Source organism: Rhizobium sp. 01T437, assembly GCF_056398505.1.
This window is the reverse complement of the sequence record NZ_JBFTPM010000014.1, coordinates 1-57,283: the sequence shown is the minus strand read 5'-3', so window position 1 is coordinate 57,283 and position 57,283 is coordinate 1. Positions and strand designations below refer to the sequence as shown.

The window sequence follows — 57,283 nt, the reverse complement described above, 5'->3', positions numbered from 1 at the left end:
GTCGTCAGCGATGTAAGCGGCGAAGGCGAGGTAAAGCTTGCGCCCGCACGCCGGCTTGTGCAGCGGCCAGGCATTTTCCCAGGCGACGATCAGTTCTTCCAGCTCACGGAAGGCAGTGCGGTGGTCGTCGTGCTGTTCGTCGAGCGTGGTGGTGGGAAGGCCCTTGGCGGCGAGCGCTTCGTGGATGTGGTCATCTTCATGACCGACGTGGGAGGCGGCGAGCATCAGGTAGTGGCGCAGGTCCTCGATCAGGAAGCCGGTCTCCTCGGCATTGTGGAAATCGGCCGTGCCGAGGCGTCCAAGCAGGTCACAACCGGCCTTGCGCAGGCCCTTGTGGACGGCGCCGTAGATATCGTAGCGGCTATTGAGATCAGGAATGCTGGTAAGCGAAAATTCGTGGCTCATGACTGGTTTTCCTCTCTTTAGCCGGCGCCGCTTCTCTGTGCGCCGGCCGATGGGGAGGGGATAGTCGAGGTACCTGCGAGGAGCATCCTAAAACCATCCTAAGCGATCGCCGCGATTGCTAAGAATATCCTATCTACTTATTGTGACTTCGAAGTAGGGAGAAAAGCATTGCTGGGCTCGAAACTCGCGGAATTCATCGAAAGTCCCGTCATGATGCTGTTTGCGACGCGCGACGGGAGCGGCCGGCCAATGATCGGCCGGGGTTCGGGCGTACGATTAGACCGGTCGAGCGGATATCTGCAATTTCTTGCCTCGCGCTGCCAATGGCCGAGGGCCGTGGGCGAGGCGTTGGTCGGGCGCCCGATCGCCACGACCTTTGTTCGGGCCGCCGATTACAAGGCCTGTCAAATCAAGGGCCAGATCCTGGATGCCGGACCCGCGGACGCCGCCTGCCAGACGCTGGGCGAGGCCTATGTCGCCGAGCAGCTGGCGCGCATGCTAGCGCTCGGGGTCACCCGCATGCAGCTTTCCAGCACGCTGTCCGACCAGGATCTTGTCTGCCTGACGATTGCGCCGCAGGAAGTCTTCGAGCAGACGCCAGGGCCGGGCGCCGGACGCAAGCTGACGCCGGAAATCGAGGCATGATCCCGCTCGAGCGGCTGCGCGACAGTTTCGAAGGCGTCATCCCCTCCGTTATCGCCACCACCGATGCCAACGGCATGCCCAACGTCTCCTACCTCTCGCACGTGCACTATGTCGATGAGACACATGTGGCGCTTTCCAACCAGTTCTTCTCCAAGACCGCCGCCAACGTGGCACGCAACGGGCTCGCGACCGTCATGATAGTCGACGGCTATAGCGGCCAGCAACATGTGCTCGACCTTGTTTTCGAGCGCTCGGAGACGGAGGGCGAGGCCTTCGAACGCGTGGCTGTCCATCTCGCGATCCTCGAAAGCCGGATGAGCGGGATCATGAAGCTGCGCGCCCTCGACATTTACCGGGTGGAGGACTGCCACGCGGTTCCGGCCGCCAATCCGCTCGTCGCGCCCGAGCCGCTGGTGCTGCCCGACCTGATGGGCAAGGTGGCGAGGCTTGCGGCGTGGATGTCGGGCTGCGTCGACCCCGAAACGCTGCTCGACATGACGCTTGAGGGGCTGGCCGAGCACTTCGGCTATGGCCATTCCATAGTCCTGGTGCCGGACGGTGAACGCGGGGACCTGACGACGATTGCCAGCCGTGGCTACGAGCAGTTCGGCTTCGGCGCCGAGGTTGCGGCCGGGAGCGGCATCATCGGGGTCGCCGCCGAGCGCAGGAGCGCCGTCCGGATCACCGATCTCAGCCGCGGCCAGCGTTACGTCCAGGCGGTGCGGGTCATGGCCGGTATCGAGGACGCCGCCTCCATCCCGCTGCCGGCTCTCGAAAAGCCGCTGAGCCAGATCGCTCTGCCGCTGGTCGCACACTCGAGGCTCGTCGGCGTGCTCTTCCTGGAGTCGACGGAACGCTTCACCTTCCGGCACCGCGACGAGGAGGCGCTGACGGTAGTGGCGGCGCACCTCGCCACCGCCCTCTCCTTCTTGTCCGATGAGCGCGAGCGGGCCGAGACGGGCCGGCGCGACAGGGCCGGGCCGCAGGTGGAGCACGCGCCGGCCGGTCGGCGGATTGCGGTGCGCTTCTACCAGCGCGATGGCTCGCTGTTCGTCGACGACGACTACCTGATCCGCGGCGTGCCGGGGCGGCTGCTGCTGCACTTTCTCGAAGACTACACCCGTAGCGGCAAGCAGGAGTTCCTGAACCGCGAGATCCGCCGCGACCGGCGCCTGCAGCTGCCGGATTTCAAGGACAACCTGGAGACCCGGCTGATCCTGCTGCGCCGGCGGCTAGAGGAAAAGGCCGGGCCGATCATGCTGGAACGTGCCGACCGAGGCCGCCTGCGGCTGACGCTCGCCGGCCGGCCCGAGATTGAGGTGATCGAGGACTAAGCCTTCCGCATGTTCCTCAAGGCATATGCCGCACCAAGGAACTCGGCGAGGCTCGGCACCTTGTTGTTTCGACAGAAACAGAGCCCGGCCTTTGGTCCCGGTCCTCTTCGTGGTGGCCGACAGTAAAGCCGACAAACGAGCGCCAAGGAAGCCACACTGGCGCTGTTTCGGGCGCGGGCGAACCAGCCGGGGTCGGTGCTGACCGTCACCGTCTTTAAGCGCCACCCCCATCTCGCGGGCGAAGCTGAAGTCGTCCCTCCGCTTGGCGACGAACCGTAGGGCAGAAGCTGCCGCGGCTGAAGACAAGCACCATCGGACAGCGGCCTTGAAGCTCGGAAAGCGTCCGGCGTTTTCCTGGGTGATCGCTCAGCTCGCAATCAGGGAAAACTGCCCCGGTCACAATATCTGATCGCATCCCGGCTCTGTCACATATCGATGACGAGCTCGCCTTTCGGCTGCGAGCAGCACAGAAGCACATGACCGTCCGCCGGGGCATCGATCGGATCGGGACGGTAGCACACTGCACCGGAAATCAATCCGGTCTCGCAGGTGTGGCAGACGCCTGTCCTGCACGACCAGCGCACGGGCACGTCGCATGCCTCCGCGAACTCCAGCAGATTGTTGAATTTCGGGTTCCAGGCGACGCTAAGACCACTGCGGGCAAACGAGATCAAGGCGCCCGCACCGGGAGGCCCGTCCGGCTGATGCGGTTGCCGGCTCGGCGGGGCCGCGATCCCCGGAGTGATCGACGAGGCCGATCCGAACATTTCGGTATGAATTCGGCCGCGCTCCACTCCGAGCTCCTCAATCCCTGCTGCAAGATCGTCCATGAAGCCTGCCGGCCCGCAGAGATAGAAGTCGCCGCCCAGCGGCAGGCGCAGCGACTGGATGACCGCCAGATCGAGGCGTGATCGCCTGTCGTAGTCAATACCTGGCTTATCGGCTGGATCGGGTGCGCTGTAGCAGACGAGGCTTTGGGCATCCGGAAGGATTTGTAGAAGCCCTCTCACTTCGTCCGCAAACGGATGTTCTCGTCCATTCCGGGCGCCATGGAGCCACCAGATTTTTCTGCCCGAGCGATCGACTGCCAGGGCATGGAGCATGGCAAGGACGGGCGTCGCGCCAATGCCGGCGCTGAGGAGGACGATCGGCGTCTCGCCCTCGGCCAGCGTAAAGCTGCCGCGCGGAGCGCTTGCCTGCACCAGCTCGCCGAGGCTCAGCTCGTCGTTGACATAGGCGCTGGCTGCGCCGTGAGCTTCCCGCTTGATGCTCACTCTGTAATAAGCGTCATTTGACTGGCCCGACAGGGAATAGCTCCGCAGCAAGACAGGAGCCCCTCTGGGTTGGAAACCAAGCACGATGAACTGTCCCGGAAGGAAGGCGGGCAGCCGCTTTGCATCCGTCGGCTCGAGCTCAAGAGACTTGACGCTTTCGCTCTCGAGCGACATGCGCGACACTTTGAACGAGCGAAATCCCTCCCATGCCGGCTCGGGATGCCTTGCCCCCGTAAGGCCAGCGTTTCCAGGCGAAGCCCCGTTTTTTGGAGATTGCTCCAGCAAGGACTGAAACGAGCGACGCCAACCGGGACTTAATGCGGTGATCCGCAATGCACGTTCCAATCGATCGCGAGGGTGACCAGGCTTGTAGAGAAGATCGTTGATGTCGGCGACCGTCATACTGTCTTCTGCCGATGCCACGTGTTCGACTTCGTCACCCTCCTGAACTTTTCCTTCCTTCAGGACACGGAGGTAGAATCCTGGTCTCCCGTGCGAGACCAGCAGGGCAGCCATTTCCGGCAGCTCCATCCGAATACCGAGCCGATAGCAGGTAACGCGAGGCTGGCTCACCTCGAAGACAGCGTCGCCGATGCGGTAGCGGTCGCCGATGCAGACTTCAGCGTCTGGAAGACCGTCGACCGTGAAGTTCTCGCCGAACTGACCATAGACGAAATCACGTCGGTCCAGATGTTCCTCCCAATAGCGGTAGGAATCCGTCTGGTAGACATAAACTGCGCGGTTCTCGCCGCCGTGGCCAGCGCGATCCGCCTGGCCGTCGCCGTCGATGTTGAGGCGGCGCACCATGCAAGGTCCTTTGACCGGCGTCTTCCAGATCGCCGTATTCACCAGCCTCCCCTGCCACTCGATATCGCGCGGCAGGCCGACGTTGACCGAAAGCAGATGAACCATAACGTTCCCTTTCGAAGATCATGACGAGATTTCTCTGCCAGAAGGCCGTCACCCATGAGCTTGAAATCCGCCCATGATGCCCAGCAATCCCGGTTTCAAAAAGCTCGAGTGCGTCGCGCTCGAAGACGGTCAAAGGTTTCCGTTTCGTCTTTGTCCATAAGTGCTGGGTATTCGACCACGTCGGCGGCGGCCAGGATTGCAGATAATTTGCGCCCCATGTCTTGGCTTCCAACATGAACTCCGCGCTACAAACCGTACATGATTTTACCGCATGTTTCACGCGCGCCTGAATAGTCGCCCCCGACGAGTTGAGTTACGACCTACCGAAGCACGGTCGGTTCCAAGCCTCGAAAGCCTCGTTTCACTCGAACGATGCCAACTCATCTGATCCTCCGTTGGATCAGCAAAAGCGTCACACCCACAGCAGAAAATGTGAGTGAGAGCCAAATCCCGATGGAAATGCCGGGTCAGTTCCTAGTGGAAATCAATAGAATAGCTATATTTCACAATTCTTTCTTAAGGGAGATAGTGCAGCAGGAGATGGCCGAGTGCTGGCGGCTGAAACTTGGCGATATCGATATGGCCCAGCGTCCAAGGAAAGTGCACGTGAACACGAAACCCTGCGAGTGCGTCAGTGGCATAAACTACGGCCTGGTCGCAAACACTCGCTCAGGCCGTAGCTTGCCCAATTCATCCTTGCTTGGAGATATCCTTTGAGTTTCATATCGACCGCAATGCGCTCCGCCACGAATGCGCCGACGGTTTTGACAGTCGAAGCTATTTTGGAAAATCGCCTTTACGCGCTCGCCCTAAAAGATGCCGCGCTGAAGCTTATTGCCATGCACGATGCCGCACCTCGCATCGTTCGCTACACCGCAGATATGAAACGATGGCTGCTGACACAGTCAATTCTGGCTTTTCATTTTCAGCGTGTCACGTCGCCGTCTCATCCGGGCCTCACGGCCGCCAAACTGAACGCCCTCATCGCTGAGAGTAAGGTTGCATCCAAGAACACGGCGTTCGCACATCTCGCAGAGATGCGCAATTACGGTCTCTTGGTTGATACTCATGAAAGCGGGGACCGGCGCGTTCGCCAGCTCAGAATTTCCGAAACCGCCGAAACCTTGATCCGCGAATGGTTCAACGAGCATTTGAAATCACTCGACATGCTCGATCGGGGCACGCGATTCGCACGATCATCAGCCGATCGGCGCTTGCTTTGGTATGCGCAGCCCAGAATGTCCAAGCGCCTCTTCCACGATCCGAACTGGGCGAGCCCTCCGCAGACGGTGGACGCTTTCGTTCGAACTGCTTCCGGCAGCAACATCCTGCATGATCTGATGTCTCGCTTACCCCCGGAAAGGGAACTGGAGCCGCGCGTGTCTATTGGCCCTTTGCGCATCGGAGAGTTCTTCAAGCGCTACGCCATCTCCCGGACCCATGCGCGGCGCCTTTTCGATCGCGCTCACTTGCTTGAGACTTGTGGATGGGACCTCTCCAGCAACAGCGGTGATTTCTGGCTTGGAGCAGAGCTGATCCGCGACTATCGACATTGGCAGGCTGTGAAGTTTGCCGCAATCGACGAAGCGTTCGAATGGGCCTGCTGTCATCTATCCGAGACAACGAACGAGCAACGACGGGATTGAGCTCTTGGCGCGGCAGTGCAAGACCTGGTGGGCTTACATCCACTCCGTGCTCGCAAACTACCCGCTCAGCCGGCACAGGACTTGGACCAAATCCGCCTTGACAACGAGCACAGATCACCTGCCTGGCCGCACCAGCGACCGTGCGATATCGATGATGTCATCGCGCGCGGCCGTCGGGTCTTCCCTATTCCAGGCGACATTGAGCCCTATTCTGAAGTCGACACCCTCACCTTCCTCAGCTCAAAACCGTGGTTCGGCAGATCCTGCGCCCAATCCGACACGAAGCCGATGCCAATCCCGGGATCGATCGCGATCCCCTAGCTCGCCGGAGAGCTATCCATGGGTTCACACGCGCGATCAATTCGGGAGCTATGGCAGATGCCGCGCGACAGAGCCGGTCGGGCACTCGTCCCGCGGCCGCTTTCCCCTGGCGCTTATGCGCGAGTTTTCGGCTCGGGCTGGATTTCCGCAGACAGCGCGACTGGGTGTTTAGGAAGCCCCAGGTCGTCCCGTCGGCTAAACATGCCGACACTCCTCCAGACTATAAGACCGCGATCAAACATCCAGTGGGCAGTGTCTGGTCCGCTCATAACGATCTCCGGACCGTTGGTTTCCACTGGCCGACCGCACACGTTTCTCTAGGATTCTCGTGGATTGTATTGATTGACCTCTTTTCGAGACCGTCAGTCCGACAGGCGACCCGGCCTCAGACGGGCTGCGCCATTAGGGACGATCGAACGCGTCACGATGCCATCGCATAATGCCGATTTTCTGAGATGCCAGCGCTGCTTGTCCGGAACCGGTGCAGCAATTCCGCGAGGTTCTCAGTTTCCTGCGTCAGACTCTGAGCTGCAGCCGTGGTCTGTTCGACCATCGCTGCGTTTTGCTGAGTCACCTTGTCCATCTGGTCGCCGGCGGCCGAGACCTCGCGCAGGCTTGTGGCCTGCTCGCGGGCGGCCACCGCGATTTCGGCGACCGTCGCATTCATCGCGGTCACCTGCTCGACGATCTGTTCGAGCGAGACGCCGGATTCGCCGACCAGTTCGACGCCCGTCTTGACCTGCATCGAGGAGGTGGAGATCAGTTCCTTGATCTCTCTTGCCGCATTGGCCGAGCGCTGGGCGAGCTCGCGCACTTCCTGCGCGACGACGGCAAAGCCCTTGCCGGCCTCACCGGCGCGTGCGGCTTCGACGCCGGCATTCAGCGCCAGCAGGTTGGTCTGGAAGGCGATCTCGTCGATGACGCCGATGATGTTGCCGATCTTCGACGAGGAGTTCTGGATTTCCGTCATCGCGGCGATGGCGCGGGAGACGATCTCACCACCCTTTTCGGCGTTGGTGCGGGCCGTTGCTACGACAGCCTGGGCGCGGCTGGCGCCTTCCGCCGTTCCGTTGAGGCCGCGGGTGACATCACCGAGCGCCGCGACCGTTTCTTCCAGCGAAGCGGCCTGCTGCTCGGTACGGCGGGCAAGATCGTTGGAGGCGGTGGAGATCTCCGCAAGGCCGGACCGGATGGTCGTGACCGCGCGAATAACGGAACCGATTGCTTCTTCCAGGCTTGCGACCGAGTTGTTGAAGTGATCGCGGATCCTGACGTAGCGGTGGTCGACTTCGCCGACGCGGACCGAGAGATCGCCCTTCGAGAGCGCATCCAGGCCGAGAGAAATCTGGCGGAAGGCATGCTCCATCACCTGTGCGTCGCTGAGGCGCTCGGCTTCCTGGCGCAGCCGCTCTTCTTCGGCTGCGAGGCGGGCGCGCTCGGCATTGGATTCGGCGATCAGCTTGGCGCGACCGGTCTCCTGGAAGACCTTCAGCGAACGCGCCATGGCGCCGAGCTCATGACGATGCTCGACGCCCTTGATCGCGATGGTGTCGTCGCCGCGGGCAAGCCGCTCCATGGACTGCGCCATGCCGCGAACGGCGGAGGAAATCAGTCGGCCAACCAAATAGGAAAGCAGGAGGCCGATGACGATCAACAGGCCACTGATGACCAGCGTCGTGCTGGTCGCGGCGGCGACCGTTGCTTCGACCGAACCGTCCAGGTTCTTCTGCGCGCCGGTCACGGTCGCCTGCAGATCTTTGAACGCGCCCGATATCTTTGGCGCGAGCACGTTGAGCTGCGTCTGACGGATATTGCCGGATGCCTGCAGTACTTCCTTCATATCGCCGAGACGGGCAGTGTAATTCTGCATGAGCTGGCCGGCGCCCATCAGGCGCTTCTTCTGCAGCTCGTTCTTCACAACTTTCGCGGCGGCATCGTTGAGCGCTACCGCTTCGGCGAGCGCTGCCTGCGCCGTATCATAGGCGGCGAAATCGTCCGAATGCACGAAACGTTCGGAAAAATAGAGGCTGCGGTTCAAGGCCTCCAGCGTCTCCGCCGTCATATGCAGCAGGGCCACGTCATTCTGGCGCCAGGCGCTGCGCATGACGTCGTTGAGCGCGATGCTGGTCCAGGGGCCGAATTCGGTGACCTTGGAAATCAGCATGTCACGTCGGGCCTGAAGGGCGACGATCTGTTCGAACGCCTTGCCATAGGCGGCAATGTCCTGACGGATTGTCGCAAGACCGGACTGCAGGTCCCTGTTGTCTGCAAAACGCGGATCGCCCGCCTCGAAGGCTTTGACGCCGGCGCGGAAACTGTCGACGACGGCCTGCGTCGGCGTGGAACGGAAGGCTTCCGCCGACATCTGGATCTCGTGCAGTCGGTCGCTGTAATCGGAGATGGCGAGGCTCTGGCCTGCCGTGGCGCGATAAGATGTGAAGATCGCAGCAAGCCCGTTCATGCCGGAGATCGCGCTGACGGTGAGAAGGCTCATCAACAGGATCAGCGGTACGAAGCCCGAGGTGATCTGCGCACGAATGCCGAATTTATTCCAGAAATGCAACATGATAGGCCTCTTATGCTCACTGGCTCTTCGGCAAATATTTGGATAGGTTCTCGGGCGTCACGAGTTCGAAGGGAACGTTGTTTTCGCGCGGCACCTTCTCCTTGTTGGCGAGCTTCACGGCAGCGTCGACTGCGGTCGCCCCCTGCCCGATGGCACTTTGAAGAATGGTGACGTCGAGATCGCCGGCCTCCATCGCGGCAAGCGCGTCGTCGGTCGCATCGACCCCGGCGGTGACGACGTCCTTCATCGGCATACCGGCCTTCTTCATGGCGCGGATCGCACCGAGCGCCATCTCATCATTGTTGGCGATGACAGCGTCGAACTTGACGCCGGCCGCCAGCCATTCTTGCATCTGCTGGTCGGCATAATCGCGCGACCAATAGGCAGCCTGCCGCTCGACGATCTCGAGGCCCTTGCATTCCGGCGTGGCGATGACGTCCGATATGTCCTGGGTGCGGGCACGGGCGGCAGCGTGGAAGGGTTCGCCCATCAGCACGACGACGCGGCCCTTGCCCTTGAGGAGCGCGCAGACCTGCTTCGTTTGGAGCGTTCCTGACTCCTTCTCGTTCGAGGCGACCACGACCTGATTTTCCGGCAGGTCGAGCAGGTTGGAGGGGACGTTGTTGATGTAGACCAGCGGAATGCCCGCGTCTGCCGCCATCTTGGTCATTTGCGGCCCGAGGTCGCCATCGGAGACGGCAAGGATAATGGCGTCGACCTTGTCGGCAATAAGCTTCTGGACCTGCTTCTTCTGCAGCTCATTGTCGCCCTTGGCATTTTCGGTGACGAGCGTAAGTCCTGATATCGCCTGCCCGTGGGTGACGACGCCGTTCAGCAGCGCCGTTCTGAATTTGTCGAGATCGGACATCGAGACGCCGATTGTCTGGGCGCTGGCGGCGGAGATCGACATCGCCAAGGCTATGGATGCGAGCGTGGCAGTCTTCACTAAATTCCCTCCGCGATTTGGACAGAGTAGGATCGTTACAAATCTTGGTAAATTTTACCTTTCATTCGTAGAGAGGTGGCCAAGGAAATTTAACGGTTGGCCATGAGATCGAGGTCGGGGACTGTCCGACCCTTTGTGTAGTCGGTGTATCCGGAAAGCGTCGTGCCCGCGAAGTCAGCGCGGGAGGCGATAGCGTCCCGACCTTCCTATGCGGTGCGGATATCTACCATGGTCATACGGCCATGCGCTTTCGCCTCTGCGACCAGATCGCCGACAGAGACGCAGAAAACTTCCTGAGGTGGAGTTTACTTGGCTGACATCCGCGGTTTTTCACAAGACGAAATTGAAGCGGTTCGCGACCACGCTAATCGTTCTTATTTGCCAGAACGCCAAAAGTGGCTCGTTAGATTGATCCAGCTCCAGCTCTGGGATGGTTCTCGTAAAAACGTCAACCAGCGTGGGAAGAAGATCGAGGCCATGCTCGTCGGCTCCCGGGATGCTTCTCAGACCGAAATGTCCGCGATCTACCGTTGGAATTGGGGGGAACACACGGGGGAAGAAAAAATAGCGCCGGATCAGGAATTGCTGGACCTGCGGCTTGCTTGGATCACCGAACATGGATTCGTTCACTTGAATGCGAGAGGACGAATGTTATCAAGCGAAGCCTATTTAGAAGCTGGGGCCCAGCGTTCAACTGCAATCAGCCGAAAGGCCTGAATGATCGCCTCGAACGGATTGGAACCGGTGCCTCCCCATCTGCCGCCGCTTCGGACATTTTTCGATCGTCAAAACAAATCACGAGGAACAGACCCTTGAATAGCTTGCGGACCCTATAAGCCGTTTGCTTCCGCGCATTCCCCGGTATGAATGCAGATCACATTTGGGGGAGATTCTAGGTGCTCGACTTAGTCTGCCTGACGATCTGGAAGGACATCGACATTACAGCAACATCGAGGCACCACGGTCGAGATAGGTATCGAGGAATTGTTCTAGACGGGGATTTCTCGGCTTCTTAAAGACCTCCTGGGGCGATCCGCTGAAGAGCACCTTGCCGTGGTCGAGAAAGATGATCTGCTGGCCGACGGTCGCAGCAAAACCTATCTCGTGCGAGACAACAACCATGGTCATGCCCTCGGCGGCCAGATCGCGCATGACGTTCAAGACTTCGCCAGTCAGCTCCGGATCAAGCGACGAGGTCGGCTCGTCAAACAGCATGATCTTGGGCTTCAGCGCCAGGGCACGGGCAATCGCCACGCGCTGCTGCTGTCCACCTGATAGCTGCGAGGGATAGTGCCCGGCCCGGCCCTCGAGGCCAACCTTGACGAGCTGGGCCATTGCCCGCTCCTCCGCATCCTTGCGGCCCATCTTGTGAACCGTCTTCAATGCTTCACTGACATTGCCAAGCGCCGTCATGTGCGGCCAGAGATTGAACTGCTGGAACACCATGCCGAGTTGGGCGCGGATCGCCCGGTTGGTGGCGGCCGAGACGCGCTCGCGCCGTCCTTGAGAATCCTCGGTAAAGCCAAGCATCTCGCCGTTGATGGAGATCGTCCCGTGCGTTGCCTCCTCAAGAAAAGCCATGCAGCGCAAAAGAGTGCTCTTGCCGGAACCGGAAGGGCCGATGAGGCAGGAAACCCGTCCGGGCTCGATGGCGAGATCGATACCATGAAGGACCGTGGTCTGTCCGAAAGTCTTGATGAGATTCCTAACTGCTATTGCGGGGACGCTCATGCGTTGAAAAACCTGAATCTGGAAAGTTTCGTTTCGGCAAGGTTGCCAAGCCAGCCGGTGACTTCGACGAGCACCCAATAGAAAAGCGCCAATGCGGAGAGTGCTTCGACGAAGGCATATTGTTGCGACCCGATTGCACTCAGCGTGGCCGTCAGCTCCGGCACGGTGATAATGGACAAGACCGCCGTCTCCTTCATCAGGATGACCACCATATTCACGGATGGCGGCAGCACCAGCATCGTCATTTCTGGCAATAGAATGCGCCTGACGATCTGCCCCTTTGTCAGGCCGACACATTCGCCAGCCTCGATATGGCCCTTCGGCACAGCCCGGAAGCCGGAGCGAAAGATCTCGCTGAAATAGGCCGCGCCATAGATCGAAATGCCGATCAATCCGGCGGGCAAGGGATCGAGATCAAGGCCGACAAAGGGGCCGCCGTAGTAGACCAGGAATATCTGGATGAGAAACGGCGTGCCGCGCAGTACAGCTACGACGGCACCCAGCGCCTTGTCGATCAGCGCGCCGCCATATCGTCTGGCGACTGCCATGAGAAAGCCGATGACGGCTGCAGCGATGGTGCCGAGGATCCATATCATGATTGTCACGCCGGCGCCGCTGACGATGGCCGGCCACTGCCCGATGAGGACATTGATATCGAATGTCACCGCGGCGCCCCCGAGAGTCTATTTTCGATCAGGCCCCCGGCAAGCGCCACCAACCAGTTTATCACCAGATAGATGAGACCGGCGGATGCGAAGAGCTGCAGCGGCAGGAAGGTGCTGCCGGCAAGGTCCTGAGCCATGCGCGTCAGTTCGACGATGCCGACGACTGAGACCAATGACGACGCCTTGAGAATGAGGATCGCCTCGTTGACGAGAGCTGGAAACGTCAGGCGCAGGGCGATCGGAACCTTGACGCGTCGGAAGATCTGGCGCGGTGTCAGACCGACCATTTCCGCCGACTCCACCAGACCCAGAGGCACGCTGGCAAAGCCGCCGCGCAGGTTCTCGGCCTGGTAGGCTGCCGTGCAGAGAGACAGGCCGATGATCGCGGCCACGATGCTCGGCACATTGATGCCGATGACCGGCAGCAGATTGTAGATCAGCAGCAGTTGCACCAGCAGCGGCACGCCGCGAAAGAAGCTGATGAAAATCTGGGCAGGTCGCACGAAAAGCCCCCGCCCCGACAGCAGCATTCCCGAAAGAAGGATCGCAATCGCAAAGCCGATGAGGATCGACACAACACTGATGGTCACCGTGTAGATCGATGCCTGCAGAAGCAACTCGAAGAGTTTAACGGACATTGTTCAGATTTCGCTCGCTTGGCGGTGAGGAAGATCCGGTCGCATTCCTCGGCCATGCCCCGGCATCCCGCGGGCATGGCCGATTTCCGATGGCTGATCAGAATGCCGGGTCCTTAACGGAATCCGGTGTGTCGAAGCTCGCGCCGAACCACTTCTTCTGCAGCGTCGCCATCCGGCCGTCAGCTTTGATCTTCAACATGGCGGCGTCGATTGCGTCCATCAGTGGCGCATGATCTGCATCCTTGAGCCCGATAAAGCCGAAATAGGATTTTTTGCCAAAGGGCGGCTGCACGACTTCGAACGTGCCTTCGCGCTGCTTGGCGACGAAAGCGATATTCGGCAGTGAGTTGGCAACGCCGGCGATGCGGCCGGCCGCGAGATCCGCATAGGACTCGGTGAAGGCCGGGTATTCGCGGATATCGACCTTTGTCGGCAGGGCTTCGGAAAACTCTTTCAGCTGATCGAGCTGGGCGGTCGCCTTGCCGACGCCAATCTTCTTGCCAGCGATATCCTCCGGCTTGTTGATCGTCTTGTCTCCGGCCTTTTTCAGGATCGCGATGGTCGCCTCGGCAAGCGGCGGTGTGAAACGATAGCGCTCCATGCGCTTCTTGGTGATCGTCGCCGGGCCTGCGACGACGTCGAACTTGCCGGCTTCGAGCGCCGGGAAGACGCCGTCCCAGGGGAGCGTGACCCATTCGATTTTCACGCCGAGTTCCTTGCCGATCTCGTTAAAAAGATCGACGTTCAAGCCGACATGTTCGCCAGCGTCGATAAAATCGAACGGTGCGAAGGCCGTCTCGGTACCGACCTTCATGGTGCCAGCGGCCTTCGCGGCGGCAAGCGTATCGGCCGCATGGGCGGAAATCGTCGCGCCGAACAGAAATGCAGCGCCGACCAGCCCCTTCAGAAGCGAATTCTTCCTCATGTTTTTCTCTCCAGTTTTTACCCTTCCGGTGGAAGGTCCAAGTTCCCCAATCGTTGTCCCGCCGAGCGGATTTCTCTGATCCGCTTTTGTCTATACAAATAGATACAGGCCGGCCTACACTGTCAAACGCTAAACTCGGCGGACGCAAGATTTGTGCCGCATGGTGCCGGTAGACCTGGTAGCGGCGGCTTTGGTGGAAATTGAATGTCATCGCTGGATCGAGGTGAGTTTTGGTCTCAATTCATCAGAGAATTTTCGAAGACATCGAAACCAGGATCATGACCGGCGTTTGGCAACCTGGGCATCGCATCCCCTTCGAACACGAGCTGGTACAAGAGTATCGATGTTCCCGAATGACCGTGAACAAGGCTCTTTCGGCCCTGGCGGAACGCGGCATGATCACACGCCGCCGCAAGGTTGGCTCCTTCGTCGCCTCCCGGCAGATCGACCGCACCGTGATGGATATCCAGGACATTTCCACGGAAGCTGAATTGGCGGGGCATGACCACAGCTACAGGATCCTGCGGCGAAGGATCGAGACACTGGACGGTGCCACCGCGGCAAAGCTCGGCGAGACAACGGGATCGGACATTCTGCGGCTTCACTGCCTGCACACCGTGGACGGCAAGCCAAATGCGCTGGAGCGGCGCATCATCATGCTCGCCATGGTGCCGTCTGCCAGAACCGAAAGCTTTGCTTCCGTTCCGCCCGGCAAATGGCTGCTGGACATGGTGCCGTGGTCGAAGGCAAGGCATGTCATTCGTGCGGTTTCGGCCGATGCCGCCACGGCACGCCTGCTTGAGACCGAGCGTGGCAAGGCCTGCCTGACCCTGATCCGCCAGACATGGCAGGGCAGCCGCACGGTCACCCACGTCGAAATCATCCATCCCGGCGACCGTTTCCAATTCGCCGGCGACTTTCATCCGACGGAGAGAGGCATCCCAGATCAACCGCCGCGGAGTGGCTCCTCTTGACGGTAAAACAGGTTATCCGGACAGTGCCGCTCAAGGGCTTGCAGGCGTTCGAAGCTGTCGGCCGCTGTGGCGGCGTAAGTGCTGCGGCCCTCGAGCTGAAGGTTTCCCCCGGCGCGATAAGTCAGCAGATCCGCAAGATCGAGAGCTTTCTCGGCGTCACCTTGCTGGAGCGCAACGGCCGCACTGTGGAGCTCACCCAATGGGGACGGCTCTATCACCAGGAAATATCGAAGGCTTTCGAGCAATTCGCGCTCGCGGAACAGATTTTGGAACGGGCGCGCAATGAGAATGGCCTGGTTCTCAGCGCCTTGTCTTCCGTCGTCAACAAATGGATAGGGCGCCGGATCTTCGACTGGCAGGCCCTTCATCCGAATGCTCATGTCAGGATTGTCGGCCGCGACAAGGAACCCCGCATGGGCTTCGACGACGTCGATTTCCGCATCAGCTATGGATCGGATGTGCTGCAGCATGAACACTATACCGAACTGTTCCGCGATTGGGTCGTGCCGGCCTGCTCGCCGGCGCTGATCAAGGGCAAGGCGCCCTGCGTCGCGCGGCTTCTCGAATATCCACTCCTGCATGTCGAATGGGAGCGGCATTTCACACCCTATCCAAGCTGGCGCGAATTTGCAGCTCAGACAGGCGCCACGTTCGAGGAGAGCACAGCCGGTCTTTCCTTCACTCTGTCGAGCAGTGCGATTGACGCAGCCGTCAACAAGCGCGGCGTCGTCCTCGCGCAGATGTCTATGATTGCCGATGAGCTCGAGGCACAGACGCTCGTCATTCCCGTCGACACACGCATAGCACTGCGCGAAAGCTATTATCTCGCCTGGGACCGCGCGGCGTTGCAGAAGCCCCATGGGCGCGAATTCCGCGATTGGCTCGTGGCTGTTTCCCGTCAGCAGGCCGTGGCGTCCGCACCCAAGCCAACACTTTAGAAAAACTAAAACGGAACTCAGCTGCGCAATATTGATGAAAATTTGTGCCTGACGATAATTTGCGCAGGCGGTTTCCCGCGGTGGCGTGACCGACATGGCAGGAGAGCTCGATGGCGCGGACCGACAAGATGAAACTCGGAACTTTCGTCTATACGTTCGGCTTTCATCCGGCCTCCTGGCTGCATCCGGCAAGTAACGTCAATGGCGCCAACGACTTCGCTCATCTGCTCGATGTCGCCAAACGATCCGAGGCGGCCAAATTCGATTTCATGTTCATGGCGGATTCTCCCGCCGCTGCCGTCGGTGACGCGAATGCGCTTGCCCGCATTCCGACCAAGATGAACCGTTTCGAACCCCTCTCGCTGCTTTCGGCTCTGGCGGTCACAACCGATAGTCTCGGTCTCGTGGCGACGGTCTCGACGAGCTATTACGAACCGTACAATGTCGCGCGCCTGTTCTCCTCAATCGACCATCTGAGCAAGGGACGCGCCTGCTGGAACGTCGTCACCTCCGACCACGACGAAACCGGCTACAACTTCAACCGCGAGGGGCTCGACCCACATGCGTTGCGCTATGAGCGCGGCAACGAATTCGTCGATGTCGTGTTCGGTCTTTGGGACAGCTTCGAGGAAGGCGCATTGCTTCTCGACCGTGAAACCGGTGTCTACTACGACAAGAGCAAACACCATACGCTCAATCACAAGGGCAAGCACTTCCAGGTTCGCGGCCCCCTCAACATCGCGCGAACACCCCAGGGTCGTCCAGTAATCGCCCAGGCGGGCGGTTCGGAGCCCGGAATGGACATGGCGGCACGCACGGCCGAGATCGTCTTCAGCCTCGCATCGAATATCGAGCGGAACCGGGCCTTCTACGAAAATGTCAAGAGCCGAATGGCGGCCTATGGGCGCGATGTGGACGACCTGAAAATCATGCCGGGCATCGTTATCAATGTCGGTGAAACCGAAGCCGAGGCAAAGGCCAAGGTGGATTATCTGATCGACAAGATGCATCCGGATGTCGGCCGATTGATGCTTTCCGAATTCCTGGAAGCGGACCTGCGTGATGTGGCGCTCGACCAGCCCTTCCCCATGGAGCGGCTGCCGGCGGCGCCAAAGGGATCACGCGCTCTGTTCGATGAGCTGGTCGATTTCGTAAAAGGCGGCCACACTGTCGGCGAACTCATCCGGCACTATGCCGAGAAGCATACCGGAAATGGCATGACGGGCACGCCATCCCAGATTGCCGACTTCATGGAGGAATGGTTCGAGACCCGCGCCGCAGACGGCTTCATCCTGATGTTTCCGGTCTTGCCGTCCAGTCTCGACGACTTCGTGCGGCTCGTCCTGCCCGAGCTTCGACGCCGCGGGCTATTCCGCGAGGAATACGAGGGTAGAACCTTGCGCGAGAACCTCGGCCTCTCAATGCCGGCGAACCGCTTTGCCAAAACGCAAGCGCCGAGCCGATGAGTGCCGAGACCTTGATCAGCGAAGCGGACTTCAAGCTTTCGATGCGTCATCTGGCAGGTGCCGTGAGCGTGATCACCGTCGGCGACGGTGAAGACCGCACCGGCTTCACCGCGACGTCAGTCTCTTCATTTTCGGCGGAGCGGCCCTCCGTCATCGTCAGCGTCAATCGTGCCTCTTCCTCGTGGCCAGTGCTGCAACGGTACGGCTGCTTCTGTGTCAACGTGCTCGCCGCCGATCAGCAGACTGTGGCGCAATCCTTTGCCGGCCTTGATGGACGCAAAGGCGCAGAACGCTATGGCGATGCGGCGGGATGGTACCGCCTGAAGACCGGCGCGGCCGTCCTTGAAAAGGCTCTTGCAGTGCTGGATTGCAGGCTTGAAACCGCATTCCACCATCATTCCCATGCAATTTTGATCGGGCATATCTGCGCGATCAAAATCCGAAAGAGCATAGGGCCGCTTCTCTATTGGCGCGGCAGTTATCATCAACTTCAGACAGAGGCTGAGCGCCGCGGTCTAAAAAAGACGCTCGGACAATAGGCCTATCGACGCGACATCCGCATTGGCAAAAGCAAGCCTGAGGTAACGCTCTTGTCCCTCGCCGAAATAGGCGCCGGGTAAACAAACGATTCCGGATTCCCTGGCGAGTTTTTGGGCCACCTCGGAAGACGATCGATCGACGAAAGGGTGGCGAACAAAGGCGAAATAGGCGCCGATCGCTCCAATCTCCCAGCCTGGCAGCTTGGACACGACCAGCCTAAGCGCATCCGCCCGGCGAGCGATCTCGGCACGGTTGCCGGCCCGCCACTCGGCGAGCAACGGGATGGCCGATGCAACGGCGATCTGAGCCGAACGCGGTGCGCAGATCTGCATGTTGTCCATCACTTTCGCGATCTCGGCGACGAGTTTGGGTCCTGCCGTGATCGCACCCAGCCTGTGGCCAGGAATGCAGAAGGATTTCGAAAAGCTGTAGAGAAGAACGAGCGTATCCTCCCAACCCGGCTCGGACAGCAGAGAGTGCGGCCGTCCGTAATCGGCGCCGAGGAAATCGCGATAGGTCTCATCGAGGATCAGCCAGGCGCCATATTTCCGGCAGAGAACGAAAAGCTCATGAAGCAGCTCCGGCGGATACACTGCCCCGGTCGGATTGTTGGGTGTAACGACCGCCAGCATCTTCGCGCCGGCCGCAAGTGCCGCCTCGGCCGAACGCGGATCGGGAAAGAACCCGTTGGCGGGATCGCAGTCGACCAATCGCCGCCCGATCCCCAGCATCGACAGCGTCGTGTCGTGATTGAAATAGAAGGGATTGGTAAGCGCTACGGTATCGCCCGCGCCAGCAAGCGCGATCGCGGCACACATGAACGCCTGATTGCAGCCGGCCGTAATGTGGATATTGCCGGCGGAAATGTCGGCGCCGTAAAGCTCGGCAACATGGGCAGCGTAGGTCTTGCGCAGTAAAGGTTCGCCCTCGATCGGCCCGTACCCCGTCATCGCCTGTTGTCCGGCCGTCTCGCCGAGAAGCCGCAGCATCTCCGGATGCGCGGGATAGCCGGGCACGGCTTGCGACAGATCGATGAGTGGCCCCTTCAGCCCTTTGTATTCACGGCCCCAGGCAACGACGGACGGAATGGGCGGGGCAGAAAGGCGGGAAACGAGCGAATTGAATTTTGCGGTGGTCATAGCGATTTCTCTTTGATCCCGATTGCTACAACGATACCAATGGCTTTCTCAACCTCTTTGTTGGGCGAGACGAAACTGAAGCGGAGACGCATGCCGATGATGTGGGACAAAATGCGACTTGAGCAGCTGCGCTCGGAGTTTGCGGACACCAATGGCGGCGAGATATTCGATGAGAAGTTTCGGAAAGTGGCGGAGAAGATCATCTCCAAAAATGGCACGCGACTCGCGCCATATTCTGGAGTGCCAACTTTCCTCGGCGCACCCTATATGCAGGTCGCTGCCGAAGAGCCGGACTTCGGCAATCTCCAGGTCGCAATCACCGGAATCCCGATGGATCTCGGTGTCACCAATCGCCCAGGTTCCCGTTTCGGACCGCGCGCACTTCGCGCCATCGAAAGGATCGGCCCGTACAATCACGTTCTCGCCACGGCGCCGGTTTTTGATCTTCGGGTCGCCGACATCGGCGACGTTTCGTTCCAGAGCCGTTACCGGCTGGAGCTCAGCCACGACGACATCGAAAGGCGCATTGGCCAAATCGTTGATGCCGGCGTCGCCCCGCTTTCCGTCGGGGGCGATCATTCGATCAGCCATCCGATTCTGAAGGCCATCGGCCGGCAACAACCAGTCGGTCTTATCCATATCGATGCCCATTGCGACACAAGCGGCGCATTCGATCGGACAAAGTTTCATCATGGCGGACCGTTCCGGAACGCTGTGCTGGACGGCGCACTCGACCCGACAAGGACAATCCAGATCGGCATCCGGGGTTCGGCCGAATATTTGTGGGAATTCTCCTATGCGTCGGGAATGACCGTGATCCATGCCGAGGAGATCAGCGGAATGGGGATCGCGGCGGTCGTGGCCAAGGCAAAATCCATCGTCGGCGACGGCCCGACCTATCTTTCCTTCGACGTTGACAGCCTCGATCCGAGCTTTGCACCCGGCACGGGCACGCCTGAGGTCGGTGGATTGACCACGCGTGAGGTCCTTGAATTGATCCGCGGGCTGAAAGGCATAAACTTGGTGGGCGGCGACGTCGTCGAAGTTGCACCGCAATATGACGCAACGAGCAACACTGCACACGCCGCAGCGCAGGTGCTCTTCGAGATCCTGAGCCTGATGGTGTTCAGCCCATCGATCGGCAGAGGCTAAGCATTCTGTTCAACAAATGCGAGGTATGCGGGCAAGTCTCCAGGCCAAGCTTTTGAGCGCCAATGACCGGTAAAAGCAGCATCGCTAATAAGCAACTGCTATGGCTGAAAAGCTCAAGAGCTCGCTAATCGGATCTACCCCGGTTCTGGCGGACGTGTCAGGCTACTGCATGGCGCGGAATTATCCCGAGCGGCAATCACCGAAGCAGGACAGAATGGCTCAATACTGCGTGAAATCGCCCGATTCCGACTGAAGCAGCGTCAGCGGATAACGTGCAGGATGATGGACCAGCGCCGTCAGGTTGACCGGGCGGTTGCGATCATCGAAAGCGATCTGATCCACGGTGAGAACCGCGGCTGGCGGAGGCAACTCGAGCATCGCAGCCTCCTCATCCGTCGCAAGCCGCGCGCTCAGCGTTGTCTGGCCGCGTTTCGGATGAATGCGATAGCGCTCGCGAAGCTCGGCGTAGAGCGACCGGTTGGCAACGGTCCAGTCGAGATCAAGCAGGCCCGGAACGCGGCCCACCGGTATCCAATCGGTCTGGACGACAGCAGGTATGTTGTCGAGAAGACGAAGCCGCGACAACAGAACCACCTCGGCGCCGGGTGCAAGGAAAAGCGGGCGGCTCACCTCAAGAGGCGCATGCACGATGCTGGCCCCGATCAGCCTATGGCCAGGACTTCGCCCGTTCGCTACGGCGATGCTGGTGAAGCTTTTCAGAACCTGGAGTTCGAAGCCACCACCACGCTCGGCGACGTAAAGTCCTTTTCCCGGCTGGCTGTGTATGACGCCCTGTTGGATCAATTCTCGCACGGCGTGGCGCACGGTGATCCGGCTGACATTATAGAGATCAACGAGTTCCCGTTCTGATGGCAGCTTGCCGCGCAACGGCAGCTTGCCGTCTCGGATCGACGCCAAAAGGGCTTCGTAGACCTGCTTGTGCAAGGGGCGAGGGTCGTTCCGGTCGATGCCACCCTTTGGCGCGACGAGTGGTGCCGGAGCTTGCTGCATCTTCGAAATCCGATCCTGTGCGGAGCACTCTTGCCGTTTTGTATCTTCGACGTAAACGCTGGCAAAGTCCATGTTGACATGACTGGTCATAACCAGTCCTATTGGAAACAAGGAGACAGAGAGCTCCGCGTGATGCCGAAGCGTTATCAACGAAGGGAACAATCGATGCTGAAGAAAAGCCTTGCCGCATTGGCGATATCTGCAGCCCTATGGGGTGGCAGCACGCATGCCGAAACCATTTCCGTGTTTTGCTCGCCGACGGAATTCGAGCTCTGCACGAACGTTGCCAATGCCTGGAAGGAAAAGACGGGCAACGAGGCCAAGATCAACAAGATGCCCGCGCTTCTGGACGATGCGATCCCGATCTATCAGCAGTTGCTCGCCGCCAAATCCAAGGACGTCGACGTCCTTTTCCTCGATGTGATCTGGCTTGGCATGTTCAAGAGTAACCTGCTCGATCTCAAGGCAATGATCCCGCAGGCAGACCAGGACAAGCATTTCGCCTCGACACTCAATGCGGCCAAGCTTGACGGCAATCTCATTGCCATGCCTGCCTATATGGACGTCGGGCTCATGTTCTACCGCAAAGACCTGCTCGAAAAATACGGCAAGCCGGCGCCCAAGACCTGGGACGAGCTTGCTACCACCGCCAAGGAAATTCAGGACAAGGAACGGGCTGCAGGCTCGGCCGACATGTGGGGTTATGCCTGGCAGGCCAAGAGCTATGAAGGCCTGACCTGCGACGCGATCGAGCTTGTTGCTTCCAACGGCGGCGGCACCATCATTTCTGACGACGGAAAGGTGACTATCGACAATCCGCAGGCCGCCGAGGCGCTCGAAAAGGCGAAGGGCTGGATCGGCTCGATCAGCCCCGAGGGCGTCCTCAACTATGATGAGGAGCAGTCGCGCGCCGTCTTCGAATCCGGCAACGCGGTCTTCCACCGCAATTGGCCCTATGTCTGGGGTACCTCGCATGAAAAGGGGAGCAATATCGTCGACAAGGTCGGCGTGATGCCTCTGCCGGTCGGCAAGGAAGGCGAAAAGTCGAGCGGATGCCTTGGCCCAATGTATTATGGCGTTAACAAATACAGCGCCAAACCCGAGGTGGCGGCCGACTTTGTGAACTTCATCACCGGCCCCGATATGCAGAAGATGCGTGCGCTGAAGGCGGCCCTCAACCCGTCGATCCAGGCGCTCTACAGCGATCCGGAAGTTCTGGAGAAGATACCCTTCCTCAAGGATAACCAGCAGGCCTTTGCCGATAGCGCCGTGCGCCCGTCCGGCTACACTGGCACCAGCTACAACCGCGTTTCGCAGGCTTTCTACCGTTCGGTTCACGACATGCTTTCCGGCGGTGCCGAGGTCAAGTCCAGCCTGACGCCGCTGGCCGGTCGGCTCGAGAAACTGAAGGAAAGCCGCTGACGCTCTTCGGATTTCCGGCGGCGGGAACGCGGCCGGAACGCGTCACTGCCTCGCCACCAATCACGGTGGCGAGCCCTCTGCCGTCTCATATCCTCAGGTGAAAAATGGCATCGGTTTCGCTCGAATCCGTTTCGAAGAATTTCGGTACGCATGCTGTTATCCAGAATGTTGACCTGCAGATCATCGACGGCGAGTTTGTCGTTTTCGTCGGTCCCTCCGGTTGCGGCAAGTCAACGCTTTTGCGCATCGTCGCCGGCCTGATCTCCGCATCGAAGGGTGTGGTCAGGATAGGCGGCGACGACGTGACTGATGTGCCTGCCTCCAAGAGAGGCGTAGCCTTCGTCTTCCAGTCCTACGCGCTCTATCCGCATATGAACGTTGCGCGCAATATCGGCTTCGCGCTTGAGACCCTCGGCATGACCAGGGTCGCTATCAGCGAGAAGGTGCGGTCGGTCGCACGAATGCTGAAGGTCGATCATCTGCTCGAACGCCGGCCGCGCGAGCTGTCCGGCGGACAGCGCCAGCGCGTGGCGATCGGCCGCGCCTTGGTGCGCCAGCCCGAAATCTTCCTCTTCGATGAACCGCTGTCCAATCTCGACTCGGATCTGCGAATGGAGATGCGCATGGAGATCGCCAAGCTCCACGACGATCTGCAGACGACAATGATCTATGTGACCCATGACCAATCGGAAGCGATGACGCTTGCCGACCGGATCGTCGTTCTCAATCACGGACGCATTGAGCAGGTCGGCACGCCGAAGGAACTCTACCACACCCCTGACAACCGGTTTGTCGCAGGCTTCATCGGCAGCCCCCGCATGAACTTCCTGCCCGTGCAGACAACATCAGCCAAAGTGAGCGGACCGGGCGGCCTCGTCATCGAAGCGGGCAGCGAGGGCCAGACCATCACCGAAATCGGCATACGGTCGGAAGCGATCCAGCTGATGAAGGCGGGCGACGGACGAATGACCTGCGTGCTCGAACGTATCGAGGATCTTGGCCACGAGCATTTCGCCTATTGCCGCATCAACGGCGACGTCATCTGGGTCGTCCGCGTCAATGTCGAGCCGCCGAGGGAACTGATCGGCAAGGAGGTCGGCCTGAATTTCCAGGATGCCTCGATCTTTGCCTTCGCCCCCGACGGAAGACGGCTCATTCTCAACCGCCAGGGCGGCGTGATCGAAGGAGCGCGGCAATGAGTGCCCGGCTCGCCCGCCGCGACCATCGTGCGGCCTGGCTGTTTCTGCTGCCGGTCATCATCGTCATGCTGGTCGTCGCCCTCTGGCCGCTCGGCCGCACCTTCTTCTTCGCCTTCACCGATGCCTACCTTGACGATCCATCCGTCTATTCAATGACAGGGGTCGACAACTTCCTTGAGGTCATCAAAGACCGCAGCTGGTGGATTGCCGTCAAGAACACGCTGACCTTCACGGTCATCTCGGTCGCGATCGAGACAGTTCTCGGCCTGGCGATAGCACTCCTCGTCAATGAAGCCATTCCCGGCCGCGGGCTGGCGCGCGCCGCCATCCTCGTGCCCTGGGCGATCCCGGTCGTGGTCTCGACGAAGATCTGGGAATGGATGCTGAACGATCAGTTCGGCGTTATCAATAAGCTCCTTATCGGGCTCGGCCTCATCGATCATGGTATCCCCTGGACGGCGAGCGGATCGCTGCTGATGGGCGTCGTGATCTTCGTCGATGTGTGGATGACAACCCCGTTCATGGTTCTGCTCATCCTGGCGGGCCTGCAACTGATGTCCTCGGAGATATTCGAGGCAGCGGAGGTCGATGGCATTCCGGCATGGAAGCGCTTCTGGTCGATCACCCTGCCGATGCTTCGCCCGGCGATCGGTGTAGCGGTCCTCTTCCGCGCCCTCGATGCGCTCAGGATGTTCGACCTTGCCTATGTGATGGCGGCGAGCAACGAGAGCGTCATGACCGTCTCCATCTACGCGCGCGACCGGCTGATCAGCTTCCAGGAGCTCGGCATCGGCTCGGCGGCATCGACCTGGGTCTTCCTGCTCGTCGCGCTTGTCGCCATCATCATCATCGGGGTCCTTCGCCTCGACAGAGCCGCGGGGACCTGAGCGACATGGCCGATGCAATTATCCCGAAGACCGTGCGCAAGCCTGCCTCCTACTTCCGGATGCGGCGCCGCGCCGTGCGAAGCCTGCAGATCCTGGCTCTTCTGCTCGTCCTGTTCTACACGCTGTTTCCCTATTACTGGGCCTTCGTTTCCTCGACGAAGCAGGGTTCGGCGCTCTATCAATCCGCGCTGATGCCGGCGTTCGACTTCACCTACTATCGCCAACTGATCGACAATCCTGTTTTCATGGGCTCGCTTTTGAACTCGGCCTATGTCGCGGTCTCAACCACTTTCCTGTCGCTCGTCATCGGACTCAGCGCCGCTTATGCGCTGGGGCGCATCGACTTTCCGCAACGGCGCACTATCCTGATGATCGTGCTGATGATCTCGATCTTTCCGCAGGTCGTCGTTCTCTCCGGCATGTTCGAGCTGATCAACTGGATGGGTCTGTTCAACCGGCCAAGCGCGCTCGTTCTCACCTATCTCTTGTCGACCGTGCCCTTCACGACCTGGATCCTGACCACCTTCATCCGCGAGTTTCCGCGGGAGCTGGAAGAGGCTGCGATCATCGACGGCTGCTCGCATTTTAGAATTCTGACGAAGATCCTGCTGCCGCTGATGGGACCTTCGCTCGCCAGCACAGGCATTCTTGCTTTCATTCTGGCGTGGAACGAGTTTCTCTTCGCGTTGACATTCACCCTGACGGACGAGAACCGGACCGTGCCGGTTGCGATCGGCCTGATCGCAGGCAATAGCCGGTACGAATATCCGTTCGGTCAGATCATGGCCGCGTCCGTTACCGTGACGCTGCCGCTGATCATCATCGTATTGATCTTCCAAAGACGGATCGTTGCCGGCCTGACGGCAGGCGCCATCAAAGGCTGACAAAGGAATAAACCATGGACATGCTGGTAAAACTCTACGAGCTGAAGGCCGATCCTGAACTTAATGCGCGCATCGCCGAGCAGGGCATCACCATCCGGCGCGTCCTTGCGCCGGAGTTAAACGCTCTGACGGCCTGGATCGAGCCGCGCTTTGGATCCGGCTGGGTCGCGGAAGCGACGGTTGCCACGATGCGCCAGCCGCCCACTTGCTTCATCGCAATCCAGAACGACGAACTCATCGGCTTTGCCTGCCACGAGGCAACCGCGAAGGGCTTCTTCGGGCCGACTGGCGTCGATACGGTCGCCCGCGGCAAAGGTGTTGGCCAGGCTCTGCTGCTGACCACACTTCTCGATATGTACGCGCAGGGGTATGCCTACGGGGTAATCGGGGGCGCCGGTCCAATGGAGTTCTACCGTCGAAGCGTCGGGGCAGTTCCGATCGAAGGCTCGGAACCAGGCATCTATCGCGGCATGCTGCCGCTTGCCGAGCCAAAAGGCATTTCGGAATCGGGCCACTAGGTCTGGTCGAGACAGCCACAAGAGACAGTCGCAAAGGTCGCGGCGACGACGAATGCAATGATTGCTGAGCCGGAACTCGCCGAGGAATATTGTGAGGTGTCAGGTCAATCTTCCATCCTTGCAACGCCGTAAAGATGATGTCGTTACATATCGCGGCACGCTTTTTCACCTCGCTGATGAGCGTTTGTCTGCACTTAGATTTCCACAAATGAGAAGGGCGGCATCGTGCCGCCCCTTTAATCAGTTGTTGCAGTTGGGGTCGCCCGGATCACACGCACCGCGCGGTCTTCTTCGATCACTACCCGCCCCGTCATTATCGCCTCTGCGACGGATGTCACCGTTGTTGCCGTCGTCGCCTCGCCGACGTTGAAAGTCCCGGCGATCGCGGTTGCCATTGTCATCGCCGTCGCGGCGGAAATCCGGCTGGCGATCGAATTGCGGGCGGCGATTTTCGTCAACGTTGGCATCCGGCCTGCGGTTGTCTCGGTCGCGATTGAAATCAAACTGTCGGCGCTGATCGCGATCGAAGCCCGTACGGCGATCAGCGTCCGGAGTGCGGCCAAGATCAGGTCCTCGATCAAATCCGCGACGTCCGTCAGCATCTTGTCGTCGATCGAAGTCTGGCCGCCTATCGAATTCTGGACGGTTGAAGTCACGAGGCGGCGTGCGATAAAAATCGGGGCCTCGACGCCACCGGTCACGGTCCCGATAGAAATCACGGTTGCGGTAATAGCGGTCCCAATAATTGCCTACGCTGAAGACAACGGTCGGAATTCCAAGCGGGCGATAATATTCGGGTCCGACATAAACACGCCGGCTTTGATACACCGCCTGAACATATCGTCCGGCGACCCAACCGCGACCACCGTAGAATTCGACGTCACACCATGGCACGTCAGCAAGGCAACCATGGATCTCGACAGATTCGCCAAGCGGGATAACGGCAACTGCGGGATAGCTCGTGCTCGGACCTGCACGCATATTGACGTTCGCCGTCGAATAGCCTTCGGCGGCAGAGGCTATCGCAGGCAACAGCAAGAGAAGGCCGGTTGTGCAGATTCTGAGAAGTGTATCTTTCACATTCAACTCCATTGGGGCCGCGCCACCGTCATGATCCCGAACGGGCAGCTCCACATTGCGGTCGGGTGGAAAAACGTAGCGCGTACCGCCACTTAAGGTGTGACGTTCATGCACCTGTTTCTCTGAAAATAGATCTGTGGTGATGAACCTAGGTTGAACGCGCCAGTCATCGACTTCTTCACTTTTTTGTACCTCCCAGGCATGGCCCCTTCCGGCGTCGGCGTTACTGCAATAGCCGGTTGGCCATCGGTGCGCTCTCCGGCGGGACCATCCGCCGGAGAGCGGACGGTCGGGGCCGTGCTCCCCTTGGCTTGCCTGCACGACGTTCGAAACTGCGGCAGCTGCATGCCAGAAAACATTCATGAAAATTGACGGCGCTGTAGGTGAGTTGAAAAGGATCGCAACTCGCTGATCATGTCGAATGACCTGGCGGGGATAGAACCGCCGCGCCAACGCGCCTCATTCTCTCCGGACTAATGGATCGCCATCCGGAGCTCAAGATCGTCATGTCGCATCCGGGCGGTGCCCTTCCTTACCAGTCCGGCCGCATGGACAAAAATTCCAAGACCGCCGGTCTGCCGAAACCAGTCAGCCACTATCTGCATCGCATGTTCACCGATACTGTCTCGCCGCATTCGGCCGGCATGAAGTTCGCGGTCGAATATTTCGGCGCCGACAACGTCATGTACGGCACGGATTACCCCTGTTGGGATCCGGCCGTCTGCCTGAAGCTACTGGATGAAATCGAGATGACGCCGACCGTTAAACAGAAGATCTTCCACGACAATGCGGTTCGCATCCTTGGGCTCAAGACGCCCCTTATGGAAGCAGCCTGAGCGTTAGACAAGCCGGTGGTGGTCCCGCCGGCGAGGATCACTAAACCGGCTCGGCGTCTTCCCTATCCAAACGGATCGGGAAAGACGTTCGCATAGATCCGTCCAAATCGACAATCGGTGGGAACGGTCTCGATATCGACCGGGGAGTTCTTAAAACCCGCGGGCGGCCTGATTCTGATCATTCAGCGAAAATCATCGCGGGTGACGCCCCCTGTCTCCTATACTTTGGGCCTACATTGTCGTCGGACGGCAGACGGAATCCTCGTCGACCGATCATCCTGCGTCCGAAGTCTACCGACTTGAACCTCAAGAGGCGGCTGGCGACATGGCGGGTGGGCGTCATTGGATCTCGGTGGATTTCGCCGATGGCGCTCTGGGCATGATGGGCGAAGCGATCGTCGATACCAGCTTGACGAGATCGGCTTGGCGGGCGGTATCGGTCTTGGCGAAGATCCGCCCGAGATGGGTTTTCAGCGTGTTCTCGCTGATGCCGAGTGCTGCTGCGCATTGCGGCGCTGACCGGCCCTGTCCAATCTGCAGGACGACGCGCGCCTCCGCCGGCGTCAGGTCGTAGAGGGTGATCAGCACGTCCTCCTGAGGCGGCGAGGCGGAGATCGTCGTCGATATGAACACGGCAGCGCAGGCAGGACGGAAGACGGCGCGTGCCGTGCCTTCGCTCAAGGGCAGTACATAGGCTACCGCCGGCGGTTGCCCCGGAGCGGAAATCGGCAGGCCGATTCCGCGGGAACCCAACGAGGCATCGGCCGTTGCTGCGGCCGCAATCGCCTCAAGAAAGGCGCGGGAAACGATGGACGTCTGGGCCTGGAGTATGCCGTTTCGCGAACGCAGCAGCGCTCCGTCGGTGAGCATCTGCGCGGCCTGCGCGTTGGCATGCAGGACAGCGCCTTCTCCGTCGACCAGAATGACGGGGACCGCAAGGCTGTCGAGCGCACCGCGGTAGAGGCCTGCCGTCACCCGTGCTTGATCGAGCAGGTCGCCGATCAGCGAGGCGCGCCGCAGATGCGGCGAAAGCAGTGCCAGGAACCGCTGCTGCTCGGCGCTGATCGGTGGCCGGTCGGCCCATGTCGTGGCGCTGAACAGCCCGATCCGGTCGGCCGTATGGACGAATTTCGTCGTGCAGCCCTCGCGCAATCCCTGTGGTCCGGCCCATTCCAGAAAAAATGGCGATTGCGCCAGTTCCGCCTCGCTGATGACCGCCAATGTCCGCAAGGGCAGATCGATATCACCCATCACCGCTTCCCTGAGGCCCGGTATCTCACTGAGCTCGTAGTCCTGCAGTGCGCGCATCCGCTCGGCATCCCAGGGGGATCGCGCTGCGAACCTGCCGCGGCTGTCGGTGATGCTGGTCAATGCGATCGTCGTATAGGCCGCGTCGATCGTGCTGGTGATACGGGTCATCACGCCCGTCCAGCCTTCCGGGCTCAGCGCACAATCATAGATATCGCCGATGATCGACGAGAGTGTTTCATCGCTCAGTCTGCTCATGCCCGCCCTTTGGATCCTCTTACCTCTCCCGCCGATACAGTGTCAGGAATACAAGGACACATGCAACCGAAAGCTGGCGATGAGACACCTAAGCCGGAAGGCACAACCACCGCATCATACTTATGGGTGACGACGCCGTTATGAGCCTGCCCTAGACCTATATGATCGTGACGCGGGCGCACGTCCTTTCACAAAAAAAGATTCGATTTTAGAGAGCGTCGATGGATAGCCGATCCTCATGCCAACCGCGCCTGATCGTTGTCGATGACGAGGCGGACCTGCGCGATATGGTGGCCGAATACATGCAGCGGGAAAACTGGTCGGTGCGCACCGCTGGGTGCGGCAAGTCGCTTGACATACTTCTGGCGCGCGAGGATGCCGACCTGATCGTGCTCGACATCAACATGCCGAGCGAAGACGGGCTGTCGGTGCTCAGGCGCATCCGGGATATCAGCACCACGCCCGTCGTCATGCTGACCGCCGCCAGCAATATCGCCGACAAGATCGCTGGGCTGGACATGGGTGCCGACGACTACATGACCAAGCCCTTCGATCTACGGGAGTTGAAGACGCGGATCAAGGCAGTGCTCCGCCGCCGGCCGCCCGTGTCCGGAGCCGTGCCGAGGGACGATCGCGCAACACAAACCATCAAGCACATCCTGCCCTTCGGAAAGCTCTTCGTCGATCTCAATGCCCGCAGTCTCCTCGATCAGGACGGCACGAGCGAACCTGTCACCGCAATGGAATTCGACCTGCTTCAGGTCTTCCTGCAAAATCCGGATCGGGTGCTGACGCGCGACAGGCTTCTCGATCTCGCCCACAACCGCGACAACGATCCCTTCGATCGCAGCATCGACGTTCGCATTGCCCGCATCCGCAAGAAGATCGAGCACAATCCAGCAAAGCCGCAGGCCCTCAAGACCGTTCGCGGTGCCGGTTATATCTTCACGCCGCCAAGGCGGACGGCATGATGGATGAAACGCTGTCGATTGGCGAGGAGCGACCTGCCTGCGGCGGAACCATGCTCGATCATCTTCCGGTCGGCGAAAACCAGTTCGTCAATGCACTGCTCGGCGGAATGATCGACTGCGCCACGGTCATCGATCCGGCGGGGCGTTATCTCTATGCCAACCGGCATTTTCTCGATTTCGTCGGAAGGCCGCCATCCGAAATCATCGGCAACACGGTCGTGCGGGTGCTGGGAGACGCCGTCCACGGCGCCTATCAAGCGGCATTGCATTCCCTGCCGCTTTCCGAGACCATCGGCAGCGAGGGATGGCTGGACTGCGGCCCGCTCGGCAGGCGTTATATCAAGCAGACGATCACCGCCTATTCGCATCGGAGCAGCGCCGTCACGGGTTATATCGTCCTATGGCGCGACCTGACGGAGCTGAAAGTTCAGCAAACAGAACTGGTCCGGCGAATTGAGGCCCAGACCCAGGCCGACGCCTATTACGCCGCGATCGTCAACAACGCGCTCGACGCGATCGTCGTCATCGACGAAACCGGTGCCGTCGTCGACTTCAATCCCGCCGCCGTTTCGATCTTCGGTTACGGCCGCGACGAGGCGATGGGCCGCCAGATCGCCGATCTGATCATCCCGCAGGCACTTCGGGCGGCTCACGACCGGGGGCTGGCGAGTTATCTTCAAAGCGGCATGACACGCATTCTGGGACGGCGGCTGGAGCTTGAGGCGCTGCGCGCCAACGGCGAGCAGATCCCCGTCGAATTGACGATCACCGAGGTGAAGCTTGGCGAAAGGCGGCTGTTTGCCGCCCATCTGCGCGATCTGGGCGCTGCCCGCCATGCGCAAGCGCAGATAGAGAGTCAGCGCGAGGCCTTGCACCAGAAGGACAAGCTCGCCGCGCTCGGCTCACTGCTTGCCGGCGTTGCACACGAATTGAACAATCCGCTGTCGATCGTCATCGGCCAGACGATGATGCTGCGCGAGAAACTGACCGGCGCGCCGATGGCCGACGAACTGGCACAACGCAGCGTCAAGATCGAGATCGCGGCCCATCGATGCGCCCGTATCGTGCGCAGCTTTCTCGACATGGCGCGCCAGCGCAAGCACCAGCGCAAGTCGGTCGAGATCCACGGTATCGTCGAGAACGCGCTGGAGCTTTTGAGCTACAATCTGAAAAGCTCCGGGGTCACGGTGGAAACGGACCTGCCGCGCACCCTGCCGCCGCTCTGGATCGATGGCGACCAGATCCATCAGGTCATCGTCAACCTCATCGTCAATGCCTGCCAGGCACTTGAGGAAAAAACCGATGGGCCGCGGCGGATCCGGATAGAGGCCAGCCATAACCCTGTCGGAGAGACGGTTTCGCTGAGGGTGTCGGACAATGGCGCCGGCATTCCGGCCAGTATCCGCTCCCGCATCTTCGATCCCTATTTCACCACCAAGCCACAGGGTACCGGAACCGGTATCGGTCTTGCCGTCTCGCGCGGGCTGATCGAATCGCATGGCGGCACGGTCAACCTCGATCCCGCAGCAAACCTCGGCGGCGCCGGTTTCCTCGTCGTCCTGCCAATCGACCGCGCGGAGGCGAAGGCCGTTGGCGAGACCGATCCCTACGCCGTTGCCGAAACGAGGATTGCCGAGCGGCACGCCCTCATCGTCGATGACGAAATCGAAATCGCCGAACTGCTGGCGGACATGGTCGAAAAACTCGGCTTTGTCGCGACTGTCACAACCAGCGGCGAGGAAGCGAAGATCCGTGTCGAGCAGGCCGAACGGCCAATCGAGGTCATCCTCTGCGACATTCGCATGCCAGGCGGCGACGGGCCGGCCTTTTTCGACTGGCTGCGCGAGTATCACCCGGCGCTTACCGAGCGCATCGGCTTCATCACCGGCGATACGCTTGGTACCGCCGCCGGCCGGTTTCTGGCGCGATCCGGATGCCCCGTGCTCGAAAAGCCTTTCATGCCGGGCGATATTGAGCGAATTCTCGATGCGCTGGTCCGGGCCGACCCATCGGCATGAAGCTCCGCAGAAACAATTGAAACACGCAGGGAAAAGCCGCGAACTACGACAGAAATAGAGCCTGGCTAAATCTTCTCTCAAGAAGCCAAGCTGGAGTTGAAGTCATGCAGGAAACCGAAATCGTCATGCTCGAACAGAGTTTCGCCGAAGTTGCTGCCGTGCGGGAGCAGGCGGCCGAACTGTTCTACGAACGGCTGTTCGTTCACGACCCCTCGCTTCGGACGATGTTTGCCAATACCGACATGAAGGAACAGGGCCGCAAGCTGATGATGGCGCTTTCCCTGGTCATCGGTTCGCTCCGCAAGCTCGAAACGGTGGTCCCTGCCCTCGAAACGCTCGCCGTAAAGCATGTCGGCTACGGCGTGCGCGACGAACATTACGCAACTGTCGGCAAGGCGCTGATCGAAACCCTCTCGCTGTTCTTTGCTCACCGTTTCACGCTCGAATACCGCAGGCTCTGGACGTCCGCCTACGAGACGGTCGCCGGCGTGATGATGGCGGCCGCCAAGGCGAGCCCGGAGCCCCTGCGGCATTCGTCCTGAGCCTTGCGGATAGACCTACGGGCCAAAACCGGCCGGATATCGAACCGAAACGGCATGATTTCAGGATGCGGCAATGATGATCGAAGCAAGCCACCTTATCAAACTCGCCATGGGCGTCCTGTGCTCCTGCGCGATATTTTCAAACGCTCCAATCGCTGCTGCAGCCGCTGCGCCTTCGCCGGAACGGCTCGAGAGAACGGAGATCGTCGGGACGGCGTTCCGGCTCACTTTTTCCAGCGGCCGGGTCCTCCAGGGCAAGGAGCTCATCGGTGCGACGCTGTCGCTTCTGTTGCCGGGAGACACGACGGCCCATCGCGTTCGCTTCGACGACATCCTGCTCGACGGCCGCGATCCGGACAATGAAGTCCTCCTGCACAAGGTCACGGTTGTCGATGGCGGAAGCCCGAAGGAACTCTGCGATCCTGACCCGGACGGAAATCGCTGGATGTTTCCGCTCAAGGGCCAGTGGGATCTGGAAGGACGGATGATCTCGCAATCCGGCTTCACGCTCACCTGCTCGGCCGGAGCGCAGGGTAAATGTGTCCGCTTCGGTTACAAGCCATGGAAAACGTTGCCGGACGGCACCGATCTTGCGGAATACCACCGCGCCTGCGTCAGGATGGTCCGCGCCGACTATTGTGGCGACAAGGCCACGACCCGAACCGGCATGAAGATCGACCTCTACGACGATCTCGGCATAGAGCGGGAAGCCGAAAGCGCCGGGACGGACGACCTGAGTTTCGAAGCCGCCTGGAATGCCGCTGGCGCAGTTTGCGTCGCCCATACCCGCGTCCCCGAAAACATGACGATCGAGGGTCTGCGGAACTCGTGTCCGCGCCTAACCGACCGCCTCGGCCCCGCATCCTGCAATGCCACGAATGCCAAGGCCGGACATTTCGGCAAGGCATTGATCTTCAACCGCTCCCGTTAGCGACGACACCTTTTCCCGCCTCGAAAATCGAAAGCTGGAAAATCCCGAACCGCTGGATGGTCCACGGTTTGCCTTCAAAGACAAAGGAAAACGACTATGAACATGCGCCAGCTTCTCCTCGCTGCAATTTTCTCCGCATCGGCCGTTCCGGCATCCGCCGCAATTACCGCCAACGCAATCACCGCGAATGCGATCACGGCCAATGCGCTCAACGCCAACGCCATCACTGCCAACGCTCCTTCGGTTGCCGGTGTGGCGACGCCTGCCGCGGTCGGCGCTGGAAGCGTCGATGACGTCATCGGTGTCGAACTGCCGGGCGGTCAGATCATCGCGAAGTGAACTGTAGCGGGGCGAAACCGTTCGCCCTGCCCTCCCGCCATTTCCGGTGAATTACTTAAAGGCGCGCTGTCAGTCCGACAAAGGCGGCCGCCAAGAGCCTTGCTCTTGAAGGGACACGAACTGAAGATCGCTACGATCCTCAACCAACTGCTTGCCTCGTCAGAGCACTGAGCGAAGTCTTTACGCCCAGACTATAGTCACGGTTCGCTGTACTTCGCTCGGACCAGAATCTAAACGTAGGTATCGGTCAAATAGACCTAGTCCTGATTCTCCAAAGCCTCCAACTGCGCGATCCTCGATTTTGAACCGACGCTCATCGGCATCTTGAGGAAACCCCGATGTCACACACCCAATTATCGCTGTACCACCGCGATCGGCGCGAGACCTCGTCGTCCCACTCGCGCATTCTGACCGCGGCGAATTCGAATTGCCAAAACGCTCTAACGGTGCCGATGGCATTCCCTTACGGCCCCGAACCGGGGCCCTTAGGCGTGAACACGAGCACTCACAGTCCGCATCAACGACACCCGTTCATTGCGCTCTCGACAGTTCTCCTTATCGCCATTGTCGCGTTCATTGCCGTTTCTTGGGCGGGAGCCCAGCTGATCGGAATGCTTCTCGCGATATACCAATGACACAGGGATTGAACCCGTGTGAAATTGCCCGATGTCGTCAACGGCCCCGGATTCTCCGGCAATGGAGAGGTGTTTTTCAAACCTTTCCAGACCACGAAACAGCACGGGATCGGCATGGGCCCCGCCATTTGCAGGTCTATCGTTGAAGCCCGCGACGGAAAAATATCGGCCGGAGCCAACCCGTCGAGCGGCGCTGCATTCCGAGTGAGCCTGCCCCTCACCCACAAAACAACGAACTCAAAGGAGTAAGTATATGGAAGCGATCTACACAGCCAAGGTAACCGCCTCCGGTGGACGTCATGGCAAGATTAGGAGCGACGACGGCGTTCTCGACTTACAGCTGGCTATGCCGCAAGCTTTGGGCGGCAAAGGAGGCGCAACCAATCCTGAACAACTTTTCGCGGGAGGCTATGCCGCGTGCTTCGAAAACGCCCTTTTCCGGGCAGCACGGGAAAGCCGTCATCACATTCCCGACGGTGACATCGAGGTGGTTGGTGAGGTCGGGCTCAGCAAGACAGAGAGCGACACGTTCGCGCTGGCTGTTACCCTGCACATCACGATCGCAGGGATCGAACCGGGCCTGATCGACGAGCTTGTCGCGCGGGCTGACGCGATATGCCCATACTCGAACGCCATTCGCGGAAATGTTGAGGTTAGGAAGCTGGCCCACTCTGGGGTCTCGTAGTCGAATATCCGATGGGAGAACAAGCGGCCCCCCCAAAAAAAACCTGACGATTATCACTAGTACCTACCACGGAGTGTGGGGGCACCTACACTTTAATCTGGTTTCGCTCCAATCCGGTCTGGCCTAACATCTCACTCATCGCCCGATATCGTCAGCGCAAAGCGTTATGAGGACGGCAAACCCGTAGCCTCAGACGAAACTTGCTGAACGTCCGGTCACTCGGCGGCGATCGAAACAGCATGCCCGGCACAAACCTCTGATTTTGCATGATTTCGCAACGCTGGACTCGATTCAGAAATTAATCGACGACAGCGTTTAACCAGCAGCAACAAAGGAACTGTGATCATGAGATACACTAGCGCATGCCTGGCTCTTGCCGCACTCGTTCCGCTCGCGACCTTGGCCAATCCAGCAGCCGCAGAGCCTGTCAAGAACATCGTTCTCGTACATGGTGCATGGGTCGACGGTTCCGGCTGGAAGCCGATCTTCGAAATCCTGACGAAGGAAGGATTCCACGTTTCGATGGTCCAGGAACCCGAAAGCTCCTTCACCGATGACGTGGCGGCGACGAAGCGCGTCCTCGACATGCAGGACGGCCCTACCCTGCTCGTTGGCCACAGTTATGGAGGCTCCATCATCACTGAAGCGGGTGTCCATCCGTCTGTCGTAGGTCTGGTCTATGTCGCCGCCCATGCGCCGGATGTCGGGGAAGACGAAGGATCGCTAGGCAAGAAGACGCCCAGCGTGCTCGCCAAGACGCCGGGCGCGATCAAGAAAACACCGGATGGCTACACCTATCTCGACCCCGACGAGTTTCCGAAACTGTTCGCTCCTGACCTGCCCCGCGAACAAGCTCTGTTCGGAGCACGTTCGCAGGTCCTGGCATCTGCCGAAGTGTTCACCCAACCACTGACCGCGGCCGCGTGGAAAACCAAACCAAGCTGGGCTGTCGTCGCCGGCAACGACCAGATCATCAATCCCGACCTTGAGCGTTGGTACTACAAGCGCGCCAATAGCCACACGGTCGAGATCAAGGGTGCGAGCCACTCGGTCTACGAGTCCCATCCGAAGGAAGTGGCGGCCGTCATCACGCAAGCCGCGCGAAAAGTTGAAACTGAGGCCGCGACGACCAGCAAATAACAGCCGGCCAAAAAGGCTGCCGCCAGGCGGCAGCCCTCTATCCCGCAATTCGGTCGACACCGACGGATCGCATGGTCCACCTTCCAAATGCAGGAGTTTCGCATGCAGTGGCACAAGAACCGTGACGCCAGGGATCAACGCATCGAAGCGGGCCTCAAACTGTCGGCGGGAAAAATCGTCAATGCCCAGGACGCCACTCGCCTGCTCGAAGCCGTCATCCGTAAAGGCGATCGCGTTTGCCTGGAAGGCGACAATCAGAAGCAGGCCGACTTGCTTAGCTCGGCCCTCCTGGCAGTGAATACGGAAAGCATAAGCGACCTGCATATGGTGCAGTCGGGCGTGGTACTTCCCGAGCATCTCGACCTCTTTGAGCGCGGCGTCGCCACCAAACTCGACTATGCCTACTCCGGTCCGCAGTCGGCCCGCATTGCGGAAATGCTGTTCGGCGGAAAAATTCAGCTCGGCGCAGTGCATACCTACCTCGAACTGTTTGCCCGCTATTTTATCGACCTGACGCCCAACGTGGCTCTTATTGCGGCGGTCAGCGCCGATCGCGAAGGCAATCTCTATACGGGCCCGAATACCGAAGATACGCCGACTGTCGTCGAAGCGACCGCTTTCAAGGACGGTATCGTCATTGCCCAGGTCAATGAAATCGTCGCCAAGGTCCCTCGCGTGGACATCCCCGGAGACCGCGTCCACTTCGTGGTTAAAGCCGACAAGCCCTTCTTCGTCGAGCCCCTTTTCACCCGCGATCCGGCGGCCATCACCGAAACCCAGATCCTGACAGCAATGCTTGCCATCAAGGGCATCTACGCGCCCTACGGCGTCAAGCGCCTGAACCACGGCATCGGGTTTAATACGGCTGCCATCGAGCTTCTTTTGCCGACGTTCGGCGAAGCTCTGGGGCTGAAAGGCAAGATCGCCAGCCATTTTGCCCTCAACCCGCACCCCGCACTTATTCCTGCGATCGAATCCGGGTGGGTGGAGCAGATACACTCGTTTGGCTCCGAGGTCGGGATGGAAGACTACATCAGGGCCCGATCCGATGTTTACTTCACTGGGCCCGACGGGTCGCTTCGCTCGAACCGCGCCTTCAGCCAGGTGGCGGGTCTCTACGCTTGCGACATGTTCATTGGCTCGACGCTCCAGATCGACTTGGCTGGAAACTCATCAACGGTGACGACCTCACGGATAGCGGGATTCGGTGGCGCTCCCAACATGGGATCGGACGCTCGCGGTCGGCGGCATCCGAGCGATCCCTGGCTGCAGGCAGGAAGGGAAGCAGACCCCGCGGGATTGCCGGCCCTGCGCCGCGGCCGGAAACTCGTCGTCCAGATTGGCGAGACGTTCGGAGAAAAGAACGTCCCCTTGTTCGTCGAGAAGTTGGACGCGCTTGCCCTGGCAGAAAAGCTCAAGCTCGATCTCGCGCCCGTCATGATCTACGGGGATGACGTCACTCACATCGTGACGGAAGAAGGCATCGCGAACCTGCTGCTGTGCCGGAACCCGCAGGAGCGCGAACAGGCTATCCGCGGGGTTGCCGGCTACACCGACGTGGGCCGCGCCCGCGACAAGGCGATGGTCAACCAGCTCAAGGCCCGCGGCGTCATTCTCAGACCGGAAGACCTTGGAATCGATCCGCTTCAGGCGGACCGCAATCTGCTGGCAGCACGGTCCATCAAGGACATCGTTCGCTGGTCGGGCGGCCTCTACGTTCCGCCCTCGAAGTTTCGCAACTGGTGATGGGAGCAGTCCATGGAAAACCTCACATTCACACATGACGTGGCCGACAAGGCCGCGGGCAGCACGAAGCAGGCGATTACAGGCGTCGTGGCGTCAGGAAATTTGGAAGTCCTCGTCGAGCGCGTCGTTCCTGAAAAGCAGTGCGTTGTCGAGATTCGAACCACGGTTCGAGGGTTCGATCCCGTCTGGCAGGCGGTCGTCGAAGATTTCGTCGAGCGCTTCCCAACGGGTGGCCTGCGGTTCTCGATCAACGATGGAGGCGCGCGACCCGACACCGTATCGCTTCGCCTGGCACAGGCTCTGCGTCTGATGGAGAAAACAGAGAAATGAACGTTTCAACAAACACTGCAACCCAGGCCGCCGGCACCGACGCCAGACAAGCCAGCTGGTATGAGTCCTCGGCTCGCGCCCGTGTATCGCTCCTCCTAGACGACGATAGCTTCAACGAGTTTCTCGGCCCGGCAGAACGCGAGATGAGCCCAAATCTCAAGTCCTTCGATCTTCCCGAGCAATTCGATGACGGGATGATTGTCGGACGTGGCCTGATCAAGAGCATACCCGTTTTCATCGCAGCGCAGGAAGGCCGTTTCATGGGCGGGGCTTTCGGCGAGGTTCACGGCGCGAAGCTCACTGGCCTTCTTCGGGGGGCCCGCGATTTGCGTTCGGTACCAGTCATCATCCTGTTTGATACGGGTGGTGTGCGTCTCCAGGAAGCTAACGCCGGCGAACTGGCGATCGCCGAAATCATGCGTGCCGTCATAGAGGCGAGGATCGCCGGCGTCACAGTCATAGGCCTCATTGGCGGAAGAGCCGGATGCTACGGCGGCGGAGGCCTGATTGCCGGATGCTGCTCCGCTCTCGCAGTCTCCGAGCAGGGCCGCATTTCTGTCTCGGGACCCGAAGTGATCGAGACAAACCGCGGCGTCGAGGAATTCGATTCTAAAGACCGGGCACTCGTCTGGCGCACCATGGGCGGCAAGCATCGCCGTCTGATCGGTGGGGCCGACGCCTTCGTCGATGACACGATCGCAGGTTTCCGGGAGACCGCTCTCAGCCTGCTGGCCGACACTCGGCCGTTCACTCTCCAGACATTGCAGGATGAGCAGATGCGGCTCGAATGGCGGATTGAACAGTTTGGCAAGTCCGCCGATGCGATCGACATCTGGCGGTCCATGGGCATCACCGACGCCGCTTCCATTCCCGAGATGACCTATGCGCGGTTTGCGGCCGCCGCTCAAAAAGTACGGAGGCCGAACCATGCAGCTCGCTGATATCCTTGCGTCGCTTTTCCCGGACGGTCACAGCATCAAAACCGACCATGGTCTGCTGTACGGCTGGGCTCCGCTTTCGGACGGACAGCAGGCACTTGTCGTAGGCGTTTCGGATCGGGCGGCAGTCGGCGTCGATCAGGCCTCCCTGCTTTCCCGCCACATCCTCGACGACCATTCGGGAAAGGGGCCGATCCTGGTGATCGTTGACAGCGATAGCCAAATGATGAGCAAACGCGACGAGTTGCTCGGGCTCAACGAGTTCCTGGCTCATCTCGCCAAATGCCTGATCGTCGCCGATCTTCACGGCCGTCCGACGATCGGCATCCTCTACGGCCACACGGCGGCCGGGGCGTTTCTCGCGACCGCGCTTGCGACCCGGGTTCTCGTCGCGCTTCCTGGCGCGGAGCCTGCTGTGATGGACCTCGCGTCCATGTCAAAGGTGACAAAGCTATCCATCGAGGTTCTGCAGGAAAAGGCCAAGACGACTGCCGTCTTCGCTCCTGGATTGGACAATCTCGCGAAAACGGGTGCAGTCCATTTCGTATGGAACGAGGGGGAATCGCTGGCATGCCAACTGAGCGCGCTTCTGGCCGATCTCCCTGACGCAGTCGACAAGCGGGACCTTCTTGGCTTCGAAAGGCATGGCCGTACCAAAGCGGCGGAAATTGCGGAGCGGGTCTATGCGATCGCACGCGCTTCCTAGGCTTCTCCCCCTGAAGCGCCACGACCTGGTTTATCTCGACCCGGCAAGATGGGATTCCGTGCTCGAAAGGCAGCTGGGATCGGATCACACTGATCCGCTGATCCAGTCCTGGGTGCACAGACAATGGCCGCTCGTGGCGCGCCGGCCCATGGCGCACGAGACGCACGGCATCGCCCTTGGCCTGCCGCTGCCACCATCACTGGAAAAGCGACGCATTCCGTTCGTGGTGGAAGCCGATGACATCCTCGCCATCCACGAACCGACAGCCCTCGCCTGCGCTCGCGGCCAAGCCCCCATGGGATGGCAACGGACCTTCGACGAACTGGAATCCTTCGCGGCGCATCGCGGTATCGAACTGCAAGTGTTCGGCAGCCTCGCTTGGCAGGCGCTGACCGGTCTTGCGTATCTTACCAGCTCGTCGGACATCGACCTGCTGCTGCATGTCCGGTCCCCGGCCGACATAGACCTGGTCTCCTCGGAGATTTCCAGGATCGAGGATGCATCGCCCAACCGCATCGACGGCGAGTTTATCCGTGACGATGGCCTTGCCGCCAACTGGCGCGAATTCCTGTTCAGGCCGGCTGACGTCATGGTGAAGTCCATGAAGGGCATCGCACTACTCAACCGAAAGCGCTTCCTCGCCGGAGATTTTCTCTCATGAATGCCCTCTCCTTTCCTGTCTCCATGTTCGAAGCTTCCGCGCGCTTGAATGTCGATGCGGCGGGCATCGCTTCTCTAGCGAAGAAAAGCCTCCTGCTGGAGGTCGAGACGTGGCCAAAGCCGGGTTTGGTCAGCCATGTGGATTCAGGCAGCCACAGTGACATGGACGCCGGGACGTTTCGCGACAGTGCTTCCGCAATCGAGCCCTATCTGCGATCTCTTGTGGTCGCAGGCGCCGGTGGCTGTCAAATGACGCATCTCAGGTCTATTGGGCTCGCAGCCGAAACGGCGATGCTGTCGGCGACGAACGGCATTAATACTCATCGAGGAGCAATCTTCGGCATGGGTCTGCTATGTGCTGCCGCAGGCGCGAGGGACAACGGCGTTGTCAGCCCCCGATCGCCGCTTGGCTCGGTCGTCCACGAACTTTGGGGCCAAAGCATTCTTGCAGGTCCAAGGCTCGCCAATAGTCACGGCGCAAAGGCGCAACTTCGCTACGGAGTGGGCGGCGCGCGAGCGGAGGCCGCCAAGGGATTTCCGAGTGTCTACAAGATCGGACTTCCCGCACTACAGGCTGCGCGGCTCAAGTCGCCCGGCGATCTGGAGGCGCAGAGGGTTGAAACCTGCTTTGCGCTGATCGCTGAGCTGGATGACACCAACCTTCTGCACAGGGGCGGCGACGAGGGCCTTCGCTTTGCCCAGCGCGCTGCGCGTCATTTTCTCGCGACAGGCGGAATCGGCGCCGCCTGCTGGCAACGACGCGCACAATCGATCCACGAAGAGTTCATCAGCAGATCACTCAGCGCAGGCGGAGCAGCGGACCTTCTTGCAATGACGCTGTTCGTCGATGAGATAGAGGGACCCTGAAGTCGATGGCCGGAACCATCCTACTCGCGCTGACACCACCTTTTTTCGTGATGTCACTCACGGTGTTCAGCGTGACCACCCTGCCCGTTGCCATAATCATACTCCATCCCCGGTAGGTCCAGTCATGACACTCGCCATCTTGTGTTCCGGTCAGGGGAACCAGAACCCGAACATGTTCACCCTGACCGGGAATTGCGCGATCGCCAGCCACTTGTTCGCCAGTGCGACGATGCTGCTGGACCGCGTCGATCCACGCATCATCGTAAGGCAAGAGGCCGAGAATGGGGTCTTCGAAAACCGGACCGCTCAAATCCTCTGCACCCTTCAGTCGCTCGCTGCGATAACCGCGCTGAAGACGAGCATTCCGCAGCGTTCGGTTTTCGCCGGTTACAGCGTCGGAGAGATTGCCGCGTGGGGGGCGGCTGGCGTCTTCCGTGACATCGATACCTTGAAGCTTGCTGCAAGACGCGCCGAGATGATGTCCGCGGCTAGCGCGGCAGGTGATGGGCTGGTCTTTATAAGAGGTCTGGCCTACGAGGCGATACGCCGCCTCTGTGAAGAGCACGACGGAGACATAGCGATAATTAATCCAGATGATGCTTTCGTCGTCGGAGGGGGGCAGGCCTTCCTGGCGGCGATCACGCGGAACGCTGGTGAAGCACACGCCGCGCGCATCGTTCGTCTTCCCGTGGAGGTCGCGTCTCACACCCCGCTCCTTTCCGAGGTATCCGCGCAATTTCGTAGCGTCCTTGAAGGTCCACCCAAGGCGTTTCCACCTATTGCTGGAGCTAGACTTCTGAGCGGGATCGATGGAGCCAGCGTGTCCCGGTTGGATCAGGGGCTGGACAAGCTGGCGGCGCAGATTTCGCACACGGTCAGATGGGCGGACAACTTGCAGGGCTGCGTCGAAAACGGCGCAATGGCCTTCCTGGAACTTGGACCGGGACGGGCCTTAAGTGAAATGGCTGCCACGAGTTATCCGGACATTCCGAGCCGATCGCTCGAGGATTTCAAGACGCTGGACGGGGCGCGGGCGTGGATTTCCAGGTGGACATCACGATAGGACAGCCGCTCTAGGACCTCGGTCGATTTATAGCGTGGGCATAGCAAATCCACGCCAAAGTCCCTTTCGTTGCCTGAGGGGGTGAAGGGCGAGCCGTCGAACAGGCATACACCGCGCCACTTGCCAGTCCAGACACCAGCCAGTTCCACATCATCCAGCCGCAGGTGATGAAATAGAAGAGGGCTATCGAGAACGGCCAGTATATCGCGCCTGAGCCGGAAGAGGTCGCCGCCGCCGGACCCGATAGCGACAAGACCTTGAAGATCGAGGCCTTCATTCCCCGTTTACAGATCGATACCACCTATTTCGACAGGCCCTATTACCTGGCGCCCGACAAGATGGGCAAGGCCGGCGGAGGGAGGTTCAGTCGAAAAAGCCCGCATCCTCGTCCCTGAGATATCTCCTGGCCCCTTCAGCGTCGATATCGAGGCCCAGCCCCGGCGCTTCCAGTAGGTCCACCATGCTGTCCTTCACGATCTGCGGCGGCAAGCCGATTACCAGATCCTCCCACCAGGGGTCGGAGGCGCTCGGATATTCGAACGCGATGTAATTTGCCGGCAACGTGGCGCAGACATTGATCAACGCGCCGAGGCCCAGCAGCCCGTTAGCGGTGCCGTGCGGTGCCATCAGGATCGAATGCATGTAAGCGTGCTCGGCGACCCATTTGAGCTCAGCAATGCCGCCAATATCGGCGGGATCGGGACCGATGACGCGCACCGCCTGCGTCTCGATCAGTTCCTTGAAATTGTGCCGCAGGTAGATCTGCTCACCCGTGTGGATTGGCGTCGAGGTGGAGGTCGTCAGTTCCCGATAGGCCTGCGGATTGACCCACGGCACGTAGTCGCCAGTCAACATGTCCTCGAGCCACATCAAATTGTACTTCTCGACCGCGCGAGCGAACTTGATCGCATCGGGCAGCATCCAGCCCGGGCCGCAGTCGAGCGCCAGGCTGACTTTGTCTCCCAGCACTTCCTTCATCGCGATCACGCAGTCGAGCATGTGATTGAACCCGCGCTCGCTGATCACGCCCTGATCCATAGCACCGTGATAACCGGCCTTCTTCTGCGTCACGCCGTAGTGGAAGTCCTCGATGGTGTCCTTCATGTTGGAGTGGAACGAGATTCCTTGCTTGACCATGAAGAAGTTCTGCGGCTGCTCCATCATCCATTTGACGTCAGCGGCGTAATCCTCCGGCCGGTCGCCCGTGCGTTTCTGGCGAATCGAGCCGTTGTAGACGCGTACCTTGTCGCGCACCTTGCCGCCGAGCAGTTTATAGACGGGCACGCCCGCGGCCTTTCCAGCAATATCCCACAGCGCATGCTCAATAGCACTCACCGCCGCACCGTACGGCTTGAAAGAGCCGCGTTGGCGGATCTTCAGCATGACTCTCTCGACGTCAGTCGGGTCCTCGCCGATCAGCGCCTCACGGAAATGCAGCACAAAGGGCTTGAGGTAGGACTTGGTGAATTCGACTTCGCCCAAGCCATAGAGGCCCTCGTCCGTCACGATGCGGACGATCGGGTGTTTGCCAATAACGGCGCAGCGCAGATCGGTAATCTTCATCTTCGTTCCTTTTCGGCTCAGCTCCAGGTGCGATCCCAGGAATACTCATCGTCCCAGTGATCCGTAGGCCGCCAAATGCCGGTGACACCCGGCTGCAGATGCTGCGAGATCACCTCGTCGACGACGTCGTCAATCCCCAGGCCCGGCTTGTCCGGAACAGTGATGAAGCCGTTCTTCACCAGCGGCTTGGGAAGGCCTGTGACGATATCGTCCCACCAGTCGACATCGGCGGAATGGTATTCAAGCGCCATGAAATTTTCGGTCGCGGTCGCGACATGTGCGGCAGCCATTGCAGCAATTGGGCTTTCTGCCATGTGGATGGCCATGGCGACACCATGGTCCTGCGCCATATCACCGATCTTCTTGGTCTCGAGGATACCCCCGCTGGTAAGCAGGTCCGGATGAATGACGGAGACACCACCACTCCGTAGCAGAGGCTCGAAGCCCTCCTTGAGGTATATGTCCTCTCCGGTGCAGATCGGTATCGTGGTGGCGTCCTGCAGTTGTCGGTATTGTTCGGTATATTGCCAGGGGATCACATCCTCGAGCCAGGCTGGCACGTATTTTTCAATTCGCCTGGCAAGGCGAATGCCGTTCTGCATGGAGATATGGCCGATATGGTCGATCGCAAGCGGCACATCCATGCCGATGACCTCACGAACCTCGGCGATGTATTGCTCAAGCAGGTCGAGGCCCTTGTCGGAAAAGTGCAGGCCGGTAAACGGGTGTGGGACGTTGTGCAAATCGTATGCAGCGTTGCGAAGACGCCGCTCTTCAATGGTCTTCAGCGGCCCACGACTGGGACCATCGCGGTATCCTTCGAGTGAGCCGGCAGGAAACACGACCGCACCGGGCACATCCGCGATCTGCATCAATCCCAAATCCATCTTGAGGAAGGTGAAGCCGAGCTCCATGCGCTGCTTGAGGCGCTTACCCGTCTCGGTCCCGCTCGGCACGGTGGCGTCGGTATCGCAGTAGACGCGCACTTTCTCCCGAAACCGGCCGCCGAGCATCTGATAGATAGGGGCGCCATAGGCCTTGCCGGCAAGATCCCACAACGCGATTTCAACCGCCGATACGCCGCCGCCTTGCCGGCCATGCCCGCCGAATTGCTTGATCCGGCGAAACAGGCGGTCGATGTCGCAAGGGTTCTCGCCAAGCAACCGGCTTTTGAGCATCAGCGCGTAGGTGGCGCTGGCGCCGTCGCGCACCTCGCCAAGCCCGACGATGCCCTGGTTGGTGTAGATCTTGAGTAGCACCGAGGTGAACGGCGCGCCGACAATTTCGGCTACCCGCATGTCGGTGATGCGAAGGTCGGACGGCTTGGAATGCGTGTTCACCCGATTGAGCGCCTCGTCGGCTCCATGTGCCTCTGGCATGATTTATCCTCGTTCTGGTCGGGGGGCTCATCATCGCGCACGCCGATGGGGCGTAGAGCGTTGCTAGCTAGTCCAGCTCTATCTCGTGATTTTGAAGGTAGTCGCGGTTCATTTCGACGCCGAGACCGGGCTTGGGCGTAAGCTTGAGGCTGCCGTTCGAAACATCAAGTGGTCTGTCGATGAGGTGATCGTATTTGCCCAGGTTCCACTCTGAGGTTTCAAGTTTGTAGAAATTGGGAACGGTCATCATCACCTGCGCTCCCGCAACCACATTGATCGGCCCTGCGGCGTCATGCGGCGAGACCGGGATGTAATAGGCTTCGCATAGGGCAGAAATCTTCTTGAGTTCGGTAATGCCGCCGGTCCAGGTGACATCAGGCATGATGTAGTCGGCGAGCTTGTTTTCGAGCACCGGCACGAAATCCCACTTCGTGTGGCCGCGCTCGCCCCAGGAGATAGCGGCGCTGACCTTCTCACGGACCTGTCTGAGAGCGTTGAGGCTCTCCGGGGGGCAGGGCTCCTCGAACCAGTCGATCTGGCCGGCTTCCTCGAGGCTCCGGCAAAGACGGATGGCGGTTGGAACATCGAAGCGGCCATGCGCATCGATGAGGATGTCGATGTCTGGGCCTGCCGTTTCGCGGATGAGTGCCGTGAGCTCGGCGGCTTCGCGCTCGTCCTTGCGGGTCATGCTGCCGTCGAGATAACCGTCCCGCTGTTCGCGAGCCTGTCCGTCAGCGGTGCGGCCCTGGTGCGGAAAAGGATCGAACTTGAGCGCAGTGTGGCCGGACTCGACGATGTCTCGAATCTCCCGGACCACAGCCTCCTTGCTGGTAAACTTGCGCTGGTCGGGATGAGTGTAGAGCGAAATTTCATCGCGTACCGGTCCGCCCAAGAGCTCATAAATCGGCTGGCCAAGAACCTTGCCGCGGATGTCCCAGAGGGCGATGTCGATGGCGCTTACGCATTCGACCGCCGCGCCGCGACTGCCCATGTAGGTGAAGCTGCGGAATATCTTGTGCCACAGATACTCGATACGCGCCGGGTCTTCACCGGTAATTGCGGCACCGATCTGCCGCAGGATCGTGCAGAGGGCGCGATTGGCGAGCCTTGTCGTGGTGGTGATCTCACCCCAGCCGCTCACCCCCTCGTCGGTCGTCACTTCGACGAACAGAAACTCTCCCCAGTAAGAAGCATCGGATCTGATGAGCCACGGCCGAACGCTGGTGATTTTCATCGCAACTGCCTTTGCTGAAGTGGTTGGGATAACGATATTGCAGGCTATGAATTCTATCCTGCCCGAGCGGCGTTACGCGCACGCATGTGTTCGAGGATATGCCGGCCGGAGCCTTCGACATGGCGTGCAATGAGTTCGGCTGCCTCGTTCGCATTTCCCGCTTTTACATGCGCGATGAGCTCGCGGTGCTCGCTAAGGATTGCGGCACGCCGAGCGAGCGTGAAGTCGAAACGCCGACTTACGGCTCGAAGCACTTCGCGATGCTTCCACCAAAGCTCGGCGGCATGGCGGTTGTAGTGCTTCTGGTACATTACCGTGTGAAAGGCGGTGTCCAGTTCGCTGTGCCTGAACGGGTCGGCGAAGTTGTTCTCTTCAATCAGGCCTTGGATGCGTTCGAGTTCAGCAATGTCCTCGACGGTGGCCATATTCACGAACCATTTCGTCAGTGCCGGCTCGATCAAGACCCCGATCTCATAGATGTCCCTAACGAAATCCTGATCTATGGGCCGGACGCGCGCTCCGCGGTTGGGAACGAAGGTAACAAAGCCCTCCCCGCGCAACAGTTGCAGAGCCTCGCGCACGGGGTTGGTCGACGTGCCGTGGCGCCGGGCGAGATCGGTAACAACAAGCCGCTCGTTGGCAGCGAGCCGCCCTTCGATGATGTCATCCCTGATCAGTTGATAAAGCGAGGCGCCCTCACTGGAGGCCCCGATAGCGTCGATGCCTTCGGGTGGCTGTGCTTTAAAATCGCTCGTTTCGGCCAAGATTGTCCCCAATGAATACACACATTGTTCGGATATCACGCGAAGCTTCTCTAAACAATGTACGATTTCTTTGATTGACAGGCAATCTACGATCTGAAAACGTACGATCAGGTCGAAGGGATACATTAGGGGAAATCCCGCGGCCGGGAGCAAAGACCGCTCGCCTCGACGCGGAGCGGCATGGGAGAAAACCTGGGAGGTTACCTATGACGAGGATTTCACTCGGCCGTGCCATCCTGCGCGGCACTGTCTCGACTGCTTTGATGGTATCATTGATGTCCGTGTCTGCGATGGGTGCGCCGGTCGACCTGAGCAAGTGGTCGCCGCAATACGTTCGCTCCATCGCCGGCACACAAGATTTTGACACGGCCGGCGATTGCGCCAAGGTCACGCCCCTCGACTACAAGGGGCGACTGACTTTCTGGTATCAGGGCGTCTTCGAGGGCGACCCCGACCTCCTGCGCCAGTATTACAAGGACTTCTTCGAGACCTTCCGCAAAACCTATCCTAACATCCAGCTCGAGGAACAAGCCCTCACCTATAACGACCTGCTGGACAAGTTCCGGACCGCACTCCTTGGCAATGCAGCGCCGATGGCGGTCCGCCTGCAAATCCTTGGTGGCACCGAGTTCGCCTCAAAGGGCTATTTGCAGCCGCTCAAACCCGAGGATGTAGGGTATTCGACCGAGGATTTCTGGCCCGGCGCAATGAAGGCTGTAACCTGGGACGGGGTCACCTACGGCATTCCAACCAACAACGAGACGATGGCGTTCATCTGGAACGCCGACATCTTCAAGCGTGCCGGCCTCGATCCGGAAAAGGCTCCGGCAACCTGGGACGACGTCGTCAAAGATTCCAAGCAGATCCACGACAGGCTCGGCATTGCCGGTTACGGCCTCGTGGCGCGCAAGAATGCGGGCAATACGCCATACCGTTTCATGCCGCAACTGTGGGCCTATGGCGGCGGCGTCTTTGACGAGGCTACCGCCAACCCAACCTATAAAGAGGTCGAGCTCAATAGCCCGCAGAGCAAGGCGGCATTGCAAGCCTCCTACGATATGTATGTTCGCGACAAGTCGGTTCCGGTTTCGGCACTCACCAATCAGCAGGCCGACAACCAGCCCCTCTTCCTCGCTGGTCAGCTCGGCATGATGATCTCGCACCCGTCCGACTATAACGTCATGCTCGACCTGCAGAAGAAGACGACGGGCAGCGACAAGGAAAAAGCGCAGACCGTCATCGACAACATGCGCTACGGCCTCATTCCGACAGGCCCCGACGGCAAGCGTGCCGTCGTGTTTGGCGGCTCCAACATTCACATCCTGAAGCCCGAATATGTCGAGGGCGGCAAGGTGGACGAGCCGGCTGCAAAGGCTATCATCTGCATGTGGACAAGCCCCGAATGGTCGCTGAAGATGGCCTATGCCGGCTCTAACCCGGGAAACCTTAACGGCTTCAAGACCAAATGGATGAAGGAACGTCTGGACAACATCAAGTTCCTTGATGTCACGACTTCGATGCTGCCATACGGCATCCCGTTCCCGGCGCTGCCACAGTCCCCCGAGATTATGAACATCATCGTCCCGGACATGCTGCAGAATGCCCTGACCGGAGCCATGACCGTCGACCAGGCAGCGGACGACGCAGCCAAGAAGGTAAAAGACCTGACGGACGGCGGACTCTAGTCCAGGCCCGACGATCTGACCGGCTGCGCCTCGATTGCAGCCGGTTTCTTCCGAAAAATAAGGGCAGGGCACAGTGACGATCTTGACTGGCAAGGCCGAGACTCGCCTAAGACTGCAACCCGGTAGGTCCGGCGTGCTGCGAAAGATTTGGGAGCATCGCGCTGACTACGCGTACGTGCTTCCTGCGATCGCCGTGATGCTCATCGTCATAGCCTACCCTATCTACTACACGATCGAGCTGTCGTTCTTTAATACACCGCCTGGCCTGCAGCTCCGGGACAAGATTTTCGTCGGCCTCGACAATTACGTCGCCATCCTCACAAGTCCGGTGTTCTGGAAGGTCACCTCGAACACTCTTATCTGGACACTGGGATCCACTTTCATCTCATTTGTCCTGGGGTTTGCCTGCGCCCTGGCGCTCCATCGTGACTTTGTCGGCCGCGGCATCCTGCGAGCCATCCTGATCATTCCCTGGGTCATCAGCGCGGTCGCTGCGTCCTATATCTGGAAGTGGATCTACCATTCGGACTTTGGGATCATCGGCGCGGTGCTGGTGGGCCTCGGATGGGCCGACCGACCGCCGAATTTCATCGACAGCGTCAGCACGGTGCTGCCCTCGCTGATCGTCGTCAATATCTGGCGAGAGTTTCCGTTTGCCATGATCATGATGATGGCTGGCCTGCAGACAGTTCCCGACCAGTTGCTGCGCGCCGCAAAAGTCGACGGCGCCAATGCATGGCAGCGGTTCTGGCACGTCACCTTTCCGCACTTGAGAAACGTCTCGACGGTGACGATCCTTCTCTTGGCAGTGGCCAACTTCAATTCTTTCATCATCCCCTGGATCATGACCGGCGGTGGACCGTCGAACGCATCGCATATCTGGATCACCCACATTTATGAGCTCGCCTTCGGCCGCCAGCGCTGGGGCGTGGCATCGGCCTATTCGGTGCTGCTGTTCCTGATCCTGATGTCGCTCGGCTATTTCTATGTCCGTGCGCTAAGCGGCAACGAACGGAAGGATGGAAGCGAATGAGCGCCATTGCCGGGACTGCTCGTCGAGGCCAGGCGCGTCGCCGTACGCGCATCGATGGATGGCGGTGGGGCGGACGCATCTTCCTCGTGTTCATGCTGCTTTACACCGCATTACCGATGATCTGGATGCTGATCACCTCGATCAAGTCCGGCTTCGCGGCCATGCAATTCCCGCCGCAATGGTGGCCGGACCAACCCACACTTGCCAGCTATCAGAAGCTGCTCGATCCGCAAAACAGCGTCGGCCAGGACTTCCTGCGCTTCTTCTGGAACAGCCTTTTCGTCTCCACCGCCACCACCATCCTTTCGGTGATCGTGGCAGTTCCTGCGGCCTACGCGTTTTCGCGCTTCACTTTCCCGGGTCGGAACTTTCTTTTCTTCGCCGTCCTGCTTCGCAACATGTTCCCGGCAGTGATCTTTCTCGTGCCGCTCTTCATCCTGATGCGCGCGATCGGGCTGGTGAACACGCATGGGTCGCTCATCCTCACCTACCTCACATTCGGCCTGCCACTGGCAATCTGGCTGCTCAAGGGCTTCTACGACAATATCCCCGTGCAACTCGAGCAGGCTGCGCGCATCGACGGCGCAACGCGGTTCCAGGCCTTTGTCCTGATCGTGATGCCGCTCTCGGCGCCAGGCATCATCGCCACGGCGATCTATTCCTTCATCGGCGCGTGGAACGAGTACATCTACGCCTACACCTTCCTCTCCAAGAACGAGCAGTTGACACTGCCGGTCGGCATTCAGCGCTTCTTCTCGGAAAATACAACGGACTTTCCGGGCCTGATGGCGGCCAGCTTCATGATGAGCGTGCCCGTCGTGGTCCTGTTCCTTGTCCTGCAGCGATACTTCGTACGCGCCCTCACGGAAGGCGCAGTCAAGCACTAGGGGAGTTGCCGGTGGCCCACGTGGTCCTCAAAGATCTGGTCAAGACCTATGGCAGCTTCAAAGCTGTCAACAATGTTTCGCTGACGGTCAATGACGGCGAATTCGTTGCACTCGTCGGCCCTTCAGGCTGCGGCAAGACAACCACGCTCAATCTTGTGGCGGGGCTCATCCCCATCACATCTGGCGACATCGTCATCGGCGACCAGGTTGTCAACGACCTCGACCCCAAGGACCGGGACATCGCAATGGTGTTCCAGAACTACGCGCTCTATCCGCAGAAATCGGTCTACAAAAATCTGGCGTTCCCGTTGCAGATGCGCAAACTGCCAAGGGACGAGATCGACAAGAAGGTCAAGGAAGCAGCGCGCGTGCTCGACATGACGCAACTCCTCGAGCGCAAGCCGCGTGAACTTTCGGGCGGGCAACAGCAGCGCGTGGCGCTGGGCCGTGCCCTCGTTCGCGATCCGGCGGTATTCCTGATGGATGAACCACTCTCCAACCTCGACGCAAAGCTGCGCGTGCAGATGCGGTCGGAGATCAAGCGTTTCCACCAGGACCTCAACGCGACGATCATCTACGTGACGCACGACCAGCTAGAAGCGGTAACCATGGCCGACAGGATGGCGGTGATGAACGGCGGCTACCTGCAGCAATATGATACTCCGGCGCAGGTCTTTGCTCATCCTGTGAACATGTTCGTCGCCAGCTTCGTCGGCAGCCCCGCGATGAGCCTTGTTCCGCTGGAGGCGTCAACGGCAAACGGCGACACTGTGTTGACGAGCGCGGAGGGCTGGCGCCTCGAGCTCTCGCCAGAAAACGCTCAGAAGGTCGCGAGGGCAACAACCAAGAAAGTCGTGCTCGGCGCACGTCACTCGACGATCAGGCTGCATAAGAGTGCGATACCTGGAAGCGTCCCTGCCAAGGCCTACACGGTGGAGCCGACCGGAGACGTCACTTTCGTGCAGGCGTTCCTGTCCGGCGCCATCGTCAACGTCAGCGTGCCGCCGACCATTGCCGTGGCGCCCGACGAACAAATTTGGCTCGAGTTCGATCAGGAGCGGATGCATCTTTTCGACGGCGAAACAGAAATGGCGCTCAAGGCCAACTAAGACCGGGCGGATGCGTGTGAAACGAGGGCGTGGATGACTACGAAGCTTAAGATCACGGCGATCAAGCCCTATCCAGTATGGGTAGGAACGCGCAATCAGATGCTGGTCAAGGTTGAGACCGACGATGGAATCTTCGGCTGGGGCGAGAGCGGCTTGAGCGGGCGCGAGAAGGCCGTGGCCGGCGCGATCGAGCACTATCGCGAATTTCTCATCGGCCGCGACCCGATGCAGATTGGTCGGATCTGGCAAGAAGTTTATCGCAGCCAATACTTCGAAGGCGGGCGCGTCCTGCAGGCGGCGATTTCGGCTATCGACATCGCCCTTCACGACATCAAGGGCAAGGCGCTGGGAGTGCCGGCCTACGATCTGTTGGGCGGCAAGCAGCGCGACCGCATTCCGACCTTCGCCTCGACCGGTGACGAGGCCGAGGGCGATGTTGCCATCGAACGGGCCCGCGAACTACGCGCCCAAGGGTGGCAGGCGATCCGCTTCTTCCCCATCGGGCAAAGCAGCAGGGATATTTTTGAGCCGCGGGAGTCGATCGGGCCTACCGCACGAATGCTGAACAAGGCGCGTGAAGCGCTGGACGACGACGTCGTCCTCGGCATCGACTATCATCATCGGCTGTCGGTGGCAGAGGCGGCGAGCTTCTGCAACAAGCTCGACCGTGGCGTGCTTGATTTCCTCGAGGAGCCGATACGAGACGAGACACCCGAGGCTTACCAATCCCTGCGCACGATGACCGACATCCCTTTCGCCATAGGCGAGGAATTTGCCAGCAAGTGGCAATTCCTGCCCTACATCGAGCGTGGCATCCATCAGTTCAACCGGCTCGATGTTTGCAATGTGGGCGGGCTCACCGAGGCGATGAAGGTCGCTGGGTGGAGCGAGGCACACTATGTGGACCTGATGCCGCACAATCCCCTCGGCCCAATCTGCACGGCCGCGACCATCCATCTCGCCGCCGCCGTAGCGAATTTCGCATGGCTCGAGACCAGGGCGCCCGAAGCAAAGCTCGGCTTCGATAATTCCGACTTCTTCCCCGTGCAACCACGGCTCGACGGCCCCGACTATCCGGTCAGCGACCTGCCGGGGCTTGGCGTCGAGGTCAACGAAGAGGCGGTCAAGGCGGAGAGCTTTCGTTTCTGGGAAGCGCCTCACCTGAAGCGCCGCGACGGTTCTGTCACAAACTGGTAGTTTCATTCACCGGAGCCTAAAATGACGCATACGCCCGACATTACGCGACCGCCCAAAGAGCTGATCGATGCACTGAAGGAAATCGGCGCCGCGACGGTTTCCGGCACACTTGGCCACATGGGCTTCCGCAATCCGCACATGGTCGGTCCCGTGGCGCAGAATCGCGGGAAGTCGATCGTCGGGCCGGCCCTGACGCTTCAATTCATGCCGCAGCGGCCGGACCTCTTCACCGAGGGAGAATATGCAGATCCGGAGACGCAGTTGCACCGCCATGTGCTTTATCACGTGCAGGAGGGCGATGTGGTCGTGGTCGACGCGCGCGGCGACATGAGCTCGGGCGTCTTCGGCGATATGATGTCGACCTATTTCAAAGGTAGAGGCGGCGCTGGCATCGTGATCGATGGCTGCATGCGCGATCGGCCCAATGTCGAGAAGCTGGATCTGCCTTTGTGGCTGCGCGGCTGGACACCCAACTATCATGTGCAGACCGGCATCTATCCCAACGCCGTCAACGTCCCGATTGCCTGTGGCGGTGTCACTGTCATCCCCGGAGACATCATCGTCGCCGACGATGACGGGGTGGTGATGCTTCCTGTCGCAATGGCCTCGAAGGTAATCGAAGAATCGCAAAAGCATCACGATTGGGAGGAGTTCTCGCGCGTGAAGCTTATGGGAGGCGGGTCGTTGCAGCGCTACTATCCGCTGCATGACGATGCCCGCGGAGAGTACGAAGAGTGGCGCAAAACAAACCGCCTGGGAACAACTTAGCCAATGGATTGCTCTAGGCGGGCGGTGAACTTTCTGGGGTATTGCCGGCGTCTACACAAAAAGCACGGAGCCGAATGTCGCCGTCGGCGCCTGCTTTTCGATCTGGCAGCCGGGATCCAGCCACCGAGGTTCGCCGAATGTCACCTTTTATGAAGGGTTTCGGATGCCGGCAGGTTTGGGCCGAACGTTGCATGGCGGCGTCGGGTCTTCGGAACTAGTGGACGTTCAGATCGGGAGGGGCTGAAATTTAATATTCGGACCAGGTTCCGCCACCAAACTTTAGATTTGCGCTGGTTATCCAGTTTGCTTTCGGCATGGGCCTCCGTGCCGTCCCGGGCGCGTCTGCCAGCAGTGCCACATCTATCACCATCGATAAGAGAGCCAGTAGCAATTGTGATCGAAATCGATCACGACGGCATATGTGACCGACTTCGGTAGACAGAACATGCGCCGCGGGGTCGCAACCATCACTTCTCTAGGCGTGCTCGTCACCCGAGCCGCCGGGATCGACCAAGGGACAAGGAAGCGTATCGGAGCTTTCAGCATCGCGACGCGCGGACAGGCGCGGGAAAGCGGGAATTCGCGTCACACCAGGGCGTGAAGAAGGGCAGCCGCAGGAGCGTCAGCGTTAGCGGTCCGAAGGAGACGCGGGACCGACTGCCCCACGCCCTTGCGTTCCGCTTCAGGGTCGGGCTCGCCACACATCGCCATTCCCGCAACAGGTAACCGGCCTTGCACTCCCCTCATCGGCCCGGCCGCACCAGCTGCCGTCAACATTTTGTCGGGAGGCGACGGATCTCTTCATTTTCCGCACCACTTCCTTACCCAAGAGCGACCGCGACGAAACCCTGCTGACGCGTCCGTCCGCGGCACGAACCGAGAAGTCCCGATCCGGCAACTTCTGCTCGGCTTGCCATCGCGCTATACTTGATGGAGATCTATGGGACATCGACGTGAGGCGCATATTCCTGGCAGCCATGATCGCATTTTCCGGGGCGTCCGCCGGCGGGGCGGATTTCGATGACCATTTCGACGCGAGAAAATTGGACGCGTCCAAGTGGTCCACTCAACAGGTTCTTTCGCGCCAGATCGAATTTGCCGTGCCTGGACGGTGTGGGCGCGCTGCCGTCGATATTGTCACGAAGGAAGGCGATGCCGGCATTGAATGCGCCGATGATTGCCAGCGCGCAGAGCTTCGGACTGTGAGGAAATTCTGGCCGATATTCGGCGAGGAAGTCTGGTATCGCTTCAGTTTCAAGATCGCCGGTGATGTGCCCGCGCTCGGAAGCGCACGTTCGGTCATCGGGCAGTGGAAGGGGCCTGGCGACGGCAGCCCCATGCTCGCACAGCGCTTCGACAATGGTGTCTTCCACATTACCGTTCAGGACAACGACGTGCGTCGTGTTGTCGCGAGCGCCGACGGCAATCCCGACGCGCTGATGTCGGCCCAGGCAGCACTCGGCAGACTGGCTCCGGACGAGAAAACGATCAATTCCGTAAAGTCCCTGCAATCGCTAGAACTTCTCAACAAGACGATGCCCGGCCTTTCGCAGAAATTCTTCAAGCAGGAGCTGCTCAACGGCCTTGCTGGCACGCATCAGTCTGCGGAAAACCAAACACTTTCCGAGACGCTGGGTCTTTCCGAAACACTCGTCTCAGACTTTGACGCTCTCTCCTTTGTTGCCGATCCCGATAAATATATCGGCACCGCAAACATCGAGATCAGACCAGCTGGCAACCGACCGCTTCCGGACCCTCGAAAGGGATGGGTGGACATGGTCTACCGGATCAAGCCCGGTCGCACCGACAACGAATATGGCCCGCGGCACCCCGGTGAAATAGATATATGGGCGAATGGCGAGAAGATCGTGTCGGTGTCGGGCAATATTGGAGCAACGCTCAGGAAGAACAATCCGCTTCCGCTTTCTGGTCCCTATTTCAAGTTCGGAACTTACCGGGTGCGCATACCCGGCGAATTTCATTTCCTGTTCGATGAGTTTTCGCAGGCCAGGACCAGACCAGGCAAACTGACCCAAGCGTGCGATGCTGAGTGAAATCGTGTCGGCCGGTGATTTACGCTCGATCATCATCGGGCGAGCAATGGGACACCCAGCCCAGCCGCTCGTCCTGACCAGACACGATCTGCCGGCCGGTTGGGCTCTCGTTCGCATTACCCGAGGTTACCGATATTTCGTCTTGCATCTGGCGATAACGCTTCTCGAGACCCGGCAGTTCAACGCAGGCGTTTCAAGAGTGCACGCAATCCCGATTGCGAAACGTCGCGGATCGCAACCTCTATCGGAAACCATTTCTGTTTTCGGATCGTGTTTTCGGGGAAGTCCGTCGCGATCCGCGACGCTTCGAGAAGATGGACAGCGACATGGTAACGATGAGGCGTGCTGTCCTTCTGATAGGAAAATGACCCGAAGACTTCCGGATCGACCTCTCCGGCGACGCCAGCCTCTTCGAACGCTTCCCGCAAAGCAGCGACAGAGCTGGTCTCGCCCGGATCGAGATGCCCTTTTGGGATGCC

Annotated in this window: 53 protein-coding genes and 5 pseudogenes (1 of these 58 cut by a window edge); 38 read left to right on the top strand and 20 right to left on the bottom strand. The window is 59.8% G+C overall.

Going from position 1 to position 57,283, the window contains the following annotated elements; translation table 11 throughout:
- On the bottom strand, positions 1-405 hold the 5' portion of the coding sequence (locus tag AC1DM5_RS25355; RefSeq protein WP_477820002.1) for a hemerythrin domain-containing protein. Its footprint begins 303 nt before the window's first position; 405 of the gene's 708 nt are visible here — the first part of the coding sequence; its start codon is at positions 403-405; the stop codon falls past the left edge of the window.
- Between the two features lie 168 nt (positions 406-573).
- Here AC1DM5_RS25355 and AC1DM5_RS25350 point away from each other — a divergent pair, with 168 nt between their 5' ends.
- Entirely contained in the window at positions 574-1,050 is a 477-nt protein-coding gene (locus AC1DM5_RS25350) for a hypothetical protein (protein ID WP_477820001.1), read from the top strand.
- Positions 1,047-2,384 carry a GAF domain-containing protein gene (locus tag AC1DM5_RS25345; RefSeq protein ID WP_477820000.1) on the top strand — a complete coding sequence of 446 codons (1,338 nt, stop codon included), beginning with the start codon at positions 1,047-1,049 and terminating at the stop codon, positions 2,382-2,384. Before AC1DM5_RS25350 ends, AC1DM5_RS25345 begins: the two co-directional genes overlap by 4 nt.
- 425 nt (positions 2,385-2,809) lie before the next feature.
- On the opposite strand, the gene AC1DM5_RS25340 is transcribed toward AC1DM5_RS25345, so the two are convergent.
- Both AC1DM5_RS25340 and AC1DM5_RS25335 read right to left on the bottom strand, forming a co-directional pair.
- Positions 2,810-4,570 (bottom strand): MOSC domain-containing protein, encoded by a 1,761-nt coding sequence (locus tag AC1DM5_RS25340; RefSeq protein ID WP_477819999.1) that lies wholly within the window; start codon positions 4,568-4,570, stop codon positions 2,810-2,812.
- A 32-nt stretch (positions 4,571-4,602) separates the two neighbouring features.
- Positions 4,603-4,788 (bottom strand): annotated as a pseudogene (locus AC1DM5_RS25335) (hypothetical protein); the annotation flags it as partial.
- A gap of 495 nt (positions 4,789-5,283) precedes the next feature.
- On the opposite strand from AC1DM5_RS25335, the gene AC1DM5_RS25330 reads away from it, so the two are divergent.
- The gene (locus AC1DM5_RS25330) at positions 5,284-6,216 is read left to right on the top strand and encodes a hypothetical protein (protein ID WP_477819998.1); all 933 of its coding nucleotides are present in this window, start codon (positions 5,284-5,286) and stop codon (positions 6,214-6,216) included.
- Between the two features lie 114 nt (positions 6,217-6,330).
- Here AC1DM5_RS25330 and AC1DM5_RS25325 read toward each other — a convergent pair.
- The 4 genes and pseudogenes from AC1DM5_RS25325 to AC1DM5_RS25310 all read right to left on the bottom strand — a co-directional run.
- Positions 6,331-6,524: pseudogene (locus AC1DM5_RS25325) on the bottom strand (LysR family transcriptional regulator); the annotation flags it as partial.
- Between the two features lie 234 nt (positions 6,525-6,758).
- Positions 6,759-6,839: pseudogene (locus tag AC1DM5_RS25320) on the bottom strand (HNH endonuclease); the annotation flags it as partial.
- 119 nt (positions 6,840-6,958) lie between these two features.
- Positions 6,959-9,103, bottom strand: coding sequence for a methyl-accepting chemotaxis protein (locus AC1DM5_RS25315; RefSeq protein WP_477819997.1), 2,145 nt, complete (start codon positions 9,101-9,103; stop codon positions 6,959-6,961).
- A 16-nt stretch (positions 9,104-9,119) separates the two neighbouring features.
- Positions 9,120-10,049, bottom strand: coding sequence for a substrate-binding domain-containing protein (locus tag AC1DM5_RS25310; RefSeq protein ID WP_477819996.1), 930 nt, complete (start codon positions 10,047-10,049; stop codon positions 9,120-9,122).
- 309 nt (positions 10,050-10,358) lie between these two features.
- Between AC1DM5_RS25310 and AC1DM5_RS25305 the strand changes: the two genes are divergently transcribed.
- Positions 10,359-10,766, top strand: a complete 408-nt coding sequence (locus tag AC1DM5_RS25305; protein ID WP_477819995.1) for a hypothetical protein — start codon at positions 10,359-10,361, stop codon at positions 10,764-10,766.
- Between the two features lie 222 nt (positions 10,767-10,988).
- Here AC1DM5_RS25305 and AC1DM5_RS25300 read toward each other — a convergent pair whose 3' ends face one another.
- The 4 genes from AC1DM5_RS25300 to AC1DM5_RS25285 form a co-directional block, all read right to left on the bottom strand.
- Positions 10,989-11,780, bottom strand: coding sequence for an amino acid ABC transporter ATP-binding protein (locus AC1DM5_RS25300; protein ID WP_477819994.1), 792 nt, complete (start codon positions 11,778-11,780; stop codon positions 10,989-10,991).
- Positions 11,777-12,445: an amino acid ABC transporter permease gene (locus AC1DM5_RS25295; protein ID WP_477819993.1), complete on the bottom strand. Its 669-nt coding sequence runs from the start codon at positions 12,443-12,445 to the stop codon at positions 11,777-11,779. Before AC1DM5_RS25295 ends, AC1DM5_RS25300 begins: the two co-directional genes overlap by 4 nt.
- Positions 12,442-13,083, bottom strand: a complete 642-nt coding sequence (locus AC1DM5_RS25290) for an amino acid ABC transporter permease (protein ID WP_477819992.1) — start codon at positions 13,081-13,083, stop codon at positions 12,442-12,444. Before AC1DM5_RS25290 ends, AC1DM5_RS25295 begins: the two co-directional genes overlap by 4 nt.
- A gap of 97 nt (positions 13,084-13,180) precedes the next feature.
- Positions 13,181-14,008 (bottom strand): transporter substrate-binding domain-containing protein, encoded by an 828-nt coding sequence (locus AC1DM5_RS25285; RefSeq protein WP_477819991.1) that lies wholly within the window; start codon positions 14,006-14,008, stop codon positions 13,181-13,183.
- A gap of 230 nt (positions 14,009-14,238) precedes the next feature.
- On the opposite strand from AC1DM5_RS25285, the gene hutC reads away from it, so the two are divergent.
- The 4 genes from hutC to AC1DM5_RS25265 all read left to right on the top strand — a co-directional run bounded on the left by hutC (position 14,239) and on the right by AC1DM5_RS25265 (position 17,925).
- The gene (gene hutC, locus AC1DM5_RS25280) at positions 14,239-14,982 is read left to right on the top strand and encodes a histidine utilization repressor (RefSeq protein WP_477819990.1); all 744 of its coding nucleotides are present in this window, start codon (positions 14,239-14,241) and stop codon (positions 14,980-14,982) included.
- A complete protein-coding gene (locus AC1DM5_RS25275) occupies positions 14,979-15,920 on the top strand; it encodes a LysR substrate-binding domain-containing protein (protein ID WP_477819989.1) in 942 nt (313 codons plus the stop codon). Before hutC ends, AC1DM5_RS25275 begins: the two co-directional genes overlap by 4 nt.
- A 110-nt stretch (positions 15,921-16,030) precedes the next feature.
- Positions 16,031-17,386, top strand: coding sequence for an LLM class flavin-dependent oxidoreductase (locus tag AC1DM5_RS25270; protein WP_477975941.1), 1,356 nt, complete (start codon positions 16,031-16,033; stop codon positions 17,384-17,386).
- A complete protein-coding gene (locus AC1DM5_RS25265) occupies positions 17,383-17,925 on the top strand; it encodes a flavin reductase family protein (protein WP_477819987.1) in 543 nt (180 codons plus the stop codon). The genes AC1DM5_RS25270 and AC1DM5_RS25265 overlap by 4 nt, the downstream gene beginning before the upstream one ends.
- Here AC1DM5_RS25265 and AC1DM5_RS25260 read toward each other — a convergent pair.
- A complete protein-coding gene (locus tag AC1DM5_RS25260) occupies positions 17,902-19,065 on the bottom strand; it encodes an aminotransferase (RefSeq protein WP_477819986.1) in 1,164 nt (387 codons plus the stop codon). The genes AC1DM5_RS25265 and AC1DM5_RS25260 overlap by 24 nt on opposite strands.
- Positions 19,066-19,161: 96 nt before the next feature.
- Between AC1DM5_RS25260 and speB the strand changes: the two genes are divergently transcribed.
- On the top strand, positions 19,162-20,217 hold the full coding sequence (gene speB / locus AC1DM5_RS25255; RefSeq protein ID WP_477819985.1) for an agmatinase: 1,056 nt from the start codon (positions 19,162-19,164) through the stop codon (positions 20,215-20,217).
- A gap of 219 nt (positions 20,218-20,436) precedes the next feature.
- Here the strand turns inward: speB and AC1DM5_RS25250 are convergent, their stop codons facing one another.
- On the bottom strand, positions 20,437-21,228 hold the full coding sequence (locus AC1DM5_RS25250) for a GntR family transcriptional regulator (protein WP_477819984.1): 792 nt from the start codon (positions 21,226-21,228) through the stop codon (positions 20,437-20,439).
- A 165-nt stretch (positions 21,229-21,393) separates the two neighbouring features.
- On the opposite strand from AC1DM5_RS25250, the gene AC1DM5_RS25245 reads away from it, so the two are divergent.
- The 5 genes from AC1DM5_RS25245 to AC1DM5_RS25225 all read left to right on the top strand — a co-directional run bounded on the left by AC1DM5_RS25245 (position 21,394) and on the right by AC1DM5_RS25225 (position 26,138).
- Complete coding sequence (locus tag AC1DM5_RS25245; protein WP_477819983.1) at positions 21,394-22,650, top strand: ABC transporter substrate-binding protein; 1,257 nt, start codon at positions 21,394-21,396, stop codon at positions 22,648-22,650.
- Between the two features lie 104 nt (positions 22,651-22,754).
- Positions 22,755-23,849, top strand: a complete 1,095-nt coding sequence (locus AC1DM5_RS25240) for an ABC transporter ATP-binding protein (RefSeq protein ID WP_477819982.1) — start codon at positions 22,755-22,757, stop codon at positions 23,847-23,849.
- Entirely contained in the window at positions 23,846-24,736 is an 891-nt protein-coding gene (locus tag AC1DM5_RS25235) for a carbohydrate ABC transporter permease (RefSeq protein ID WP_477819981.1), read from the top strand. Before AC1DM5_RS25240 ends, AC1DM5_RS25235 begins: the two co-directional genes overlap by 4 nt.
- Positions 24,737-24,741: 5 nt before the next feature.
- On the top strand, positions 24,742-25,620 hold the full coding sequence (locus AC1DM5_RS25230; RefSeq protein ID WP_477819980.1) for a carbohydrate ABC transporter permease: 879 nt from the start codon (positions 24,742-24,744) through the stop codon (positions 25,618-25,620).
- A gap of 14 nt (positions 25,621-25,634) precedes the next feature.
- Positions 25,635-26,138, top strand: a complete 504-nt coding sequence (locus AC1DM5_RS25225; RefSeq protein ID WP_477819979.1) for a GNAT family N-acetyltransferase — start codon at positions 25,635-25,637, stop codon at positions 26,136-26,138.
- 240 nt (positions 26,139-26,378) lie between these two features.
- Here AC1DM5_RS25225 and AC1DM5_RS25220 read toward each other — a convergent pair whose 3' ends face one another.
- On the bottom strand, positions 26,379-27,218 hold the full coding sequence (locus AC1DM5_RS25220) for an SH3 domain-containing protein (protein ID WP_477820104.1): 840 nt from the start codon (positions 27,216-27,218) through the stop codon (positions 26,379-26,381).
- A 449-nt stretch (positions 27,219-27,667) separates the two neighbouring features.
- Between AC1DM5_RS25220 and AC1DM5_RS25215 the strand changes: the two are divergent.
- Positions 27,668-28,054: pseudogene (locus AC1DM5_RS25215) on the top strand (amidohydrolase family protein); the annotation flags it as partial.
- Between the two features lie 339 nt (positions 28,055-28,393).
- Here AC1DM5_RS25215 and AC1DM5_RS25210 read toward each other — a convergent pair.
- Positions 28,394-29,560, bottom strand: coding sequence for a helix-turn-helix transcriptional regulator (locus AC1DM5_RS25210; RefSeq protein WP_477819978.1), 1,167 nt, complete (start codon positions 29,558-29,560; stop codon positions 28,394-28,396).
- Positions 29,561-29,781: 221 nt separating this feature from the next.
- Between AC1DM5_RS25210 and AC1DM5_RS25205 the strand changes: the two genes are divergently transcribed.
- The 16 genes and pseudogenes from AC1DM5_RS25205 to AC1DM5_RS25130 all read left to right on the top strand — a co-directional run.
- Complete coding sequence (locus tag AC1DM5_RS25205) at positions 29,782-30,531, top strand: response regulator (protein WP_477819977.1); 750 nt, start codon at positions 29,782-29,784, stop codon at positions 30,529-30,531.
- A complete protein-coding gene (locus tag AC1DM5_RS25200; RefSeq protein ID WP_477819976.1) occupies positions 30,528-32,549 on the top strand; it encodes a PAS domain S-box protein in 2,022 nt (673 codons plus the stop codon). The genes AC1DM5_RS25205 and AC1DM5_RS25200 overlap by 4 nt, the downstream gene beginning before the upstream one ends.
- A gap of 104 nt (positions 32,550-32,653) precedes the next feature.
- On the top strand, positions 32,654-33,091 hold the full coding sequence (locus tag AC1DM5_RS25195) for a globin family protein (RefSeq protein ID WP_477819975.1): 438 nt from the start codon (positions 32,654-32,656) through the stop codon (positions 33,089-33,091).
- A gap of 73 nt (positions 33,092-33,164) precedes the next feature.
- Positions 33,165-34,022 carry an ADYC domain-containing protein gene (locus tag AC1DM5_RS25190; RefSeq protein ID WP_477819974.1) on the top strand — a complete coding sequence of 286 codons (858 nt, stop codon included), beginning with the start codon at positions 33,165-33,167 and terminating at the stop codon, positions 34,020-34,022.
- Positions 34,023-34,118: 96 nt separating this feature from the next.
- Positions 34,119-34,361, top strand: a complete 243-nt coding sequence (locus AC1DM5_RS25185; protein ID WP_477819973.1) for a hypothetical protein — start codon at positions 34,119-34,121, stop codon at positions 34,359-34,361.
- A gap of 653 nt (positions 34,362-35,014) precedes the next feature.
- Positions 35,015-35,245 carry an ATP-binding protein gene (locus tag AC1DM5_RS25180; RefSeq protein ID WP_477819972.1) on the top strand — a complete coding sequence of 77 codons (231 nt, stop codon included), beginning with the start codon at positions 35,015-35,017 and terminating at the stop codon, positions 35,243-35,245.
- 4 nt (positions 35,246-35,249) lie between these two features.
- Entirely contained in the window at positions 35,250-35,681 is a 432-nt protein-coding gene (locus AC1DM5_RS25175) for an organic hydroperoxide resistance protein (protein WP_477819971.1), read from the top strand.
- Positions 35,682-36,026: 345 nt separating this feature from the next.
- Positions 36,027-36,821 (top strand): alpha/beta hydrolase, encoded by a 795-nt coding sequence (locus AC1DM5_RS25170; protein ID WP_477819970.1) that lies wholly within the window; start codon positions 36,027-36,029, stop codon positions 36,819-36,821.
- 102 nt (positions 36,822-36,923) lie between these two features.
- Positions 36,924-38,567, top strand: coding sequence for a malonate decarboxylase subunit alpha (gene mdcA / locus AC1DM5_RS25165; RefSeq protein WP_477819969.1), 1,644 nt, complete (start codon positions 36,924-36,926; stop codon positions 38,565-38,567).
- Between the two features lie 12 nt (positions 38,568-38,579).
- Positions 38,580-38,897 carry a malonate decarboxylase acyl carrier protein gene (gene mdcC / locus AC1DM5_RS25160; RefSeq protein ID WP_477975939.1) on the top strand — a complete coding sequence of 106 codons (318 nt, stop codon included), beginning with the start codon at positions 38,580-38,582 and terminating at the stop codon, positions 38,895-38,897.
- Positions 38,894-39,838 carry a biotin-independent malonate decarboxylase subunit beta gene (locus AC1DM5_RS25155; RefSeq protein WP_477975937.1) on the top strand — a complete coding sequence of 315 codons (945 nt, stop codon included), beginning with the start codon at positions 38,894-38,896 and terminating at the stop codon, positions 39,836-39,838. The genes mdcC and AC1DM5_RS25155 overlap by 4 nt, the downstream gene beginning before the upstream one ends.
- On the top strand, positions 39,825-40,541 hold the full coding sequence (locus tag AC1DM5_RS25150; protein ID WP_477975935.1) for a biotin-independent malonate decarboxylase subunit gamma: 717 nt from the start codon (positions 39,825-39,827) through the stop codon (positions 40,539-40,541). The genes AC1DM5_RS25155 and AC1DM5_RS25150 overlap by 14 nt, the downstream gene beginning before the upstream one ends.
- Positions 40,519-41,202, top strand: a complete 684-nt coding sequence (mdcG, locus tag AC1DM5_RS25145) for a malonate decarboxylase holo-[acyl-carrier-protein] synthase (RefSeq protein WP_477975933.1) — start codon at positions 40,519-40,521, stop codon at positions 41,200-41,202. The genes AC1DM5_RS25150 and mdcG overlap by 23 nt, the downstream gene beginning before the upstream one ends.
- Complete coding sequence (gene mdcB, locus AC1DM5_RS25140; protein WP_477975931.1) at positions 41,199-42,068, top strand: triphosphoribosyl-dephospho-CoA synthase MdcB; 870 nt, start codon at positions 41,199-41,201, stop codon at positions 42,066-42,068. Before mdcG ends, mdcB begins: the two co-directional genes overlap by 4 nt.
- 124 nt (positions 42,069-42,192) lie before the next feature.
- Positions 42,193-43,131 carry an acyltransferase domain-containing protein gene (locus AC1DM5_RS25135; RefSeq protein ID WP_477975929.1) on the top strand — a complete coding sequence of 313 codons (939 nt, stop codon included), beginning with the start codon at positions 42,193-42,195 and terminating at the stop codon, positions 43,129-43,131.
- A 185-nt stretch (positions 43,132-43,316) separates the two neighbouring features.
- Positions 43,317-43,475: pseudogene (locus tag AC1DM5_RS25130) on the top strand (Ku protein); the annotation flags it as partial.
- Between the two features lie 19 nt (positions 43,476-43,494).
- Here the strand turns inward: AC1DM5_RS25130 and AC1DM5_RS25125 are convergent.
- From AC1DM5_RS25125 to AC1DM5_RS25110, 4 genes are all read right to left on the bottom strand, one after another.
- Positions 43,495-44,694 (bottom strand): mandelate racemase/muconate lactonizing enzyme family protein, encoded by a 1,200-nt coding sequence (locus AC1DM5_RS25125; protein WP_477819962.1) that lies wholly within the window; start codon positions 44,692-44,694, stop codon positions 43,495-43,497.
- Positions 44,695-44,711: 17 nt separating this feature from the next.
- On the bottom strand, positions 44,712-46,073 hold the full coding sequence (locus AC1DM5_RS25120; protein WP_477975927.1) for a mandelate racemase/muconate lactonizing enzyme family protein: 1,362 nt from the start codon (positions 46,071-46,073) through the stop codon (positions 44,712-44,714).
- A gap of 67 nt (positions 46,074-46,140) precedes the next feature.
- Complete coding sequence (locus AC1DM5_RS25115; protein ID WP_477819960.1) at positions 46,141-47,307, bottom strand: mandelate racemase/muconate lactonizing enzyme family protein; 1,167 nt, start codon at positions 47,305-47,307, stop codon at positions 46,141-46,143.
- Positions 47,308-47,360: 53 nt separating this feature from the next.
- Positions 47,361-48,071: a GntR family transcriptional regulator gene (locus AC1DM5_RS25110; protein WP_477820103.1), complete on the bottom strand. Its 711-nt coding sequence runs from the start codon at positions 48,069-48,071 to the stop codon at positions 47,361-47,363.
- A gap of 206 nt (positions 48,072-48,277) precedes the next feature.
- On the opposite strand from AC1DM5_RS25110, the gene AC1DM5_RS25105 reads away from it, so the two are divergent.
- From AC1DM5_RS25105 to AC1DM5_RS25075, 7 genes are all read left to right on the top strand, one after another.
- Complete coding sequence (locus AC1DM5_RS25105) at positions 48,278-49,756, top strand: ABC transporter substrate-binding protein (protein ID WP_477819959.1); 1,479 nt, start codon at positions 48,278-48,280, stop codon at positions 49,754-49,756.
- 73 nt (positions 49,757-49,829) lie between these two features.
- The gene (locus AC1DM5_RS25100) at positions 49,830-50,789 is read left to right on the top strand and encodes a carbohydrate ABC transporter permease (RefSeq protein WP_477819958.1); all 960 of its coding nucleotides are present in this window, start codon (positions 49,830-49,832) and stop codon (positions 50,787-50,789) included.
- Positions 50,786-51,676: a carbohydrate ABC transporter permease gene (locus AC1DM5_RS25095; protein WP_477819957.1), complete on the top strand. Its 891-nt coding sequence runs from the start codon at positions 50,786-50,788 to the stop codon at positions 51,674-51,676. Before AC1DM5_RS25100 ends, AC1DM5_RS25095 begins: the two co-directional genes overlap by 4 nt.
- Before the next feature lie 11 nt (positions 51,677-51,687).
- A complete protein-coding gene (locus AC1DM5_RS25090) occupies positions 51,688-52,785 on the top strand; it encodes an ABC transporter ATP-binding protein (RefSeq protein ID WP_477975967.1) in 1,098 nt (365 codons plus the stop codon).
- 33 nt (positions 52,786-52,818) lie between these two features.
- Positions 52,819-53,982 (top strand): mandelate racemase/muconate lactonizing enzyme family protein, encoded by a 1,164-nt coding sequence (locus AC1DM5_RS25085; RefSeq protein WP_477819955.1) that lies wholly within the window; start codon positions 52,819-52,821, stop codon positions 53,980-53,982.
- Between the two features lie 21 nt (positions 53,983-54,003).
- A complete protein-coding gene (locus AC1DM5_RS25080) occupies positions 54,004-54,750 on the top strand; it encodes a ribonuclease activity regulator RraA (protein WP_477975925.1) in 747 nt (248 codons plus the stop codon).
- Between the two features lie 953 nt (positions 54,751-55,703).
- Positions 55,704-56,804, top strand: coding sequence for a heparin lyase I family protein (locus tag AC1DM5_RS25075; protein WP_477975923.1), 1,101 nt, complete (start codon positions 55,704-55,706; stop codon positions 56,802-56,804).
- A gap of 179 nt (positions 56,805-56,983) precedes the next feature.
- On the opposite strand, the gene AC1DM5_RS25070 is transcribed toward AC1DM5_RS25075, so the two are convergent.
- Positions 56,984-57,283, bottom strand: a 300-nt coding sequence (locus AC1DM5_RS25070; RefSeq protein WP_477819952.1) for an NUDIX hydrolase, incomplete at its 5' end; no start/stop codon positions are given.

Bases quoted from the DNA above. Each gene is read 5' to 3' on its own strand.
- AC1DM5_RS25345 (WP_477820000.1), top strand. From the start codon at position 1,047: ATGATCCCGCTCGAGCGGCTGCGCGACAGTTTCGAAGGCGTCATCCCC.
- AC1DM5_RS25340 (WP_477819999.1), bottom strand. From the start codon at position 4,570: ATGGTTCATCTGCTTTCGGTCAACGTCGGCCTGCCGCGCGATATCGAG.
- AC1DM5_RS25315 (WP_477819997.1), bottom strand. From the start codon at position 9,103: ATGTTGCATTTCTGGAATAAATTCGGCATTCGTGCGCAGATCACCTCG.
- AC1DM5_RS25300 (WP_477819994.1), bottom strand. From the start codon at position 11,780: ATGAGCGTCCCCGCAATAGCAGTTAGGAATCTCATCAAGACTTTCGGA.
- AC1DM5_RS25290 (WP_477819992.1), bottom strand. From the start codon at position 13,083: ATGTCCGTTAAACTCTTCGAGTTGCTTCTGCAGGCATCGATCTACACG.
- AC1DM5_RS25285 (WP_477819991.1), bottom strand. From the start codon at position 14,008: ATGAGGAAGAATTCGCTTCTGAAGGGGCTGGTCGGCGCTGCATTTCTG.
- AC1DM5_RS25270 (WP_477975941.1), top strand. From the start codon at position 16,031: ATGGCGCGGACCGACAAGATGAAACTCGGAACTTTCGTCTATACGTTC.
- AC1DM5_RS25265 (WP_477819987.1), top strand. From the start codon at position 17,383: ATGAGTGCCGAGACCTTGATCAGCGAAGCGGACTTCAAGCTTTCGATG.
- AC1DM5_RS25260 (WP_477819986.1), bottom strand. From the start codon at position 19,065: ATGACCACCGCAAAATTCAATTCGCTCGTTTCCCGCCTTTCTGCCCCG.
- speB (WP_477819985.1), top strand. From the start codon at position 19,162: ATGATGTGGGACAAAATGCGACTTGAGCAGCTGCGCTCGGAGTTTGCG.
- AC1DM5_RS25250 (WP_477819984.1), bottom strand. From the start codon at position 21,228: ATGCAGCAAGCTCCGGCACCACTCGTCGCGCCAAAGGGTGGCATCGAC.
- AC1DM5_RS25245 (WP_477819983.1), top strand. From the start codon at position 21,394: ATGCTGAAGAAAAGCCTTGCCGCATTGGCGATATCTGCAGCCCTATGG.
- AC1DM5_RS25240 (WP_477819982.1), top strand. From the start codon at position 22,755: ATGGCATCGGTTTCGCTCGAATCCGTTTCGAAGAATTTCGGTACGCAT.
- AC1DM5_RS25235 (WP_477819981.1), top strand. From the start codon at position 23,846: ATGAGTGCCCGGCTCGCCCGCCGCGACCATCGTGCGGCCTGGCTGTTT.
- AC1DM5_RS25230 (WP_477819980.1), top strand. From the start codon at position 24,742: ATGGCCGATGCAATTATCCCGAAGACCGTGCGCAAGCCTGCCTCCTAC.
- AC1DM5_RS25225 (WP_477819979.1), top strand. From the start codon at position 25,635: ATGGACATGCTGGTAAAACTCTACGAGCTGAAGGCCGATCCTGAACTT.
- AC1DM5_RS25210 (WP_477819978.1), bottom strand. From the start codon at position 29,560: ATGAGCAGACTGAGCGATGAAACACTCTCGTCGATCATCGGCGATATC.
- AC1DM5_RS25205 (WP_477819977.1), top strand. From the start codon at position 29,782: ATGGATAGCCGATCCTCATGCCAACCGCGCCTGATCGTTGTCGATGAC.
- AC1DM5_RS25200 (WP_477819976.1), top strand. From the start codon at position 30,528: ATGATGGATGAAACGCTGTCGATTGGCGAGGAGCGACCTGCCTGCGGC.
- AC1DM5_RS25195 (WP_477819975.1), top strand. From the start codon at position 32,654: ATGCAGGAAACCGAAATCGTCATGCTCGAACAGAGTTTCGCCGAAGTT.
- AC1DM5_RS25190 (WP_477819974.1), top strand. From the start codon at position 33,165: ATGATGATCGAAGCAAGCCACCTTATCAAACTCGCCATGGGCGTCCTG.
- AC1DM5_RS25185 (WP_477819973.1), top strand. From the start codon at position 34,119: ATGAACATGCGCCAGCTTCTCCTCGCTGCAATTTTCTCCGCATCGGCC.
- AC1DM5_RS25175 (WP_477819971.1), top strand. From the start codon at position 35,250: ATGGAAGCGATCTACACAGCCAAGGTAACCGCCTCCGGTGGACGTCAT.
- AC1DM5_RS25170 (WP_477819970.1), top strand. From the start codon at position 36,027: ATGAGATACACTAGCGCATGCCTGGCTCTTGCCGCACTCGTTCCGCTC.
- mdcA (WP_477819969.1), top strand. From the start codon at position 36,924: ATGCAGTGGCACAAGAACCGTGACGCCAGGGATCAACGCATCGAAGCG.
- mdcC (WP_477975939.1), top strand. From the start codon at position 38,580: ATGGAAAACCTCACATTCACACATGACGTGGCCGACAAGGCCGCGGGC.
- AC1DM5_RS25155 (WP_477975937.1), top strand. From the start codon at position 38,894: ATGAACGTTTCAACAAACACTGCAACCCAGGCCGCCGGCACCGACGCC.
- AC1DM5_RS25150 (WP_477975935.1), top strand. From the start codon at position 39,825: ATGCAGCTCGCTGATATCCTTGCGTCGCTTTTCCCGGACGGTCACAGC.
- mdcG (WP_477975933.1), top strand. From the start codon at position 40,519: ATGCGATCGCACGCGCTTCCTAGGCTTCTCCCCCTGAAGCGCCACGAC.
- mdcB (WP_477975931.1), top strand. From the start codon at position 41,199: ATGAATGCCCTCTCCTTTCCTGTCTCCATGTTCGAAGCTTCCGCGCGC.
- AC1DM5_RS25135 (WP_477975929.1), top strand. From the start codon at position 42,193: ATGACACTCGCCATCTTGTGTTCCGGTCAGGGGAACCAGAACCCGAAC.
- AC1DM5_RS25125 (WP_477819962.1), bottom strand. From the start codon at position 44,694: ATGAAGATTACCGATCTGCGCTGCGCCGTTATTGGCAAACACCCGATC.
- AC1DM5_RS25120 (WP_477975927.1), bottom strand. From the start codon at position 46,073: ATGCCAGAGGCACATGGAGCCGACGAGGCGCTCAATCGGGTGAACACG.
- AC1DM5_RS25115 (WP_477819960.1), bottom strand. From the start codon at position 47,307: ATGAAAATCACCAGCGTTCGGCCGTGGCTCATCAGATCCGATGCTTCT.
- AC1DM5_RS25105 (WP_477819959.1), top strand. From the start codon at position 48,278: ATGACGAGGATTTCACTCGGCCGTGCCATCCTGCGCGGCACTGTCTCG.
- AC1DM5_RS25095 (WP_477819957.1), top strand. From the start codon at position 50,786: ATGAGCGCCATTGCCGGGACTGCTCGTCGAGGCCAGGCGCGTCGCCGT.
- AC1DM5_RS25085 (WP_477819955.1), top strand. From the start codon at position 52,819: ATGACTACGAAGCTTAAGATCACGGCGATCAAGCCCTATCCAGTATGG.
- AC1DM5_RS25080 (WP_477975925.1), top strand. From the start codon at position 54,004: ATGACGCATACGCCCGACATTACGCGACCGCCCAAAGAGCTGATCGAT.